Origin of the sequence: Streptomyces sp. NPDC016309 (genome assembly GCF_043077235.1) — a bacterium.
In the GTDB taxonomy this organism is placed as follows: domain Bacteria; phylum Actinomycetota; class Actinomycetes; order Streptomycetales; family Streptomycetaceae; genus Streptomyces.
Genome location: NZ_JBIBSG010000016.1, coordinates 55990 through 111702 on the forward strand (window position 1 = coordinate 55990; position 55713 = coordinate 111702).

The following is a 55713-nucleotide window of genomic DNA, read 5'->3' on the forward strand; positions in this document are numbered from 1 at the left end:
GGACGAGGGAACCGGCGAGGAGGAGGGTGCGGCCGAGGACCAGGGCGGGGCGGCCGCCGATCTGGCCGGCCTGTCCGTCCGCAAGGACCCCAAGCTCGGTGAGATCGTGGTGGACAAGAACGGCATGACGGTCTACCGGTTCGAGAAGGACTCGGCGTGGCCGATGAAGACCGCCTGCACCGGCGACTGCCTGAAGAAGTGGCCGGTCGTCGCCCCGGTCGACAAGAACGACACCGAGGGCATCAGCACCAAGGGGTACGTCACCTTCAACCGCCCCGACGGCCTCAAGCAGCAGACCATCGACTGCTGGCCGCTCTACACCTTCGCGGGCGACAAGAAGCCCGGTGACACCAACGGTCAGGGCGTCGGCGGCACCTGGTACGCCATCTCGCCCGCCGGGAAGATGGTCGGGGCGTCCAAGTAGAGTCCCCACGCAACGCCCCGACTCCGGGGGTCCGGCCCGGCCGGCCCGGACCTCCCGACGGCCCGCCGCCCCACGCGCCCCGCGTGGGCGGCGGGCCGCTCGCACGTGCCCCGGGGAGCCGTGGGCGACGCCGTCCGGAGCCCGCGACGTGTGACCAAGAACGGATCGATTATTTCCGTTTCCCCTCGCCCTCCCGGCGGGCGATCAGTAGCCTCGGCTCGAACACCGGCCATGAACATGGCCGCTTACCGTGGCGACTTGTTGGAGACATCGATGGAGCGTCCCGCCTGGGCCCCGCCGGGCATCGACATTTCGGTGCCGAGCGTGTCCCGCATCTACGACTACTACCTGGGCGGCTCGCACAACTTCGAAGTGGACCGGGAGGCGGCCCGCAAGGCGATGGAGTTCGTGCCCGGCCTGCCCAAGGTCATGCAGGCCAACCGCGCCTTCATGCGGCGCGCGGTGCGGTACGCGGTCGGTGAGGGCGTCGACCAGTTCCTCGACATAGGCTCGGGCATCCCCACCTTCGGCAACGTGCACGAAGTGGCGCAGGGGGCCGACCCGGACGCGCGTGTCCTGTACGTCGACCACGACCCCGTCGCCGTCGCCCACAGCCAGGCCGTGCTGGAGGGCAACGAGAACGCCGGGGTGACCGCCGCCGACCTGCGCAAGCCGCACGACGTCCTGGCCGCCCCCGAGGCCGCCCGCCTGCTGGACCTCGACCGGCCGGTGGCCCTGCTGCTGGTCTCCGTCCTGCACTTCGTCGAGGACACGGACGAGCCGCACCGCGCCGTCGCCGAGCTGCGCGACGCCCTGCCGTCCGGCAGCCTGCTGATCATCAGCCACGCCGCGTACGAGTGCATGCCGCTGCCGCAGGAACGGGTGGGCGGCGCCGTGGGCGTCTACCGCGACATCCGCAACCCGCTGGTGATGCGGACGCGCGCGGAGATCGCGCGCTTCTTCGACGGGTTCGACATGGTGGAACCGGGGCTCGTCAAGATGCCGGAGTGGCGGCCGGAGAACCCGGTCGACCAGGAGGATCCATATGCCTTCTCGGGCTTCGCAGGGGTGGGGCGCAAGGCGTGAGCATGCCGGCGCAGGCCCCCGGTTCCGCCGCGGAACCGGACGGTCTGGAGGACAGACTCCAGCGGTTCGCGACCATCTGGAGCCGGGCCGTCTTCCCCGTCACGGCCACCTCGCTGACCCGTTCCGAGATAGAGCGGCACCTGCTGCCGCTGGCGCGTGACCTGAGCGACGCCCTGCACGCGCGGCCCTTCGACCCGGCGCCCGCGCACCGCGTGGGCGCCGCTCTGGTGGCCGCCCACTGCACCGACCCGGACGCCCTCGGCCGCACCCTCGGCGTGGTCGACTCCTACCTGGTGCTGTACTGCGGGGGCGCCGGGCAGAGCGCCGCCGCCGAGGAGCTGCGGGCCCGCTGCGCCCGGCTCCAGCACGCCCTGGCGACCGGTTTCGCCCAGGCGCTGCGCGAACGGACCCTCACCGAGCAGGAGGCCATCGCCCGCTCGGCGCTGAACGCCCGTACGTACGCCGAACAGGCCCTGCACGCCACCGAGGCCCGCTTCCGCGCCGTCTTCGAGGACGCCGCCATCGGCATCGGCATCGCCGACCTCGACGGCAACGTCCTGGAGGTCAACGACGCCCTCACCCGCATGTTCGGCGGTCTGGAGCACCATGTGCGCGGCCGCAGGGTCAGCGAGTGGGTGCACCCGGAGGACGCGCCGCAGGTCTGGAAGCTGTACGAGGAACTGGTGAGCGGCGAGCGCGACCACTTCCAGGTGGAGAAGCCCTTCTACCGGGGTGACGGCACCGTGCTGTGGACCAACCTGACGGTCTCCCTGCTGCGGGACGCCGAGGGCAACCCGCAGTACCAGCTGGCGCTGATGGAGGACACCACCGAGCGCCGGCTGCTCAACCTGCGGCTGCGGTACGAGGCGACGCACGACGCGCTGACCGGTCTGCCCAACCGGACCCTGTTCTTCGAACGGCTCGACAAGGTGCTGTCCTCGCCCGACGGCACCCGGTTCGGGCTGTGCTACCTGGACCTGGACGGCTTCAAGGCCATCAACGACAGCCTCGGCCACGCGGCCGGCGACCGGCTGCTCGTCGAGGTCGCCGACCGGCTCCAGAGCGTCGCCACCCGGCCGGGCGAGATGGTGGCCCGGCTCGGCGGCGACGAGTTCGTGGCGCTCACCACCGGCACGGACACCGAGCAACAGGCCGACGAGCTCGCCCACCGCATCCTGGCCGCCCTGGCCACCCCCGTCCGGCTGGACGGCCGCGAGCTGACCGTGCGCGGCAGCGTCGGCATCGTCGAGGGGCCGGCCGGCGAGCGCGGGCCGGCGGAGGTGCTGCGCAGCGCCGACATCACCATGTACCGGGCCAAAGCGGCGGGCGGCAACCGCTTCGAGCGGGCGGACCCCGAGGCCGACGCCCGGGCCATCACCCGCCACGGCCTGACGACCGCGCTCCCCGCCGCCCTGGACCGGGGCGAGTTCTTCATCGAGTACCAGCCGCTGGTGCACCTCGGCGACGGCAGCGTGCACGGCGCGGAGGCGCTGGTGCGCTGGTGCCATCCGCAGCACGGCGTCCTCGGCCCCGACCGGTTCATCCCGCTCGCCGAGCACACCGGGCTGATCGTGCCGCTCGGCCGCTGGGTGCTCCAGGAGGCGGTGCGCCAGGCCCGGTTCTGGAACCGGAGCCACGCGGACGGCGGCCCCCTGCGCATCAACGTCAACCTGTCGCCGACGCAACTGCACCACCCCAACCTGGTCGCCGACACCGTCGACGTCCTGGAGCGCTCCGGTCTCGACCCGGGCGCGCTGTGCCTGGAGGTGACCGAGTCCGCGCTGATCGGCGCCGACGAGGACCTGCTCAAGCCGCTGCGGCAGCTTGCCGAGATGGGCGTGGACATAGCCCTGGACGACTTCGGCACCGGCTACTCCAACCTGGCCAACCTGCGGCGGCTCCCGGTCAGCGTGCTGAAGCTGGACCGCTCCTTCACGCAGAGCATGCAGCGGCACCCGATCGACCCGGTCGACCTGAAGATCGTCGAAGGCATCGTGTCGCTCGCCCACAGCCTGGAGCTCGCGGTGACGGTGGAGGGCGTGGAGACGGGCGCGCAGGCGGAACAGCTTCGTGAGCTGGGCTGCGACACGGCCCAGGGCTGGTACTACGCCCGGCCCGGCGCCCCGGACCGGATCCACTCCCTGGTGCTGGCCGACGCGGTGTGACGGGCGGCCCGGTCAGGACCACGGGGGAGGGGCCCGGGGGGAGAAGCCCGGGGGGGAGAAGCCACGGGGGGAGAGAAGCCACGGGGGAGGGGCCCCGGCTCAGGGCCGCCCCCGGTGGGCCAGCAGGAGCCGCTGGAGCTCCCGGGCCGCCCGGGGCGGCGCCACGTCGCTGCGGTGGGCCAGCGCGATCGTCCGGCGCAGTCCCGGCCGGGCCAGGGCCGTGACCCGCACGTCGCGGCCCGCCCGCGCGGCGACCATCGCGGGCACCACCGCCAGGCCCAGCCCCGCCCGGACGAACCCGAGCACCGCGTCCATCTCGCCGCCCTCCACCGTGAACGACGGCTCGAAGCCCTCCGCCCGGCACGCGGCCACCGTCAGCTCCCGCAGGTCGTAGCCGTGCCGGAACATCACCAGCGGCTGCCCCTCCAGGTCCGCGATCCGCACCGGCCGGCGCGGGGCGGGGGACGCCGCCGAGGAGACCACCACGAGGTCCTCCTGGAGCAGTTCGACGGTGGTGAGCGCCGGTGACGGGGCCGGCAGCGGCAGCACCACCAGGGCCAGGTCGAGCGCCCCGCGGGCCAGCTCGCGCACGAGGTCGTGGGAGCCGCTCTCCTCGATCAGCAGCCGGATTCCCGGGTGCAGGTCGTGGAAGGTGCGCAGCACGTCGGGCAGCAGCCCGGTGCACAGGCTCGGGGTCGCCCCCAGCCGCACCCGCCCGCGCCGCAGCTGGGCCAGCTCCTGGACCTCGTGCCGCGCGGTGTCGGTGTCCGCCAGGATGCGGCGGGCCAGCGGCAGCAGTGCCTCCCCCGCGTCCGTCAGCGCGATGTTCCCGCGCGCCCGGCTGAAGAGCTCGGCGCCCAGCTCCTTCTCCAGCGCCCTGATCTGCTGCGACAGCGAGGGCTGGGAGACGTGCACGCGCTCGGCGGCCCGGGTGAAGTGACGGGTCTCGGCCACCGCCACGAAGTACTGGAGCTGCTGGAACTGCATGGCACCAGCCTAGCCCCGGCCATAGGCGCTGCCTATGGATATCAGCCGTACCATGTCTTGGACCTCTGGGCCGGCCCCCGCCTACCGTCGATCCCATGGCTCTGGCAACGCGGACGGATCGCAAGCCGTCCCTCCCGCGCACGTTCTGGCGGTCGACCGTCGGCAAGAAGACGGTCATGGCCGTCAGCGGCCTGATCATGATCGGCTACCTCGTCGCCCATGTGATGGGCAACCTGAAGGTCTTCTTCGGCCCCGGCGAGTTCAACGCGTACGGTCACTGGCTGCGCACCATGGGCGAGCCGGTCCTGCACCACGAGTGGGGCCTGTGGATCGCCCGGGTGCTGCTGCTCACGGCCGTGATCGCGCACGGCGTCTCCGCGTACCAGCTCAGCCGGCGCGACCTCGCGGCCCGCCCCACCGCGTACGTGCACAAGCGCCGCCGCGCGAGCTACGCGACCCGCACCATGCGCTGGGGCGGGGTGATCGTCGCGCTGTTCATCGTCTGGCACCTCCTGGACCTGACGACCCTGACCGTGAACCCCCACGCCCAGCCGGGCCACCCCTACGAGAACGTCGTCGCCACCTTCTCCACCTGGTACGGCAACGTCGTCTACATCGTCGCCATGCTCGCCGTCGGGCTGCACGTGCGCCACGGCTTCTGGTCCGCCGCCCAGACCCTCGGCGTGGGCAACGCGCGGCGCGACCGCGCGCTCAAGGCCCTCGCGAACGTCCTCGCGCTCGCCCTGACCGCGGGCTTCGTCTCCGTACCCGTCGCCGTCATGACCGGAGTGGTGAGCTGACATGAGCTACCTGGATTACGAGACCGGCGCCCCGCTCGCCGACGACAAGGCCCCCGGGGGCCCGATCGCCGAGCGCTGGGACAAGCGCCGCTTCGAGGCGAAGCTGGTCAACCCGGCCAACCGCCGCAAGCACACGGTCATCGTGGTCGGCACCGGCCTTGCGGGCGGGTCCGCCGGCGCGACCCTCGCGGAGCAGGGCTACCACGTCGTCCAGTTCTGCTACCAGGACTCGCCGCGCCGCGCCCACTCCATCGCCGCGCAGGGCGGCATCAACGCCGCGAAGAACTACCGCAACGACGGCGACTCCGTCCACCGGCTCTTCTACGACACCGTCAAGGGCGGCGACTTCCGGGCCCGCGAGTCCAACGTCCACCGGCTCGCGCAGATCTCCGTCGAGATCATCGACCAGTGCGTGGCGCAGGGCGTGCCCTTCGCCCGCGAGTACGGCGGTCTGCTCGACACCCGCTCCTTCGGCGGCGTCCAGGTGTCCCGCACCTTCTACGCCCGCGGCCAGACGGGCCAGCAACTGCTGCTCGGCGCCTACCAGGCGCTGTCCCGGCAGATCGCGGCGGGCAACGTGGAGATGCACCCGCGCACCGAGATGCTCGACCTGGTCGTGATCGACGGACGGGCGCGCGGCATCGTCGCCCGCGACCTGATCACCGGGAAGGTCTCCACCCACGTCGCGGACGCGGTGGTCCTGGCGACCGGCGGCTACGGCAACGTCTTCTACCTCTCGACGAACGCCATGAACTCCAACGCCACCGCGGTGTGGCGGGCGCACCGGCGCGGCGCGTACTTCGCCAACCCCTGCTTCACCCAGATCCACCCCACGTGCATCCCGCGCACCGGCGACCACCAGTCCAAGCTGACCCTGATGAGCGAGTCGCTGCGCAACGACGGCCGCATCTGGGTGCCCAAGGCGCGCGGCGACCGGCGCCCGCCGCACGAGATCCCCGAGGACGAGCGCGACTACTACCTGGAGCGGATCTACCCCTCCTTCGGCAACCTCGTCCCGCGCGACATCGCCTCCCGCGCCGCCAAGAACGTCTGCGACGAGGGCCGCGGGGTCGGCCCCGGCGGCCAGGGCGTCTACCTGGACTTCGCCGACGCCATCCGGCGCATGGGCAGGGACCGGGTCGAGGAGAAGTACGGCAACCTCTTCGACATGTACGAGCGGATCACCGCGGAGAACCCGTACGAGGTGCCGATGCGGATCTACCCCGCCGTGCACTACACGATGGGCGGGCTGTGGGTGGACTACGACCTCCAGACCACGGTGCCGGGCCTGTTCGCCATCGGCGAGGCCAACTTCTCCGACCACGGCGCCAACCGGCTGGGCGCCTCCGCGCTGATGCAGGGCCTGGCCGACGGCTACTTCGTGCTGCCGTCCACCATCAACGACTACCTCGCCCGCGCCCCGCGCACGGAGCCCGTCACGGACGCGCATCCGGCGGTACGGGAGGCGGTCGCCGAGACCGAGGACCGGCTCGCCCGGCTTCTGGCGGTCGACGGGGACCGCACGCCCGACTCCTTCCACCGCGAGGTGGGTGAGCTGATGTGGGAGTTCTGCGGCATGGCCCGCACCGCGGAGGGGTTGCGCAAGGCCCTCGACCGGATCCCGCGGATCCGCGAGGAGTTCTGGCGCCGGATCAAGGTGCCGGGCACGGGGGAGGAGTTCAACCAGTCGCTGGAGAAGGCCAACCGCGTCGTCGACTATCTGGAGCTGGCCGAGCTGATGTGCCTCGACGCCCTGCACCGCTCCGAGTCGTGCGGCGGCCACTTCCGCGAGGAGTCCCAGACCCCGGACGGCGAGGCGGCCCGGCGGGACGAGGAGTTCTCGTACGCGGCCGCCTGGGAGTTCACCGGTCAGGCGCCCGTCCTGCACAAGGAAGACCTCGTCTTCGAGTACGTCCACCCCACCCAGCGGAGCTACGCATGAGGCTCACCCTGCGCGTCTGGCGCCAGAAGAACGCCGACGCCCCCGGCGCCATGGCCACCTACGAGGTGGACGGCATATCCCGGGACATGTCCTTCCTCGAGATGCTCGACACCCTCAACGAGGAGCTCATCCTCCGGGGCGAGGACCCGGTCGCCTTCGACCACGACTGCCGTGAGGGCATCTGCGGCGCCTGCTCGCTCGTCATCAACGGCGACGCCCACGGCCCGGAGCGCACCACGAGCTGCCAACTGCACATGCGGGCGTTCGAGGACGGCGACACCATCGACATCGAGCCCTGGCGCGCGGCCGCCTTCCCGGTGGTCAAGGACCTGGTCGTGGACCGGTCGGCGTTCGACCGGATCATCCAGGCCGGCGGCTACGTCAGCGTCCCCACCGGCTCCGCGCCGGAGGCGCACGCCACGCCCGTACCGAAGGCAGACGCCGAATTCGCCTTCGAGCACGCCGAGTGCATCGGCTGCGGCGCGTGCGTGGCGGCCTGCCCGAACGGTTCGGCGATGCTGTTCACCTCGGCGAAGGTCAACCACCTCAACGTCCTTCCGCAGGGCGCGCCGGAACGCGAGACGCGGGTCCTGGACATGGTCCGGGCGATGGACGAGGAGGGCTTCGGCGGCTGCACGCTGACCGGTGAGTGCGCCACCGCCTGCCCCAAGGGGATCCCGCTGCCGTCGATCGCGGCCATGAACAAGGAATGGCTGCGGGCCCAGCGCAAGGCGCCGCGCCGCGGCTGATTCCGGCCAGTCTCCGTGCGTGAGCCCCACCACTCCCCGGGCCCCGGAACGAAAGAATGTTCATGAGATTGTCATCATCTCCGCAATTCTTTCGGTCCGGGGCTGTCCGGTGTCCACGGACAGCAAGATCAACTTGGTTAAATTCTGCACTATAGGTGGTGAGTTGTCCGTATCGCGGCCAACCGACCCCCGCGGAATTCCGCAGTCCGAAAACCCCCGATAGGCATGGACGTTGCCGGGGGCACATGACCACACCCCCGGCGGTACCGACCACCGCACCACACCAGGGGGTAACCCATGTCCACCATCACGCGCCGCCGCGCCCTCGGCGTCGCGGCTTCGGCCGCCACCGGCCTCGTCGCCGCCCGCGCCCTCACCACACCCGCCCAGGCGGCCCCCGCCCGCCGGGCCTCCGGACCGGAGACGTTCGACGAGATCTACCAGGGCCGGCGCATACAGGGAGGGCCCACCGGTGGTGGCCACCACGGCGGCGGCCACCACGGGGGACACGGCGACGGCTACGCCGTACACATCGACGGCCAGGAGCTGCACGTCATGCGGAACGCCGACGGCACCTGGATCAGCGTGATCAACCACTACGAGCCGCTCGCCACGCCCCGCGCCGTGGCCCGCGCCGCCGTCCGGGAACTCCAGGGCGCCCCGCTCGTCCCGCTCACCCTCGTCTGATCACACTCCGGAGCCGCACCACCATGACCGTTCGCAAGAACCAGGCCCAGCTCACCGCCGCCGAGAAGCGGAGCTTCGTCAACGCCGTGCTGGAGCTCAAGCGCACCGGCCGTTACGACACCTTCGTCACCACGCACAACGCCTTCATCATGAGCGACACCGACAACGGCGACCGCGTCGGCCACCGCTCCCCGTCCTTCCTGCCCTGGCACCGGCGGTTCCTCCTCCAGTTCGAGCAGGCGCTCCAGGCCGTCGACCCGTCCGTCGCCCTGCCCTACTGGGACTGGACCGTGGACCGCACCCCCCGCGCCTCCCTGTGGGCCCCCGACTTCCTCGGCGGCACCGGCCGTGCCCGCGACGGCCAGGTCATGGACGGCCCCTTCGCCCGCTCCACCAACCGCTGGACCGTGTCCGTACGCGTCGACGGCCGTGACTTCCTGCGCCGCGACCTCGGCGCGGGCGGCCGCCAACTGCCCACCCGGGCCGAGGTCGACGCCGTCCTCGCCATGGAGACGTACGACATGCCGCCCTGGAACAGCGCGTCCGACGGCTTCCGCAACCACCTCGAGGGCTGGCGCGGCGTCAACCTCCACAATCGCGTCCACGTGTGGGTCGGCGGCCAGATGGGCACCGGTGTGTCCCCCAACGACCCGGTCTTCTGGCTCCACCACGCCTTCATCGACAAGCTCTGGGCCGACTGGCAGGCCCGCCACCCGGGCTCCACCTACCTCCCGGCCGCCGGCACCCCCAACGTGGTCGACCTCAACGACACCATGCGCCCGTGGAACGACGTCACCCCGGCCGACATGCTCGACCACACCCGCCACTACACCTTCGACACGGCCGCCTAGCGGCACCGCCCCACCGGACGGGACGCGGCACCGGACCGGACGCCCCACCGGACCGGGCCGCCGATGTCCGGCGGCCCGGCCCCGGTCCGGTGGGGCACCGGCGCCTACCCCCGCCCCCGCAGGGCCGCCGCGAGGTACGGGGCGGTACGGCCGGCCGACGAGGCGGCCACCTCGGCGGGCGTACCGGCGGCGACGATCCGGCCGCCCTCGTCCCCGCCGCCCGGGCCGAGGTCGACCACCCAGTCCGCGCCCGCCACCACGTCCATGTCGTGCTCGACCACCACGACCGAGTGGCCGGCCTCCACCAGGCCGTGCAACTGCCGCATCAACACCTCCACATCCGCCGGGTGCAGACCGGTCGTCGGCTCGTCCAGCACGTAGAGGGTGTGCCCCCGGCGCGGCCTCTGGAGCTCGGCGGCCAGCTTGACGCGCTGCGCCTCACCGCCCGACAGCTCCGTGGCGGGCTGCCCCAGCCGCAGGTACCCCAGCCCCACGTCCAGCAGGGCGCCCAGGCTGCGCACGGCGGCGGGGACGTCCGCGAGGAACTCCGCGGCCGCCTCCACCGTCAGGTCCAGCACCTCGGCGACGTTCCGGCCCCGGTACCGCACCTCCAGCGTCTCCGGCTCGTACCGGGCGCCACCGCAGTCCGGGCACGGGGTGTACGTGCTGGGCAGGAACAGCAGCTCCACCGAGACGAAGCCCTCGCCCTGGCACGTCCCGCACCGGCCGCCCGCCACGTTGAACGAGAACCGCCCCGCCCGGTAGCCCCGCGCCCGCGCCTCCTCCGTCCCGGCGAACAGCTTGCGGACCACGTCGAACAGACCCGTGTACGTCGCCAGGTTGGAACGTGGGGTACGACCGATCGGCCGCTGGTCCACCGTCACCAGCCGCCGCACCCCCGGCATGTCCGCCGACAGCTCGCCCACCAGCGTCGACTTGCCCGAACCGGACACCCCCGTCACCGCCGTGAGGGCGCCCAGCGGCAGCTCCGCCTCCAGCGCCCGCAGGTTGTGCCGGGTGACCGGACCGACCCGCAGCCACCCCGACGGCTCCCGCACCGCCCTCGCCGGCGGCGCGCCCCGGTCGAACAGGAACCGCCGCGTCGCCGACCCGGCGACCTCGCGCAGCCCCTCGGGCGGGCCGCTGTGCAGCACCCTGCCGCCGTGCACACCCGCGTGCGGCCCCACGTCCACCAGCCAGTCGGCGTGCCGCACCACATCCAGGTGGTGCTCCACCACGAACACCGAGTTGCCGGCCGCCTTCAGCCGGTCCAGCACCACCAGCAGCGCCTCCGTGTCGGCCGGGTGCAGCCCCGCGGACGGCTCGTCCAGCACGTACACGACCCCGAACAGCCCGGCACGCAACTGCGTCGCCAGCCGCAGCCGTTGCAGCTCGCCGCCGGACAGCGTCGGGGTGGCACGGTCCAGGCTCAGATAGCCCAGACCCAGCTCCGTCACGGTCGCGATCCGCTCCCGCAGACCGGCGGTGAGCACCCGCGCGGTCTCCCCGCCCGCGGCCCCGTCCCCGCCCGCCTCCCGGGCCAGGACCCCGGCCAGCTCGGTCAGCGGCAGCGCCGCCAGCTCCGCGATGGTCCGCCCCGCGAACGTCACCGCCAGCGCCTCCGGCCGCAGCCGGCCCCCGCCGCACACCCGGCAGGGCGCGCTCGTCAGGAAACGTTCCGCCTTCGCCCGCAGCGCCGGGCTCTTCGAGTCCGCGAAGGTGTGCAGCACGTACCGCCGCGCACTCATGTACGTGCCCTGGTACGGGCGCTGGATACGGTCCGCCTCCCGCACCGGGTGCACCGTGACCACCGGCTGCTCGTCGGTGAACAGGATCCACTCCCGGTCCGCCGGCGCCAGCTCCCGCCACGGCCGGTCGACGTCGTACCCCAGGGCGTCCAGGATGTCCCGCAGGTTCTTGCCCTGCCACGCCCCCGGCCAGGCCGCGATCGCCCCCTCGCGGACGGACAGGCCCGGATCGGGGACCAGCAGCTCCTCGCTGGTGTCGTGCACCCTCCCCATGCCCTGGCAGCCCGGGCACGCCCCGGCTGCCGTGTTCGGCGAGAAGGCGTCCGAGTCCAGCCGCTCCGCCCCCGGCGGGTAGACGCCCGCCCGCGAGAACAGCATCCGCAGCGAGTTCGACAGCGTCGTCACCGTACCGACGGAGGACCGCGACCCGGGCGAGGACCGGCGCTGCTCCAGCGACACCGCGGGCGGCAGACCGGTGATCTCGCCCACCCGGGGCGCACCCACCTGGTGGATCAGCCGGCGCGCGTACGGCGCCACCGACTCGAAGTACCGCCGCTGCGCCTCCGCGTAGACCGTCCCGAACGCCAGCGACGACTTGCCCGAACCGGAGACGCCGGTGAACACGACGAGCGCGTCCCTGGGGAGGTCCACGTCCACGGAACGCAGGTTGTGCTCCCGGGCGCCTCGGACACGGATGTACGGATCGTGCTGCGCAGGGCCTGACATGACCGCCAGTCTAGGTGTTTACGCTGGTCAGGCCCGCGAGACGGGCGAGCCTCCGATACGAGTCCAGCAGCGCCGCCCGGTCGTGCGTACTGGTCGTGACCAGGATCTCGTCGGCCGCCGTCTCCTTCAGCACCCTCTCCAGCGCGTCTCCCACCTGCTCCTCCGTGCCGTACACGTGGCCGCGCAGGCCGGACTCGTAGAACTCCCGCTGCCGGGCCGTCATGGGCAGGCCCTCCACCCGCTCCGGCGGCACCAGCGGCGGGAACACGCCCTCGGTGCGCGAGTACGCCAGCGCCCAGGCCTCCGGCACCAGCAGCCGGGCCGCCTCCTCCTCCGTCCCCGCGACCACCACGGTGCCGGCCACGACGACGTACGGTTCCTCCGACCACTCCGAGGGGCGGAAGTCCGCGCGATAGCGCTCGATCGCCGCCACCACCTTCGCCCGGCCCTTCAGGTCGCCGATCACCAGTGGCAGCCCCGCCGCGGCGGCGATCGCCGCGCCCCCTCCGGTGGCCAGCAGGTACGGGGGCACCCGCAGCCCCTCGGCGGGGTACGCGCGCACCCCGGGGTGCGCGGACCGGACACCGGTGAACCAGCCCAGCAGCTCGTCGAGCCGCCCGGCGAAGTCGTCGGCGTCCTTCTTGTCACGGCCCAGCGCCCGCCGGACCCCGTCGGTGAAGCCCACCGAGCGGCCGAGACCCATGTCGATCCGCCCCGGGAACAGGGACTCCAGCACCCCGAACTGCTCGGCCACCACCAGCGGCTGGTGGTTCGGCAGCATCACCCCGCCCGTGCCCACCCGGATGGTGCGCGTCGCGGCGGCGACGGCGGCCGCCAGGACGGTCGGCGCGGAACCGGCGACGCCCGGCACGCCGTGATGCTCCGAGACCCAGAAGCGGTGGTAACCCAGCCGCTCCACCTCCGCGGCGAGGGCCACGGTGCCCATGAGGGCCTCCCGGGCGTCCTCCCCCTCACGGGTGCGGGACCGGTCCAGTACCGACAGACGCGTCGCGGCGATCGAAGAACTCACGCCCTGCTACAACGCCCCTGCCCGGCGGAGATTCCCCGACGGAGGGCGTACGCCTCCCGTACGCGTCGCGTACGCGTTCCCCACGCGCTTGCGTACGCGTTCCCGCGCGACGTGTACGCGTTCCCTACGCTGGGGGCCGTGACACGGAACCGCAGGCCACTGGCCGTCTTCGACCTGGACAACACCCTCTCCGACACCGCCCACCGGCAGCGTTTCCTGGAGCGCAAGCCGCGCGACTGGGACGCCTTCTTCGCGGCCGCCCCCCAGGACCCGCCGCTCGCCGAGGGCGTGCGGCTGTGCCGGGAGGCGGCCGGGGACTGCGACGTGGTGTACCTCACCGGGCGTCCCGAACGCTGCCGCGAGGACACCCGCGCCTGGCTGGCGGCACACGGCCTGCCCGAGGGCCCGGTCCACATGCGCCGCGACCATGACCGCCGCCCGGCGCGGGTCACGAAGCTGGAGGTCCTCCGCCGGCTCTCCGCCGCGCGCGAGGTCCGCATGCTCGTCGACGACGACGAACTCGTCTGCGACGCCGCCGAACGGGCCGGCTACCGGGTCCTACGCGCCCGCTGGGCGACGGACTCCACCGCGCTGGAGGAGGCCCAGGAGAAGGAGGGCCGCACCTGAGCGGGCCCGCCCGCCGGGCGGACCGTACGGAGGGGGTGCCGCCCGCGGCGGAAGGGCGGGGGAGGACGTGCGAGGGGGCGTCAGCCCGCGGTCTCGCCGTCCTCCAGCCGGAAGCCGACCTTGAGCCCGACCTGGTAGTGGGCGATGCGCCCGTCCTCGATGTGACCCCTGACCTGCGTCACCTCGAACCAGTCCAGGTTCCGCAGCGTCTCGGAGGCGCGCGCGATGCCGTTGCGCATCGCGTCGTCCACGCCCTCGTGCGAGGTGCCGACGATCTCGGTGACGCGGTAGGTGTGGTGCGACATGGAGGTCTCCTCGTTCGCCCGGTCGTCATGGTCCGGTTCCGGGGGGTCGTCGTCCGGCGGTCGTCGTCCGGCGCGTCCTTCCACGGTGCACCACCGCGCCCGGCTCCGCGCGGCGATGACCGGCCGGCGGGTGGCGGAGCGGTCGCCCGGCCCCCCTTGACCCACCACTTGGTCCATACCAAAATCCAGCCATCCGCCCGTGGCGAACCCGCTTCGTCTCCCCCCACGTCGGGTCCTCCGTTCCGCACACGCAAAAGGTGACCTACGTGAAGAAGCGCTTCCTGGCCCGCGCCTGCGCGCTCGTGTCCGCGGCCCTGCCCGTCCTGACCGGGTGCGGTGTCCTGCCCGGCGACGACGGGGCGGCCGGCTCCCGCACGGTGACGGTCTGGCTGATGAAGGGCAGCGTGTCCGACGACTTCCTGGAGCGGTTCACCACCGCGTACGAGAACGACCACCCCGGCATCGAGCTGGAGGTCACCTTCCAGGAGTGGACCGGCATAGGCCCCAAGGTCACCGCCGCGCTGGAGGGCGAGGACGCCCCCGACGTCATCGAGGTCGGCAACACCCAGGTCGCCCAGTACGCCGAGACCGAGCTGCTGCACGACCTGACCCTCGAATCGGTGCGGGACCTCGGCTACGAGGACTGGCTCCCCGGCCTCGCCGAACCCGGCAAGGTCCACGGCGCCCAGTACGGCATCCCGTGGTACGCCGCCAACCGGGTCGTCATCTACAACAAGGACCTGTTCGAACGGGCAGGGATCACGGCACCACCCAGGACCCGCGAGGAGTGGCTGGAGGACACCGAGAAGCTCGACGCCGGCCCGGGCGGCACCCAGGGCATCTACCTGGCCGGGCAGGACTGGTACACCCTGGCCGGGTTCGTGTGGGACGAGGGCGGCGAGCTGGCGGTGGAGAGGAACGGCAAGTGGGCCGGCGCCCTGGACAGCCCCGCCGCCCTGCGCGGCATGGAGGTCTACAAGGAGCTCCAGGAGCTGGGCGACGGGCCCAAGGACGCCGACGAGGAGACCCCGCCCCAGGCGCAGGTCTTCGCCGGGGGCGACGTCGCCCAGATCATCGCGCCGCCGAGCGTCGCGGCCGCCATCGAGGAACGGAACCCCGCGCTCAGCGGCAAGCTCGGCTTCTTCCCGATCCCCGGGAAGACGGCGGGGAAGCCGTGCGCCGTCTTCACCGGCGGCTCCGACCTGATCATCCCGCTGCACTCGCGCGACCGTGGCGCGGCCATGGACGTCGTCGCCGCGCTGGCCGGCGAGAAGTGGCAGACCGACCTGGCCCGCACCATGAACTACGTCCCCAACAAGTCGTCCCTCGCCTCCGCCGTCGACGGCCAGGAAGCCACCGCGGCGATGGCCGTCGGCGCCACGCGCGGCCGGGCGACCCCCAACTCGCCCGAATGGGCGGCCGTCGAGGCGGCGAACCCGATCAAGCCCTACATGACGGCGGTTCTTCAGGGCGCCGCCCCCGAGCGCGCCGCCAGGACCGCCTCCGCCAGGATCACCGCCCTGCTCACCACCGACCGCTGACGTCCCCGGACGTCCCGGACGTCCGGGACGCGGCCCGGGCCCGGGGCGGGCTGCCCGGGCGGGGGCGGGCGCGCTGGGTCCCGCCCCTGGGGTGGCCGTCGGGTGCCCGGGGGCGTACCGGGCATTCAGCCGTCGCACATCCGGGCTCCGCCGGGCGGTCACGCCGAATCCAGCCGGCCACGGGAGAAGTAGGGGGCCGGGCCGCCGCGGCCCGCCGTCCGGGTCCTCACCTCCGGCACAGGAGACCACCATGCCCGCACCCGTCCTGCCCCACACCGAGCTCGCCGCCCCGCACCCGCACCCCGCCCCGCACCCCCGGCCGGCCGCGCCGCAGCCGCGCTACACCGTCTCGCTCGCCCGGGAACAGCATGAGGTCCGGGCCGCCCAGCGGCTGCGCCACCAGGTGTTCGCCGGGGAGCTCGGCGCGCGCCTCGACGGCCCCGAACCCGGCCTGGACAGCGACGAGTTCGACGCCTACTGCGACCACCTCCTGGTACGGGAGGAGACCACCGGCGACATCGTCGGTACGTACCGGCTGCTGCCCCCCGACCGGGCCCGGATCGCCGGCCGCCTCTACTCCGAGGGCGAGTTCGACCTCACCCGGCTCGCCCCGATCCGCGACGACCTGGTCGAGGTGGGCCGTTCCTGCGTCCACCCCGCGCACCGCAGCGGCGCCGTCATCTCCCTCATCTGGGCCGGCATCGCCCACTACATGACCCGCACCGGTCACACCTGGCTCGCCGGCTGCTGCTCCGTCCCGCTCGCCGACGGCGGTGCCCTCGCCGCCGCCACCTGGGACACGGTCCGGGCCAAGCACCTGGCGCCCGAGGAGCACTGGGTCACCCCGCGCAGGCTGTGGTCCGCCGACGGCGTCGCCCGGCCCGGCGACCGCCGCGACCGCCCCGCGCTGCCGCCGCTGCTGCGCGGCTACCTGCGCCTGGGCGCCCGGGTCTGCGGGGCGCCCGCGCACGACACCGACTTCGGCGTCGCCGACCTGTTCGTCCTGCTGTCGCTGCGCCGCACCGACCCCCGCTACCTGCGGCACTTCCTGTCCCTCGCCCCGATCCGGTGAGCGCCTGGCTGCCCACCTCCCCCTGCACGCCCCGCCACTGCGCCCGTACGCCGGGACCGGCCGCCCCCCGCCTCCGGGGCGCGGCGCGGCTGGCGGCCGGTGTCCTGGCCGTGCTCGCCGGCGTGCTTTTGGCGCCCCTCACCGCGCCCCTGGGCCGCGCCGCCCGCGAACGGGCCACCAGGCTCTGGTGCCGGGCGGTGCTCCGCGCCTTCGGGGTACGCGTGCGCATCACCGGCCGCCCGGACGACGCCGGGCCGGTGCTCGTCGTCGCCAACCACGTCTCCTGGCTCGACGTACCGCTCGTCGCCGCCGTCCTGCCCGGCCGGATGCTCGCCAAAAGCGAGGTGCGGACCTGGCCGGTGCTCGGCCCGCTCGCCGCCCGGGGCGGCACGCTCTTCCTGGCACGCGACCGGCTGCGTGCCCTGCCGGGCACGGTCCGGGACATCACCGGGGCGCTCCGGAGCGGCTCCCGCGTCGTCGTCTTCCCCGAGGGCTCCACGTGGTGCGGCCGGTCCGGGGGAAGGTTCCGGTCCGCCGCCTTCCAGGCCGCGCTGGACGCGGGCGTCCCCGTACAGCCCGTACGCATCGCCTACCACCCGGCCGGCCCGGCGGCCTTCGTCGGGGACGACCCGCTCACCACCTCGCTGTGGCGGGTCGCGACGGCCCGCGCGCTGACCGCCGAGATCCGGATCCCGCCCCCGATCCCCGCCGGCCGCCACGCGGACCGCCGCGCCCTGGCACGAGCGGCTCAGACCGCCGTCGCCAGCGACAGCGCGAACCGTCCCTCCTCGTCCGTCCACCAGTGCGCCAGCTCCAGTCCGGCGGCCGCCAGCTCGCCGCGCACGCCCTCCTGACGGAACTTCGCCGACACCTCCGTACGCATCTCCTCCCCGGCCTCGAAGGTGACCGCCAGGTCCAGCTCGGGAATCTTCACGGTCAGCGCCTCCCGTGCCCGCAGCCGCATCTCGATCCACTCCTTCTCGCGGTCCCACACCGCGACGTGGTCGAAGTCGGCCGGATCGGCGTCCGCGCCCAGCTCGCGCGCCAGCACCGACAGCACGTTCTTGTTGAACGCTGCCGTCACGCCCGCCGCGTCGTCGTACGCGGCGACCAGCGTCTCCTCGTCCTTCACCAGATCGGTGCCCATCAGCAGCGCGTCCCCGGGCGCCAGCAGCGAACGCACCGACCGCAGGAACACCTTCCGCTCCTCGGGGAGCAGATTGCCGATCGTGCCGCCCAGGAAGGCGACCAGCCGCGGCCCCGGCGTGCCGGGCAGGGCCAGGCCACGGGTGAAGTCGGCGATCAGCGCGTGCACCTGGAGCCCGGGGTGCTCGGCGGTCAGCGACTCGGCCGCGCCGCGCAGCGCGCTCTCGCTGACGTCCACGGGCACGTAGCTCTCCAGCTCCGGCAGCAGCGCCCCGATCAGGTGCCGGGTCTTCTCCGAGGAGCCCGAACCGAGCTCCACCAGGGTGCGGGCCCCGGTGGCCGCGGCGATCTCCGCCGCCCGGGCGACCAGGATCTCCCGCTCCGCCCGCGTCGGGTAGTACTCGGGCAGCCGGGTGATCTCCTCGAACAGTTCACTGCCCCGCGCGTCGTAGAACCACTTGGGCGGCAGTTCCTTCGGCGTACGGGTCAGGCCGTGCAGGACGTCGGCGCGCAGGTCGGCGCCCGTGGCGTCCTCGGGCAGGGTGCGGGTCAGCAGGAACGGGCTCACGCGGACGGCTCCTTGAGCGGGGTGAGAAGGACATCGGTGGGGGTCGCGGCGAGCACGGTGCGGTCGGGGACCTCGCGCCAGCCCGGATCGTCGTCGTACGGCTCCGAGGCGACGACCGTGCGGGGACGGCCGGGCTCGGCCAGGTACCACAGGGTGTCGCCCCAGGCGGTGGCGCAGATCGTCTCGCCATCGGTGAGCAGCAGGTTCAGCCGCGAACCGGGGGCCGCGGCGGCGACCTCCAGCACGGTGTCGGCCAGCGCCCGGCCGGGCTCGTCGCCGTCCCGCAGCCGGTGCAGGACCAGCGCCCACACCAGGGCGGAGTCGTTGCGGGCCTCCAGGGACAGCAGCTCGTCGGCCGGCAGCCGCGCGGCGAGCGGCGCGAGGGAGCCGGGCCAGCCCTTGACCGCCCCGTTGTGGCTGAACAGCCACGGCCCGGCGGCGTACGGGGCGGCGGCGGCCTCCGCGTCGGCCCCGGACAGCGTGGCGTCCCGGACGGCGGCCAGCAGGCCCCCGGTGCGCACCACCCGGGCGAGGTCGGCGAAGGACAGGTCGGCCCAGATCGGCCCGGCGCGCCGGTAGCGGGCCGGGACGGGGTCGCCGTCCGCGTACCAGCCGACGCCGAACCCGTCCGCGTTCACCGTCCCGTACCGCTGCCTGCGGGGCTCCCAGGACTGCCGGTACAGGGCGTGCGCCGGCTCCACCAGCACCTCGCCGAGCGGCACCGGCGTTCCGAGACAGGCGATATGACGGCACATCAGCCGGCCTCCGCGTCCCGTGCGGTGCGGAACCCGGAGAAGATCTGGCGCCGCACCGGCAGGTCCCAGTTGCGGAACGTGCCCCGGCAGGCCACCGCGTCCACGGCGAACGAGCCGCCGCGCAGCACCTTGTGGCCCGGACCGAAGAAGACCTCGGAGTACTCCCGGTACGGGAAGGCGACGAAGCCCGGGTACGGCAGGAAGTCGCTGGACGTCCACTCCCACACGTCGCCGATCAGCTGCCGTACCCCGAGCGGCGACCGCCCGGCCGGATAGCTCCCCACGGGCGCGGGCCGCAGGTGGCGCTGGCCCAGGTTGGCGTGCCCGGGCGTGGGGTCGTCGTCGCCCCACGGGTAGCGCAGTGAGCGCCCCGACACCGGGTCGTGGCGGGCGGCCTTCTCCCACTCCTCCTCGGTCGGCAGCCGGCGGCCCGCCCAGCGGGCGTAGGCGTCGGCCTCGTACCAGCTCACGTGCAGCACCGGCTCCTCCTCGGGGACCGGTTCGACGACACCGAACCGGCGGCGCAGCCACTGTCCGCCGTCACGGCGCCAGAACAGCGGCGCGCCGATGCCGTGCTGCCGGATCTGCGCCCAGCCCTCCGGCGCCCACCAGCGCTCGTCCCGGTAGCCGCCGTCCTCGATGAACGCCAGGTACGCGCCGTTGCTCACGGGCACCGTGTCGATGAAGAACTCCGGTACCACGCGCGCGTGCGCCGGTCGTTCGTTGTCCAGCGCCCACGGCTCGGCCGAGGTGCCCATGGTGAACGGCCCGCCCGGCACCCGCACTTCGGTGGGCAGCCCGTCGCCGGAGCCGTCCCGGGGCGGTTCGGGGGCGTGCAGCGCAGCCGGGCCCCGTCGGAGCTGATGGGTAATCAGCATGGTCTCGTCGTGCTGCTGTTCGTGCTGGGCCACCATCCCGAACGCGAACGCCGCGTCGACCAGCGGCGGGCCGCCCTCCAGCGGGGTGCGTTCCAGGACGTCGAGGACCCGGCCGCGTACGTCCGAGGCGTACGCGCGGGCCTCGGCGGGCGCCAGCAGCGGCAGTGCGGGCCGGGTGGCCCGGGGATGCTCGAAGGCGTCGTAGAGGGAGTCGATCTCCGGGCGCAGCGCCTCCCGCCCCGCCACGGCCCGCCACAGCCACTGCTCCTCCTGGTTGGAGATGTGCGCGAGGTCCCACACCAGGGGCGACATCAGCGGTGAGTGCTGGGCGGTGAGGTCACCGTCTTCGACGCAGTCCGTGAGCAGGGCGGTGCGGGCCCGGGCGGTGGTCAGCGCCTCCAGCGCCCGCCGCCTGAGCTGCTCGGGGTCGGTCATGTGCGGACGTCCTTCCGGGGTGCCCGGGCCGTGGTCACGGGGGTCAACTGGTCGTCGGCGGGACATCGGCCCCGTAGGACATGGCGCTCGTGGAACGCGGCGACGGCGTCCAGGACGGCGGGGGAGGCGCCCCTCCGGGGCAGGGCCTCCAGCGCGAGCGCGAACAGGGCCACGGCGGCCCCGTGCAGCGCGGGCGCCGCCAGGCCGTCCCGCGCGGCACCGCGCCACAGCGGGTCACGCGGCGGCGGGGAACCGGCCGGCGCCGGTCCCGCGAGGGGCTCGACCACGCGGTACGCGGCCTCGGCCGCCTCCGGGTCGTCGAACAGGGCGGCCGTCACGGCGAGGGGCACGATCCAGCCGTCCTCGCCGGGCTGCGCGTCGATCATGCGCAGTTCCAGATGCCCGCGCGGCCGGACGGGCGGGAACAGGGTGGTGACGTGGTAGTCGAGGTCCGCGCGGGTGGCCGGTCTCGGCTCCCCGGAGCGCAGCCACTCCCGTAACGTCAGCGCCTCGGGCACCTCCCAGGGCCCCGCCCCGCCTCCGTCCCCGTCCTTGTCCCGGACGCACATCACGGGCGCGTCCAGTACGTGCGCCGCCCACGCGTCGCGCGGGTTCCGCCAGGTGTCGGGGGCCGTGCCCCGCACCGGGTCGAGATCGGCCCACAGGCCCTGCCGGGCGGACCGCGCACCGGCCGGCCTGCCGTGCAGGACGGGGGAGTTGGCGAACGCGGCCACCAGGACCGGGCCCAGCAGGTGGGCCAGCCGCCAGCGCCGCTCGAAGCCCAGCGGCCCGGGCTCCTCGTGACCGGCGTCGAGGCAGACCTGCACGGAGGCGGAGTCACGCATCATGGCGCGGCCGGCCGGACCCGTACGGTCCAGGTAGCTCTCCATGGCGTCGTAGCGCGGCGCGCGCAGCAGCCGCTCCCGGGGCGGGCACCAGGGATCGGTGCCGGAGCCCGTGAGGACGAGGCCGAAGGCGTCCAGGGCGGTCCGCACGGCCGCCAGATCGGCCGAAACGGTGGTGACGCACTCCATCAGGGACGCGGCGGGCGGCGAGCTGAGCTCAAGCTGCCCGCCGGGTTCGAAGGTCAGGGCCGATTCCAGCGGCAGGGTCCGCAGGGCCTCGAAGGCGGTACCGAGCCGGCCGGCGGCGACGGGGAGCCACGGGGTGTGCCGGTCGTGGACGAACCACTCCAGCTCCACCCCGACCGCGCGGGGCGGCCCGGTCTTGAAACAGATGCAGCGCAGCAGGTCCTCGGCCTCGTCCTCGGCGAGCGGACCGCCGCTGTCCGGCACGTCGCTCAGTGGCATGGGTTCCTCCTGGAGAAGGGGTTCCGTCCCACCTAAGCCACCGGCCGGTGATCGCACAAGAGTGCCCTCGGGGGCGGAAAACCAGTTGCCTGAAGCTTGATTGATTATCGAGCATGCCGGGTATGAGTGCACGTCTGCGAGAGATCGCCAAGCGGACCGAGGAGATTGTCGCGGAGGGCCGTTACCGGGCCCCCGACGGCCGGCCGGTCACCATCGGCCCCCAGGTCACCGCCGCCCTCGCCGGCACCGCGATGTACGGCCCCGACCCGGTCCCGGTGACCCCCGACACCGGCCGCGACACCCGCGTCGAGGTCACCGGGGAGTCCAGCCTGGAGGCGGCGCGGCGGCTGACCGGCACGGCACCCGGACCCGTCGCCGTCCTCAACTTCGCCTCCGCCCGCAACCCCGGCGGCGGCTACCTCAACGGGGCCCAGGCGCAGGAGGAGGCCCTGTGCCGCTCCTCCGCCCTGTACGCGACCCTGCTGCGGGTCCCGGAGTTCTACGACCACCACCGCGCCGACCGCAGCCCCTTCTACACCGACCGGGTCATCCACTCGCCGGGCGTGCCGGTGTTCCGCGACGACCGGGGCGGACTCCTCAACTCCCCTTTCAGCGTGGGATTTCTCACGTCGCCCGCGCCCAACGCCGGTGTGATCAGCAGCCGTTCGCCCCGCGAGGCCGGACGCATCCCGGCGGCGCTGGCGTCGCGGGCGGAGCGGGTGCTGGAGACGGCGGCGGAGTGCGGTTACCGGCGGCTCGTGCTGGGCGCCTGGGGGTGCGGTGTGTTCCGCAACGACCCGGTGCGGGTGGCGACCGCCTTCCGGACGCCGCTGACCGGGGAGGGCCGGTTCGCCGGCCACTTCGACGAGGTCGTCTTCGCCGTGCTGGACCGTACGCGCGGGGCCACCACCCTGGGCGCGTTCCGCGACGTGTTCGCGGCCGTCGCGCGGGGGTGACGACGCGAGCCGGTCCGCCCCGGGGCACCACCCCGGGCCCACCGTGCACGGCGCCGGCGCTCGCGAGCGGTCCGGGCGGCCCACCGCGCCTCCACCTGACGTGCGCGGCGGGCGGAACGTCTCTAGCGTCGCCTGCATGGACACACATCCGGAGCGCTTCGAGATCCTGCTGGTGCCCGAGCACGTGGAGGGGCGCGACGCGTCGGACCTCGCGGGCGACGCGGTCCGCTCGGCCGTCGTCGAGGCCACCGGCGAGACCGGTGCGTCCGGCTTCCCCCGGTACGCGGGCGACGGCGTCGAGGCCGACATCGACCCGGAGACCCGGGCCGTGGAGGCCCTCCTGGTGGACGGCGCGGAACTGGCCTACGGGCTCACGGCACGGGTGCGCTGAGCCCCCCGCCCGCGCGGCCCGAGGGGGCCGTTGACAGGCGGCGGACACGGACGGAGACTCGGGCGCGAGGCCGGGGACGAAGATTGCTTCGCCCGCCGAACGGACGAGGTCACCTGGGAGCACGCCCGATGAGCATCCGCGACGTCTACATCGTCGACGCCGTACGCACACCGATCGGCAAGTTCGGGGGAGCCCTCTCCGCCGTACGCCCCGACGACCTGGCCGCACACGTCGTCAAGGCGCTCCTGGACCGCACGCCCGCCCTCGACCCCGCCCGCCTCGACGACGTCTACTTCGGCGACGCCAACGGGGCCGGCGAGGACAACCGCGACGTGGCCCGCATGGCCGTGCTGCTCGCCGGGCTCCCCGTCTCCGTACCGGGCGTCACGGTGAACCGGCTGTGCGGTTCGGGCCTGGAGGCCGTCATCCAGGCCGCCCGCGCCATCGCGGTGGGGGACGCCTCGGTGGTCCTGGCGGGCGGCGTCGAGTCGATGTCCCGGGCGCCCTGGGTGCTCCAGAAGCCCGAACGGGCCTTCCCCGCCGGCCACCAGCAGCTCCACTCGACGACGCTCGGCTGGCGCATGACCAACCCGAGGATGCCCGCCGAGTGGACCGTCCCGCTCGGCGAGGGCGCCGAACTGGTCGCCGACAAGCACGCCATCACCCGTGAGCAGCAGGACGCCTTCGCCCTGGCGAGCCACCGCAAGGCCGCGGCCGCGTGGGCCGCGGGACTGTACGACGGCGAGGTCGTGCCGTACGGCGACACCGGCCTCACCCGCGACGAGTGCGTCCGGGACAACACGTCCATGGAGGCGCTGGCCAAGCTGAAGCCGTCCTTCCGTACCGATGGCACGGGGACCGTGACGGCCGGCAACGCCTCGCCCCTCAACGACGGTGCCGCCGCGCTGCTGCTGGTCGACGAGGAGGGCCTGAAGGCCTGCGGACGCGAGCCGCTCGCCCGGATCCGCGCGTCGGCCGTCACCGGCATCGAGCCGCAGCTGTTCGGCCTCGGACCGGTGGAAGCCGTCCAGCGCGCCCTCGCCAGGGCGGGCCGTACCTTCGCGGACCTCACCGCCTTCGAGCTCAACGAGGCCTTCGCCGCCCAGTCGCTGGGCTGCCTCGCCGAGTGGCCCGAGCTGGACCCGGCCGTGGTCAACCCGCGGGGCGGCGCCATCGCCATCGGCCACCCGCTGGGCGCCTCGGGGGCCCGCCTCGCCGGCTCCGTGGCCCACCAGCTCGCGGCCGCGGGCTCGGGCACGGGCCTCGCGGCCCTGTGCATCGGCGTCGGGCAGGGGCTGGCGCTCGTCCTGGAACGCTGAGCGACCGGCCGGCCGGGCGGGGTTCCCGGGCCCGCCCGGCGGACTCGTCAGGCCTCGGTCCCGCCCTGCTCGATGGCCTCGTCAGGCTTGTGTCCCGCCTGCTCGATGGACTTGCGCACCTCGTCCATGTCGAGCTTGCGGGCCTGTCCGATCAGGTCCTCCAGAGCCGCCTCGGGCAGGGCCCCGGGCTGGGCGAACACGGCGACGTTGTCCCGGACGATCATCAGCGTGGGGATCGACCGGATCTCGAAGGCCGCGGCCAGCTCCTGCTGCGCCTCCGTGTCCACCTTGGCGAACACCAGGTCCGGGTGGCGCTCGGACGCACTCTCGAACACCGGGGCGAACTGGCGGCACGGCCCGCACCAGGCAGCCCAGAAGTCGATCAGGATGAAGTCGTTCTCCGTGACCACCTGATCGAAGTTGTCCTTGGTGAGCTCTAGCGTGCTCATGCTGCCTACCTCTTCCCGGTATGTGGGGGACCGCCCCGGACAACGGTGCCCGGCACCGCGCTATTCCGGCTGCCCCTGTGGCCAGGGTGCACACGTACCACCAGACTGACCCCATGAGCGAAACGGTGGAGTACGACGTCGTCGTGGTGGGTGCCGGGCCCGTCGGCGAGAACGTGGCGGACCGGGCGGCCGCGGCCGGGCTGAGTGTCGCGGTGGTGGAGAGCGAACTGGTGGGCGGCGAGTGCTCCTACTGGGCCTGCATGCCCAGCAAGGCACTGCTGCGGCCGGCGATCGCCCGCGCCGACGCCCGCAAGGTCCCCGGGCTGCGCCGGGCCGTGCAGGGCCCCCTGGAGGCCTCGGAGGTGCTCGCCCACCGGGACGCCACGGTCGCGCACTGGAAGGACGACGGGCAGGCCGGCTGGCTGGACTCGATCGGAGCCGTGCTCCACCGCGGCAGGGGCCGGGTCGACGGCACCCGGCGGGTCACCGTCGAGGGCCCCGGCGGGGAACGGCAGGTCCTGACCGCCCGGCACGCCGTCGCCCTCTGCACCGGGAGCCGCGCCGTCCTGCCCGACCTGCCGGGCCTCGCCGGCGCCCGCCCCTGGACCAGCCGCGAGGCGACCGGCTCCCCGCGCGTGCCGGACCGGCTCGTCGTGGTCGGCGGGGGAGTGGTCGGCACCGAGATGGCCACCGCCTGGCAGGCGCTCGGCTCCCGCGTCACGGTGCTGGTACGGGGCGACGGCCTGCTCCCGCGCATGGAGCCGTTCGTCGGCGAGCACGTGGCGGACGCGCTCACCGGGGCCGGTGCGGACATCCGTACCGGAGTGTCCGTCACCGCCGTCGAACGCCCGGACCCCACCGGGCCGGTCACGGTGGTCCTGGACGACGGCGGGCGGATCGAGGCGGACGAGGTCCTCTTCGCCACCGGCCGCGCCCCGCGCACGGACGACCTCGGCCTGGAGACGGTCGGGCTGGAGCCCGGATCCTGGCTGTCCGTCGACGACACCTGCCTCGTCGAGGGCACCGACTGGCTGTACGCGGTCGGCGACGTCAACCACCGGGCCCTCCTCACCCACCAGGGCAAGTACCAGGCCCGGATCGCCGGGGCCGCCATCGGTGTCCGCGCCGACGGCGGGTCCCCGCTGGACACCGGCGCCTGGGGCGCGCACGCCGCCACCGCCGACCACGCGGCCGTGCCCCAGGTCGTCTTCTGCGACCCGGAAGCCGCCTCGGTCGGCCTCACCCTGGCCGAGGCCGAGGCGGCGGGCCACCGGGTACGCGCGGTCGACCAGGACCTGGCCGGGGTGGCCGGCTCGGGCCTGTACGCGGACGGCTACCGGGGCCGCGCCCGGATGGTGGTCGACCTCGAACGCGAGATCCTCCTCGGGGTGACCTTCGTGGGCCCCGGGGTGGGCGAACTGCTCCACTCGGCCACCATCGCCGTCACCGCCGAGGTCCCCGTCGCCCGCCTGTGGCACGCGGTCCCCGCGTACCCCACCATCAGCGAGGTCTGGCTCCGGCTGCTGGAGGGCTACCGCGGCTGACCCCCCGTCACCCCGCCGTCCCCGGCCCCCGCCGGCCCGGATCACGCACGGACCGGGCCGGCGGGGCCGCCACCGCCCGTGCCGTCCCGGTCCGCCGGCCGCCCGCCCGCGCCGTCCGCGTCCCCCAGCTGCCCGCCCGCGTCGTCGTCGCGGTGCTCCACCAGCCGCGCCGTGAGATAGCCGATCACCGCGCAGACCACGATGAGCGGCGTCTGGTCGCTGCCGTCCCGTCCGAGCAGCAGGACCGCCAGGACGGCACTCGCCAGCGGCAGCCGTGTCACCACCGCCGTGGCCGTCGCCACCCCGGCCGCCAGCGCCGGAGCCGTACCGAGCCCCGGCAGCCCGGCGCACGCCAGCCCGCCCGCCGCGCCGATGAGCACGGCGGGGAAGATGGGCCCGCCCCGCATGCTGCCCAGACACACGCTCCAGGCCAGGGTCTTGCAGAGCACGAGCACCAGGAGGGCGCCGACGGACCAGGCGTGCGGGTCCGCCGCCAGGGTGCCGAGCGTCGCCTGGCCCGACAGCGCCGCCTCCTCCGGCGAGCGCCCGGTGAGCAGCGCGTACGCCGTGAGGCAGCCGCCCACCGCCACGGCACACGCCACCGTCCGCACCGCGGTGTGCCGGGCGGTCCAGTCCGCGGTGCGGCGCCCGAGCCGATGTCCCGCCGAGAGGACCACGGTGATCACCAGCGCCAGGGGAACGCCCCACAGGAAGTCGCCCGCGTCCGGGTTCGCGGCCGGCGGCACTTCCGGCAGCGACAGGCCCCCGGTGCCGAGCCCCGTCCATCGGCCGAAACCGGTGAAGACCAGGGCCCCGGCGGCACTGGCCAGCAGGCACGGCAGCAGCAGGGCGACGAGCCGCGGCCCGGCGAGGGCCGCGGCTTCGACGACGAGGACGGCCGCCACCAGCGGGCCGCCCAGGATCGTGGAGATCGCGGCGGTCGAGCCGGCCGTGCCCAGCACCATCGCGGTCCTCGGGTCCGCCTTCCGCCGCGCGGGCCGCAGTGCCAGCAGCGCGAGCCCGCTGCCGAGCGCCATCAACGGGGCCTCCGGACCCAGGACCACCCCGAGGGGCAGTGTCGCCAGGGTCGCGAACACCACCCCCGGCACCGCAGCCGGTCCGCTGGGGCTCCTGGCCAGGCCCCGGACCGCCAGGTGCCCACCGCGCCCCGGGACGCGGGTGACGACCGGGACCAGCAGCAGCCCGGCCAGCAGCAGCGCCGGCAGCGGCCACCACCAGGGCGGCTCGGCGAACCCGGCCGCCCGGGGCAGGTCCTGCCACACGGCCTGCTGGAGCCGGTGCTGGAGGGCCGTGAAGAAGAAACAGGCCAGCGCGACCGGCACGCCCATGAGGACCGAGAGCAGCAGCAGCCGGGCGTAGGCCCGGCCGGCCGGTGCCTCCTCGGCCGGCCCGGGCACCCCCGGTGCCGTACCGGGCCGGTCCGCGCTCGACGGGCTCACAGCCCTTCCCCCACGGCCGGCACCGTGGGCCGCACCACGGCCGGTGGCGCGGCCGCCGCCGCGAGGGGCACCACGGCCGCCTCCGCGGTCAGCACTTCACGGACGCCTGCGAGGCGGCGACGGCCCGGTCCAGCGCCTCCAGGTGCGGCCGGATCCGCGCGGCGGCCTGGGCGCCCGTGGCCCCGCCGGGCACGTCGTCGACGGCCCGGCTGACCCGGTCGTACGCGGCCGAGACCGGCCCCGCCCGCGCCCTGCGCACGTTCCGCGCGCTCTGCGCCACCAGGTCCAGGTCGTGGGCCACGTCCTCCCGGAGGTCGCGCAACTCGTCGCGGCCCCGCGACCTGGCGCCGAGCCCGGCCATCTTCCCCGCGTCCATCCGCAACGCCCCCAGGTCCTCGCAGAACGTGTCGATCGCGGCCCTCGTCCTCTCCCTCGGCGACGGGGCTCCGGCGGAGCACCCGGCCAGGCAGAGCGGAGCCACCACCAGGACAACGGCCATCCGGCAGGTGAGGTCTCCCATGGCCCCATGCAATGCCGGGCGCGGCCGGTGTGCCCGTGGGTGGCGCCGAACGGGTGAACCGCACCTCGCCACCCGCCTCAGGCGCTGTGCAGACCGGGCGCGCCGGTACCGGTGGTGAAGGACGCGGCCGTACTGAGCGTCCCGCCCGTCCGCGAGATGGTGGAGACCGTCCTGAAGGCGATGTCGGCGGCCGTCTGGCCGAGCTTGACGACGGTGTAGCCCCGGCGCCCGTCGTAGAACTTCATGTGCGGGTTGGCCTGGGTGAGGCTGAGCCAGTTGCCGGGCTTGGCCGCGCCGTCCCGGCCGCTGGTGACGGAGGTCGTGGCGATCTCGGTGCCGACCACGCGGGACGCCGGGTTGTCGAAGTCCGCCTTGAGGTCGAACCCGTAGGCGACGTGCGCGTCGCCGGACAGGACCATCAGGTTGTCCAGCCCGGCGGCGGTCGCACCGTCCAGGAGGCGCTTGCGGGAGGCCGGGTAGCCGTCCCAGGCGTCCATGGACACCTTGTAGTCCGCCGTGTTCGTGCTGCGCCGCCGGGCGAACGTGACCTGCTGGGGGACGACGTTCCACACCACGTCGGACGCCTTCCACCCGTCCAGCAGCCAGCGCTCCTGCTCCGCGCCGGTCATGGTGCGCGCGGGATCCTGCGATTCGGGCCCCGGGGCCTGCCAGCCGTCGCCCTGGGCCTGGTTGGAGCGGTACTGGCGGGTGTCGAGGATGTCGAACTGCGCCAGGCGCCCGAACGACAGCCGCCGGTACAGCTTCATGTCGGGGCCGCTCGGCTGCTGCGGGGTGCGCAGCGGCTGGTTCTCCCAGTAGGCGCGGTACGCGGCGGCCCGGCGCAGCAGGAACTCCTCGGGGGGCACGCCGTTCTCGGGGGTCGCCCCGGCGTAGTTGTTCTCCGTCTCGTGGTCGTCCCAGGTGACGACGAACGGGTGGGCGGCGTGCGCGGCCTGGAGGTCGGCGTCGCTCTTGTAGAGGGCGTAGCGCAGCCGGTAGTCCTGGAGGGTGACGGTCTCCTGGTTGAAGTGGGCCGGGAGCTTCCGGTCGGTGTAGCCGCGGTGGCCGCCCGCCTGGTCGACCCCGTACTCGTAGATGTAGTCGCCCAGGTGCACCACCATGTCCACGTCCTCGCGGGCCACATGGCGGTACGCCGTGTAGTAGCCGTCGAAGTAGGCGGCGCACGCGACCGCGGCGAAGGTCAGGGAGGACACCCAGAAGGCGGTCGGCGACGGGGCGGTACGGGCCCGGCCCACCGGGCTGATCCAGGTGCCCGCCCGGAAGCGGTAGTAGTAGGGACGGTCCGCGTCGAGCCCCGGCACCTCGACGTGGACGCTGTGGGCGTACTCCGGGTGGGCCGTGGCGGTCCCCCGCTTGATGACGGCGTAGAACTGCTCGTCGTACGCGATCTCCCACTGCACCTCCACCCGCTGCGCCGGCAGACCGCCGTCGGCCTCGAAGGGGCTCGGCGCCAGCCGTGTCCACAGCGTGACCGAGTCCGGCAGCGGGTCGCCGGAGGCCACCCCCAGGGTGAACGGGTACGTGCTGATCTTCCGGGCGTCCAGCGCGGCCGGGGCCGCCGCACCGGCGGTGGGGAGGTGCGTGGTGAACGCCAGGGCGGCCGCGGCACCGGCCACGGTGAGGAAGCGACGGCGCCCCAGGCGCCGGGCGGCGGCGCGGAGCTCGGGCATGTGAGTGTCCATATGGCACGTCATATGCCCGCTTTATGTCGCTTGTTGCCCCGGCATACGGGTGGTGTGCCGCACCAGGGACCGGGTCTGACGAACCCTCACGCCGCTCGCCCGGTCACCGCTAAGTTGTGCGGTATGAGCAACCTTGATCGTCAGGCCGTGCCCTCCGTGTGCGGCGGCCGGGGGTTCGTCGTCGCGGAGCCGGTGCGCGAGCTCCTCGCCCCCCGGCGCGTACAGCTCGGTGAATCCACCGAGGTGCGCCGCCTGCTGCCCAACCTGGGCCGCCGCATGATCGGCGCCTGGGCCTTCGTCGACCACTACGGGCCCGACGACATCGCGGACGAGCCCGGCATGCAGGTGCCGCCCCACCCGCACATGGGCCTCCAGACCGTGAGCTGGCTCCACCAGGGCGAGGTCCTGCACCGGGACAGCACCGGAAGCCTCCAGACGGTACGCCCGCGCGAGCTGGGCCTGATGACCTCCGGCCGGGCCATCTCCCACTCCGAGGAGAGCCCCCGCCCGCACTCCCGCCACCTCCACGGCGCCCAGCTCTGGGTGGCCCTGCCCGACGCCCACCGCCACGTGGAGCCCCACTTCCAGCACCACGCCGACCTCCCGCGGGTCACCGCCCCGGGCCTGACGGCCACCGTCATCCTCGGCGAACTCGACGGCGCGCTCTCCCCGGGCACCACCTACACCCCCCTGATCGGTGCCGACCTCGCCCTGACCGGCGGCACGGAAACGAGCCTGCCGCTCGACCCGGACTTCGAGTACGCGGTCCTGTCCATGTCCGGCGAGGCCCACGTCGACGGCGTCCCGGTCCTCCCCGGCTCCATGCTCTACCTCGGCTGCGGCCGCACCTCCCTCCCCCTCCGCGCCGTGTCGGACGCGGGCCTGATGCTCCTGGGCGGCGAGCCGTTCGAAGAGGAGATCGTCATGTGGTGGAACTTCGTGGGCCGCTCCCACGAGGAGATCGAACAAGCCCGCGAGGACTGGATGACCACCACCCGCTTCGGCGAGGTCCACGGCTACGCGGGCGGCCGCCTGCCCGCCCCCGAACTTCCGCCGGTGGCGTTGAAGCCTCGGGGAAGGGTGCGCTGACCTGGGGTGATGCGTTACAGCTGGACCCGGTGCCGACTTCGCTGATGGGTCGTCAGGGCGGTGAGCGGCATGGTCTCGCTGTTCCCGGCGGAGTCGCGGCCGTAGTCGGTGAGGCGTCAGTTCGCGAGCCGTACGTTCCAGCGCCCGCCGTGGGCGGTGAGCGAGACCATCACGTGATCGTGCGGACCTTGCTGGTGCGTGGAGTGATCGCCGGCGTACTGGCCGGACGGCTCGCGTTCGGCCTCGCCTCCGTCATCGGTGAACCGCCGGTGGATGCCGCCATCGCCGTGGGGCAACTGGAACGCCGCGGTGGCGGCGAGTGCCGCCTTCGCAGCGGTCGTCGGGCTCGCCCTGGCACTGCTGCCCGCCCCGGGTGCCAAGGCAAGGGCGGTGCCGTGTCCGAAGCGGCGGCGGCGGTCCACTGATCCGGTTCCGGTCCGTCGGGGGCGCGCCCGACGGACCGGAAGCCACTGCCCGGGGGTGGCGGCGCGGGCGGCGCGGTCAATGTGCGGGAGCGTGGAGGGGGTCGGCGACGAGGTCGTGGCTGTGCCTCCAGCCGCCCGGTACGGGCACCGCATCCGTCACATGGGGATGGCCGGCATCCAGCCCGGTGTGCACATGGACGGCCCGCTCCATGTCGTGTGCGGGCCACACGCGCATCGCCACCGCCCCGGCCGCACCCGCGGTCACTCCCAGTGCGATGACGGCCGACTGGAGCCCGGCCGTCGCGCCGAGCCAGCCCGCGAGCGGATACGCCAGCAGCCAGCAGGCGTGCGACAGGGAGAACTGCGCGGCGAACAGCTCGGTGCGGTCGGCGGGCCGGGACGAGCGGCGGAGCAGCCGGCCGGCCGGGGTGAGCACCATCGAGGACGCCGCACCGAACGACGCCCAGGCCACCAGCAGTGCGGGCCAGCGCCAGTCACCTGTCCTCGCGGCGGTGAGCGCGGCGAGACCGGCGAAGACCAGAGCGATCAGCAGTGCGCCGCGCAGCATGACGGCACGGTCGGAGACCCGGTCGAGCACCCGTGGCAACACCAGGGCGACGGCCATGGAACCGGCGCCGTAAGCGCCGAGCGCCAGGGCGACGTCTCCGGCGGAGCGGCCCAGGTGATCGCGTACGTACACGACAGTGTTGACGAGGACGACCGCGCCGGCCGCCGCCACCGCCAAGTCCAGCGCCAGCAGGGCGCGCAGTCGCCGGACGGCGAAGAACAGCCGGGCGCCGGCGGTCGCCCTCGTACAGAGCCCGCCCTCACGCGGCGATACGGCGGCCTGCGGCAGCACGGCGGAGACCACCAGCGCGGCGGAACCAAGGAAACCGATCACGGTGCCGGTGAACAGCCAGTTGTACGTCATCACCGACAGCAGAGCGGCGGCGAGAGCGGGGCTGGCCAGGCTCTCCAGGTCGTAGGCGAGCCGGGACAGGGACAACGCCCGGGTGTAGTCGCGCTCATCGGGCAGCACGTCGGGGATGGCCGCCTGGAAGACGGGCATGAAGGCGGCGGATGCGGCCTGGAGGACGAGGATGAGGACGTATACCTGCCACACCTGATCGATGAACGGCAGCATGAGAGCGGCACCGGCTCTGATCAGGTCGGCGCCCACCAGCAAGGCGCGTCGGGGGAGCCGGCCGGCCACCGCGCCGACGGCCGGGGCGATCAGGACGTACGCCACCATCTTGATCGCGAGGGCGGTGCCCAGCACCGAGCCGGCGTCCGCGCCCGCGATGTCGTACGCGAGCAGCCCCAGGGCGACGGTGGTCAGCCCCGTGCCCACGAGGGCGATGGCCTGTGCCGCGAAGAGGCGGCGGTATGTGCGGTGGCGCAGTACCAGAAGCATGCGGCGGTCCCCCTTGCCACGACGGCTCGGCCGACGACCTCGATTGTAGGTTCATGTGCGCATCTGCGCACATGACGATTCGGCCACGCCCGTAGCGGCGGAAAACCGGCGATCGGGCTCTACGCTGTGTGCATGGCCGTCCGCGAATCCCTCCCAACTGCGCCCGGTGCGCATCTGCGCGCGCCGGACGGCGCCCGTCTCGCCGAGGCGACCGAGGTGTTCGCCATGCTGGCCGATCCGACGCGGCTGCATCTGCTGTGGCTCCTCGCGCAGGAGGAGGAGTCGGATGTCACCTCGCTCGCCGAGCGCTGCGCGGCATCGCGAACGGCGGTGAGCCAGCACCTGGCCAAGCTTCGCCTTGCGGGGCTCGTCGAGACGCGCCGGGAAGGGCGGCACGTGTTCTACAGCCTGCGTGACGGACATCTGCGCCGTCTCGTCCTGGAGGCCCTCAGCCACGCCGACCACCGCGTCAGCGGCGCGGCGCCGCACGACTGAGTACGCGCTGAGACCGCATCACGGCGCCGGACCATGGTGCGGCCGCGGTGCGCCGGTTGCACGGGTCGGGCCGACTGTGCTCCGGCCGCGGACACCTGGGTCACCGTGACAGGTGTATGGCGCCCGATGGGCCCTCCGGGATCGGAGGAGGCCAGGCCGGCCCTCGACGCGACGGCCCTCACCGAGATCCCGCCGCCGACCGATCCCTACGACGACACGCCCCCTGCCGCCGCTGACGGGCCACTCGCCTCCGCCCCCGGAAACTGACGCTGCTGGGACATGCCGTACCGCTGCCGGGCCCGTCTGCCGGCGGTCCATGATGGCCCGCTCCGACTGGATGACCACCACCCGATTCGGCGAGGTCCACGGCTACGCGGGCGGCCGTCCGCCCGCCCCCGGACTCGCGCCGGTGGCGCTGAAGCCTCGGGGGCGGGTGCGCCGAGCCTGGGTCAGGCGCTGCCGTGGACCTCCAGGGCGGCCCGGACGGCCGACTCCAGCGCCCCCTCGATCCAGGCGGGCTTGAGGGAGGTGTGGCAGCCGGCGAAGTGCAACGGGCCCTCGGGCGTGCCCATGTGGGGGAAGAGCTCGGTGTGCTGACCGGGCAGGAGGACGGACGCCTCTCCGTACGCGTACGGGTCGCGCTGCCAGCTCTGGGTGCGGCCCACTCCGGTGAAGAACACCTCGAGCCGCTGCCCGTACACCTCCTGCATGCCGCGCAGGGCGAGCGCGTACCGGGCCTCGTCGTCGAAGGCGTCCCAGCGCCGGGCGTCGTCCGCCCAGCTGTACGAGGCGAGGACGACGCCCCCCTCGCAGCCCGGCACGGGGTGGGAGGGGTTGAACATGAAGCGGTTCGGGTTGTCGGTCACGCACCCGCCGCCCGTGACCCGCGCCGCCTCGGGCTGATCGCGGGAGGACCACACGTGCGCCGCGTAGGTGGCGCGCTGGTTCTCGGACAGGTGACCGCGCGGCACCGAGGGGTGGGCGCCGAGCAGCCGGCCGTCCGCCGGGACGCGGCCCCGGCGGTAGGCGTCGTACAGGCCCGGTTCGACGGCGTCCAGTTCGCGCCGCCAGTCGTCCTCGCCGTACTCCCACCAGCGGCGGCTGAATTCGAGCAGCACCTTGGTGGCGCTGTCGTAGTGGGTCTCGGTGATCGCCCTGCGCTTCTCGTACGAGAGGGAGGGCGTGAACCGTACGTGCCGCAGACCGGAGAACGGGATGGTGACGACGGCCGTGTCGCCCGTGAAGCGCTCGTTGACGACCTTGCCGTCGCGGCCCTCGGAGACGGTGTCGACGCTGACGCCCGAGCGCCGGCCGCCGGTCTCGACGCGGGTCACGCGCCGGTCGAAGCGGACCTCGTCCCGCACCTGCTCCAGCAGTGCGTCCGCGAGTACGGCGGTGCCTCCGGCGAGCTCGTAGAAGGCGGTGCCGGGGCTGATGAGGGACGCGCCCATGAAACTGTGCATGAACGACAGCGGCAGCCGGGACGTCATGTTCTCCAGCGTGCCGATCAGGTCGATGGTGCGCGTGTCCAGCCGGGCGTGCTCCGTCAGGAAGCGGTACATCGACCAGTCGCCGAAGCGCCGCACCACGCGGGCCCAGCCCTCGAGGCGCTCCGGCAGCGGCTTGTCGGCCCGGGTCCCGTCGGGGCGGCGCACGCTGAACTCGTCGCGGACGGGGTCCAGGGCCCGCCGGACGATCTCCGCCGCGGGAACGTTCTCGTACGCCGCCGGAACACCGAAGGAGCGGTTGACCGCCCGGGGGTCCCTGGCGTAGTCGGCGCGACGGACGCTGATGCCGTTGACCCGGATCCAGGTGCGGTACGCGGGCTTGCCGTCCGCGCCGACGTCGACGTAGTGGAAGGGCCGCCGTTCGATCCCCAGCCGGTCGATCAGCCCGATGACCAGGGGGTGGCTGCCCGGAATGCGCATGGCACCCGCCTCGGCGTACTGCTGGGGGTCGGCGAACGCCTGGCGCGCCTTCTCGTGGCCGCCGGTGCGGAAGGTCTTGATGCGGCCACCCGCCCGGTTGCCGTTGGCCTCGATCACGGTGACGCGGTGGCCGGCCCGCTTGAGCAGGGCGGCGGCGACCATCCCGGCCGGTCCGGCACCGAGGACCAGAACGTCCTTGGCGGCCCCGCGGCCCCTGGGCAGTCCGCCGCCGAGGAGGATCCGCTCGTAGCGCGGGACCAGGGGCCGGCCCTTGTCGTCGAGGACGAGCAGCGCCCGGGCGACGGCGAGGCAGGTGTCCCGGTCCGCCGTGGAGTAGGGCGCGGCGGGGAGCGGCGCGGCAGTGGCCGGTCGCGAGGCCGCGTACGACACGGGCACGGCGGCGGCGACAGCGGCGGAGCCCGAGAGCGAAGCCATCTGACGTCTGGTCAGTCCTGAGTTGTCCATGATCGCAAGAACGGGCCCGCCGTCCTTCCGGACACCGCCCCGTTCCTCCCATCATCCGAAGGTGTGCTCCGGACCGCCGCGCCGTGTCCCGGCGGCCCCGGGTGGAGGGCGCCGGGTTCAGCCTTCCGCCACCACGATCACGCGGTCCCCGGCCGTGAACCGCACCGAATCGCGTTTGTCGGGGTTGATCCGCACGCCGTGGCGGGGGGACGTCGCGGCCTCGGCGTGCAGGCGGTAGCCGATGGCGCATTCATGACGGCGGCGGGCGGATTCGACGACGGTGGCGAAGCTGACCTCGCGGTCGGCCAGGACGTAGTCCGTGGCGGGCTTGAGGTGGATCTCACTGCCGTCGGCGGTGAACAGCTCGTCGAAGAGGGCGGCCAGGTGCCGGTTCTCCGAGATCTGCGCCATCAGCAGGCTGATCAGGCGGCCGCTGACGATGAAGTCGGCGCCCCGCCGCACGGGGGCCAGCAGCCGGTTGCGGTCGTCGGTCAGCTCGGTGATGACGGACAGTTCCCTCCCGGCGGACTCCTCGACGGCCCGCAGGTGGAGCAGGGTGACCAGCGTCCGGTCGTCCGGCTCCGTGTCCCCGTCCGAAGGGTGGCTCTCGTCCCCGATGACCATCACGCTGTCGTACACGGGCAGGTCCAGCTTGGCCAGGGTCCGCCGCTCGGTGGTGTCGCCGCCGTGGAACCCCACCACCAGACGGCGGGGCCCCTCGCCGGGGATGCCCGTCGCGCGCAGCTCCTCGGTGTCGCCCTGGGCCACGACGTCGAGGGTGGAGTCCGGCCCGGCGTACTGGTCGAGTTGCTCGATGATCAGAGGGGCGCGCCGGTTCCAGCCGAGGAGCAGCAGGCGCTCGGCAGCCGGCACGGAGGGCCGTGCGGTGACGATCGCCTCCTCGTCGACCGGTACCGGGGCGTCGACCGGTACGGCGGTGTCGTCGTCCTCGGTGATGACGACGAGCCGGTCGCCCTCGCCGATCCGGGTGCCGGGGTGCGGGTTGACGGCCATGGCGCCGTCGGCACGGACGACGCCCACCACGGAGGAGGTGGCGAAGGCGCCCACTGCCTCGCCGAACGTGCGGCCGGCCGGCGGGGGCGCCGGCACGACGTAGAACTCGTCTCCCGCGAAGTCCAGCAGTTCCTCGTAGACCAGGGACAGGCCCGGCTGGCGCGAGGTCTGCACCAGCAGCCGGGCGACGATGTCGTCGATGCTGAGGACGTGTCCGCTCGGGCCCGCCGCCAGCACGGCCGCCGGATGGTGCCGGCGGTCCCGTACGGCCGCGACCACGACGCGGTCGCCCGTGGGGGCGCCGGCGGCGTCGAGGGCGAGGAGCGTCTTCACGACGCGGGAGTCGCCGTGCCGCCCCTCCGGCGGCAGCACCAGCACGGCCTTCGCCGTTCCGGGGCTCACCCGCGCCAGGGCCGTCGGATCGGTGGGGGAACCGCTGCGGCAGACGACCCGGGTGGTCCGGGTGTCGCCGACCCGGCCGGCGATCTCGGCGTCCATGCCGACCTTGTCCTCCTCGGCCAGGACGGCGACGGCCGCCCGGCGCCGGTTGGCGTTGGCCGCCACCAGCTCGCCGACGACCGGGAAGACCTGGTCCGACCAGCCGAGCAGCACGGTGTGCCGCTCCTCCACGACGACCGACCGTCCCAGGCGTAAGGCCAGAAGGCGCTCGCCGAGGCCCGTGGTGATCAGGCTGACCAGCGCGGAGACGAACAGCAGGGCCACCAGCGCCAGGAGGACGGACATCAGCACGTACAGCGGCGGCCCGACCTCACCGCCCACCTTCAGCGTGCGGCCCACGCTCGACCACACCGCCGCCACGCGCCCGGACGCGGTCGTCGGTGCGTGGCCGTCCGCCCAGACGAGCACCACGCTCGCCGGGACGACGACCGCGAGGCACACCAGCGTGAGCCAGCCGATGAGCACCGGGGTGCCCCGGGCCATGAGGTTGTCGAACCCGTACCGGAGCCGGGACCGGGAACCGAACCAGGAACCGAACGACCGCCGTGCCATACGAGACCCCCATCAGCTTGCCGGCACAGCAGTGTGGCGGCAGGCGCGTCCGGGGCGCCGGGCGTTCGCCACGCCCTTCACCCGTAGGTGGCAGCGTGGGCCCCGTCGCGGTGAGGCGGTGAGGCGGTGCGCGGGCGCGGTGCCGCCCGGCAGTGCCCGGCCGTTATGCCCGGGCGCCGTGCCCGGCCACCATGCCCGGGCCCGGGCGCGCGGGTGCCACGACGCACCGGGGACGGCCCGTCAGCCGTTCCCGCCCTTCCCGACCTCCCGGACCTTCCGGAGCGACGCGCGCATGATGTCGGTCGCGCGGGTGAGCCAGTCGGACAGCACCGCGATCTCCTCGGGGGAGTAGTCGGCGAACAGCTCGGCGATCCGGCGGTGGTTGCCCTCGTAGACCTCGTACACCCGCGCCGCCGCGGACACGTCGGCGACGACCCGCACCCGCCGGCGGTCGCCGGGGTCGTGCCGGCGATGGGCGTAGCCGGCGCGTTCCAGCCGGTTGATGACGCCGGTGATCGCCCCGGTCGTCAGGTTGGCCCGCTGGGCCAGGTCACCGGCGCTGATCGGTTCCCCCGCACCCTCCGCCTCTAGCACGAACCCCAGGCAGGTGAGGTCGGTGACGTTCAGCCCGAGCCGCTGCGCGACGTCGTGCTGGGCGACGATGCCCAGCGCGACGAGGTGATCCATCTGGGCGTGCGCCTGCTGCGCCGTGGCAGGGGGACGTCGCTTGCCATCCACCGGAAATTTCCCTTAGTCTCTAAGTAACTTAGCTCGCGAGATAAATATCTCTCGTGGAGAGCGTATCGCCGGGGATCGGTCCGGCCGTCGGGAAGGCAAGGTCATGAGCGCACACGGAGACGTCGATCTCGGTCACACCCTGGCCGGCTGGACCGGCACCCTGATCGGCCTCGCCGGTCTCTGCGTGACGGGGTCGGCCGTCGTCGCCGTGTCGCTCCCGCTCGCCCTGACGGGCCTCGGCGTCCTCGGCGCCGCCGCCGTGGTGACCTGGGTGCTGCACCTCGCCGGGTGGGGCAAGCCGAGCGGGCCGCGCCCCGAGGGCGAGTGGCCTTGGCGGGTGCGGGACGCCGCCGCACGGCACGGCCACGCCGACTGCCTCGGGTGCCGCATGGCGGGCCGGCGCCCCGAGCGCGCCGGCATCCGCGTCCGGACGGACGGCCCGGAGCCCGCGACGACCCCGGCTCCCCAGGGCCCGGTGACCCCGGCTCCCCGGACTCCGGTGAGCCCGGCGGCCCCCATCCCGGCGTCCGCGCCCCCGGCCCCGGCTGCCGCCTCCCGCTGACGGGCGGGGGGCGTCCGGTCAGAGGGGGACGACCGTCACCTCGGTGGCCTTGACGCTGGTCCACACGGACGCCCCCTCGGCGAGGCCGAGTTCGGCGGCCGCCCGGGGGGTGATCTCGGCGACGAGGTCGGGCGCCGTCGCGGAGGTGATCAGCATCCGCAGCCGGCTGCCGCTGCCGGTGATCTCGCGTACGGTGCCGGGCCAGACGTTACGCGGGCTGCCGGCGGGCTTGTCGCGGTGGACGGCCACCGCCTCCGGCGCGACGATCGCGAGCGCCGGGGTGCCGGCGGGCGGCGGTTCGGCCGCGATCAGGGTGCCGCCGCCGGCGAGCGCGAGGCCGTCCGGGGTGGCGGTGCCGGGCCAGGCGTTGCGGCCGAGCATCCGGGCCACCCAGGGGGACCGGGGGTGGCGGGTGACCTCGGCGGGCGCGGCGTCCTGGACGGCGCGCCCTTCGTCCAGCACGAGCACGCGGTCGGCGAGGGAGACGGCCTCGACCGGGTCATGGGTGACGATGAGGCACACGCCGCCGAAACCGGAGAGGTGGGTGCGCAGGGTGTGCCGGACGTGGGCGCGAGTGGTCTGGTCGAGCGCGGCGAGCGGTTCGTCGAGGACGAGGAGCCGGGGCCGGGCGGCCAGGGCACGGGCCAGGGCGACCCGGCCGGCCTGCCCGCCGGACAACTGGCCGGGCCTGCGGTGTGCGAGGTGGCCGACCCCCAGGCGGTCGAGCCAGCCCTGGGCCTCGCGCCGGGCCTCGGCCCGCGGCACGCCCTGGGCCCGCAGCCCGTACGCGGTGTTGGCGAGTGCGCTCATGTGCGGGAAGAGCGCGCCGTCCTGGGGTACCCAGGAGACCCGCCTCCGGTGCGGGGGCAGCGCGGTGACGTCGGTGTCCCCGAGGGTGAGGTCGGCGTGGGCCCGTTGGGTGAGCCCGAGGAGGGCGCGGAGCAGGGTGGTCTTGCCGGCGCCGTTGGGTCCGACGACGGCGATCGTGGTGCCGGGGCCGGCGTCGAGGGTGAGCCGGGTGAAGCCGGTGACCCGGGCGCGCATCGACCAGCGCCCGCCGGGCGCGGCCGGCGGCGAGGCGGCGTCGGGTGCCGGCTCGGGTGCCACGGGTTCCGCGCCGGACGCCGGCGCGGCGCGGCGCACCCGGTCGGCGGGGGCGCCCGACCACCGGCCGCGCAGGGCGACCAGTACGGCCAGCGCGACGGCCACCAGCAGGAGCGAGACCGAGGTGGCGGCCTCCGGCGCGTCCTGGAGCAGCAGGTACACCTGGAGCGGCAGGGTCTGGGTGGCGCCCGGCAGGTTGCCCGCGAAGGTGATGGTGGCGCCGAACTCGCCGAGCGCGCGCGCCCACGTGAGGGCCGCCCCGGCGACGACCCCGGGAGCCACCATGGGCAGCGTGACGGTGCGGAACACCCGTACCGGTGAGGCGCCGAGGGAGGCCGCCGTCTCCTCGTAGCGGGGGCGCAGGCCGCCGAGCGCGCCCTCCAGGCTGATGACGAGGAACGGCATGGCGACGAAGGTCGCGGCGAGGACGGCGCCGGAGGTGTGGAAGGGCAGCGTGATCCCGAAGGTGCCCTCCAGCCAGGGCCCGAGCAGTCCGCGCCGGCCGAAGGCGAGGAGCAGGGCGACCCCGCCCACCGTCGGCGGCAGCACCATGGGCAGCAGCACCAGCGAGCGGACGAACGCCTTGCCGGGGAACTCCACCCGGGCGAGCAGCCAGGCCAGCGGGACCCCGAGCAGCAGCGACAGCCCGAGCGCCCAGAAGGAGACCACGAGCGACAGCTTCAGCGCCTCGACGGTGCCGGGCGAGCCGAGGTGGCCGGCGAGCCCGCCCCACCGGGTGCGGGCAAGGATGCCCACCAGAGGGAGGGCCAGGAACGCCACGGCCAGCAGCGCGGGCAGCGCCAGCGCGAGGGGTGGACGGGGGCCGGGCGTGCGTACGCCTGCTCGTTTCATGAGGGTTCCCGCATACGTGAGGCGTGAGGGGGGGAGCGTGAGGGGTGGAGCGCGTGGGGGTGGGGTGCGTGAGGGGTCGGGCGCGTGGGGGTGGGGCTGTCCGTTCCCCCCTCGGTACGGACAGCCCCCCGGCGGTCCGGCGATCCGCAGCCGTTACGGCTTCTGGAAGCCGGCGTCCTGGAGGATCTTCCGGCCTTCCGGCGAGGACAGCCAGGTCACGAACGCCGCGGCCGCCCCGGCGTTCCTGGAGCCCTTCAGGGTGGCGGCCGGGTACCGGGCCACCGCGTTCTGAGCGTCGGGGATCTCGACGGCGTCGACCTTGTCCGCGGCGCTCGCCGCGTCGGTCCGGTAGACCAGGCCCGCGTCGGCCTCGCCGAGTTCGACCTTGCTCAGTACGGCGCGCACGCTGGGTTCCTGGGAGACCGGCTTCACCGGGATCCCCTGTGCGTCGAGGATCTTCCGGCTGTACTTGCCGGCCGGGACCTCGGGCGCGGCGAGCACCACCTTCAGCCGGGTGCCGGCGAGGTCCTTGAGTTCCTCGATCTTGTGCGGGTTGCCTTCCCCGGTGGCGATGACGAGCCGGTTCGTCGCGATGACCGTCGGGGTGCCGGTGTCGGCCTTCACCTTGTCCATGCTCGTGGTGTCGGCGGTGACCAGGGCGTCGGCGGGGGAGCCCTGGGAGACCTGGGCGACCAGCTCCTGGGAGCCGGCGAACGAGAAGGTGATCTCCGTGCCGGGGTGGGCCTTCTCGTAGACGGCGCCCGCGGTCGTGAACACGTCGGTGAGGGACGCGGCGGCCAGCACGGTGAGGTGCGCCGCGGGGGCGCCGCCCGCGGAGCCGGAGGCCGTCGGCCCACCGGTGTCCTCGGTGCCGTCGGCGCCGCAGGCGGTCAGCGGGACGAGGAGGGCCGCGGCGAGGGCGGCAGCGGCGGTACGACGCCCGGTGAACGCGGGGGACATGGGGTTTGTGCTCCTTGGGACGAACGGAAGGTGCGGAGGAGCGGCCGGTCGCGCCGACGGCCGAGGTGATTCCCGGTACCGCTGAGGCTCAGGTGCGGTCGATGTGCACGCTGGTCGACTTCACGCGGGCGGTGGCCCGCATGCCGACTTCCAGTCCCAGTTCCTCCACGGCCTCGCGGGTGAGGAGGGACACCAGCCGGTGCGGTCCGGCCTGGATGGTGACCTGGGCCGCGACGTCGCCGAGCTTGATGGCCGTGACGATCCCCGGGAACGAGTTGCGCGCCGAGGTGTACGACACGTCCTCGTCGTCGCCCTGCGCGATCTCCACGGAGAACTCGGCCAGCGACTTCCCGTCGATGACCCGCCGACCGCTCTCGTCGCGGTGGGTCGCCATCCGGCCGGCGTCGGCCCAGCGCCGCGCGGTGTCGGGGCTGACGCCCAGCAGACGCGCGGCCTGTCCGATGGTGTAGGACTGCATGTGCGACACCGTAGGGCGGATCGGCTCTCATCTGCAAGAAAATCGTGGGACCCTCCATCGCGGATGAGGGGTGCTGATAGGAACGGACGACGGCGGCCCTCGCGCTCTCCTCGCCCGGTGCGGCTCTCCCGGAGGGACGACGCGGGCCCATGTCCGCGACAATGGAGACAGAGGGCCCGAGCCGCGTGCGCGGTATGCCGCCAGCGCGGGTCGGACCGCCGTGCCGGGTGCGGAAGGGGCCGGTGGTGGCGTCGGATGGGTCGGGGCATGAGCAGGCTCCCGGTTCGCTCTGGTCCGAGCCCGGGACGCTGCTGGAACACGTACGGGTGGCCGTCTTCGGCATCGACGAGGACGACCGGATCTGTTTCTGGGGACCCGGCGCGCGGGACCTCTTCGGCCACGATCCGCAAGGGGCGCTGACCCGGCCGGCCGGCATCCTCCTCGCCGAGCCGGGCCCTGCCACGACCGGCCCCGCCGCGACCGGTCCCGCCGCCGGCGCCCCGGTGTCGCTGGCGGATCGGGGCCGTGCGCACGGGTACTGGCGCGGGCGGCTGCGGGCCCGCCACCGGGACGGCACGCACTTCGACTGCGGGTTCCGGGTCTTTCCCGTGACCGGCACCGGAGGGTCGACCGTCGTCATGGCGCTCGCCAGCCGCAGCGACCAGCTCGACCGGGTGAAGACCAACCTGGCCTTCCTGGACTCCCTGTTCGAGACCTGCCCCATCGGCCTGGTCATGCTCGACGAGGACCTGCGCTACGTCCACCTCAACCAGGCGCTGGCCGACATGGACGCGATGCCCATCGAGGAGCACCTGGGCCGGCGGATCGGCGACATCATGATCACGTCCGACGACGGCGCCTACCTGCGGATGCTGCGGGAGGTCGAGCGGGAGGGCCGCCCGGTCGTCGGGGCACTGGTGGGGGTGCGCACACCGGGCCGTCCGGACCGAGACCAGGTCCGTTCGGTGAGCTTCTTCCCGCTGAGCGGGACCGCGGGCAGCCGCACCGGCCTGGGCGGGCTGCTGGTCGACGTGACCGACCGGGAGCGGGCGATCGGGGAGGCCGCCGCCGGCCGGCAGCGGCTGGCCCTGCTGAACCGCGCCGCCGCCACCATCGGCACCACCCTCGACGTGCACGTCACCGCCGGGGAGCTCGTCCGGGCCGCGGTACCCGGCTTCGCCGACGCCTCCGTCGTGGAGATCGTGGAGTGGAGGGACGAGCAGGAGGTGTTCGACCCGCGCCGCCCGCTGCGCACCCGCCGCATCGCCTCCGGAACGAGCCTCCCCCCGCCCGCCACCGAACTCGTGGGCGGACTGGAGCACGTGACCTACCCGCCAGGTTCCTCGGTCCACCACATGCTGGAGACGGGCGGCGTCGTCTCCGTACCGGTGAACGACGACTTCGTCACCCGGACCGTCATCCACCAGGACCGGGCCCGGTTGCTGCGGGACAGCGGGCTCACCTGCCTCCTCATCGCCCCGCTCGTCGCCCGGGACACGGTCCAGGGCCTCGCCATGTTCGGCCGATCGGCGGCCCGCCCCGCCTTCACCGACCAGGACCTCGGCCTGGCCGCGGAGCTCGCCTCCCGGGCCGCGCTCTGCCTGGACAACGCCCGCCTCTACAGCCGGGTCCAGCACATCGCACTCACCCTCCAGCGCGCCCTGCTGCCCAGCGCCCTGGCCGTGAACCCCTGCGCGGAGGTCGCCCACCGCTACGTACCCGGCAGCCACCTCACCGAGGTCGGCGGCGACTGGTACGACGTGATCGGCCTGCCCGGCGGCCGGATCGCCCTGGTGGTCGGGGACGTCATGGGACACGGTGTGCCGGCGGCCGCCGCGATGGGCCGACTGCGCATCACGGCCAAGGCGCTCGCCCGGCACAACCAGGAGCCGGGCGAGCTGCTCGCCGAACTGGACGCCTGCGCCCAGGAAGCCGGCATCGAGCTGGCCACCTGCCTCTACCTCCAGTACGACCCCGCCACCGGGCGCGCCCGCATCGCCAGCGCCGGGCACCCCCCGCCCCTGGTGCGCGACCCCCGGGGCACGGTCGAGACCATCGACGACGTTCTGGGTGTCCCGCTCGGGGTGGGCGGCCGGCCCTTCGCGACGACCGAGACCGAACTCCCCGACGGCGCCGTCGTCGCCCTGTACACCGACGGCCTCATCGAGGCCCGGGGCCGGGACATCGACGAGGGGCTGGAGGCGGTGCGCGCCGAACTGCGCGGTGACTGCTCCGACTTGGAGGCGACGGCGGACCGCATGCTCGCCGGGCTGCTGCCCGGCCCGCCCGACGACGACACCGTGCTCGTCCTCGCCCGCGTCCACCGCCGCCACGACACCGCCCGCGAGCCGGGCAGCGGTCGCGGCGCCGTCACCGGCTGCTCGGACCGCGCGGGAGAGGGCCCGCGTTAATTCGCTGGTGTGCCGTCCGGCGGCCCTTGTACGGTGGCGTCGCGACCCCGCGCCTGCCGATGCGCCCGGCCGCGGCTACTTCCTTCCGATGACAAAGTGACGCCGCCGCCTCTTCCGATCTCGGTGGGCGCGGGCGTCCTCGCCCCGTGCGCCGTGGCGCCCGGGGCCGTCCGTTCCTTTGGATCCGGGGGGATTCACTGCCTCGTCACACCCGACGTGTCTCCAAGATGTGGTCCGAGATGCTCGTGGCCCCGCACGTCCTGGCGTCGGCCCGCTCCATGGCCCCGCCACCACTGCCCCACCCTGCTCCCGCGGGCCCTCCCGCGCCCTTCCGCACCCTCGCGGGCGGCCCGGCCTTCGTCCGGGAGCCCCGCGAGGAGCTGTTCCTTCTCGCGGTCGGCAACTTCGTCACCCAGCGGACCTTCTACGAGAGCGGCGAGGAGCGCGACGACCGGTACGCCCGTCTCGTCGGTGACCTCGCCGTCCAGGACCCCGAGTGGACCGCCGGCCTGTTGCGCTGGCTCCGCGGTGAAGGCAACATGCGCACGGCGTCGCTGGTGGGCGCCGCCGCGTACGTGCGGGCCCGGCTCGCCGCCGGGGTGTCCGAGGGCCCGTCCAACCGGTCCGTGATCGACTCGGTGCTCCAGCGCGCCGACGAACCCGGCGAGTTGCTCGCGTACTGGATCACGGCGTACGGGCGCAATGTGCCGCAGCCCGTGAAGCGGGGCATCGCCGACGCCGTGCGCCGGCTGTACACGTCCCGGTCCCTGCTCAAGTACGACACCGCCTCCAAGGCCTTCCGCTTCGGCGACGTCCTCAACCTGGTGCATGCCTCGCCCGACCCCGGCAAGCCCTGGCAGGGCGCGCTCTTCCGGTACGCGCTGGACCGGCGCCATCACCCGGAGCGGGCGCTGCCGCCCGTCTCCGACCACATGCTGACCGCCCACCGGACGCTGATGGAGTCGCCCCCCGGCGAGCGGCGCGCGGTGGTGACCGGTCCGGGTGGTTCCGCGCGGCTCGCCGCGGCCGGCATGACGTGGGAAGCCCTGGCCGGCTGGCTGCACGGCCCGCTGGACGCCGCCGTCTGGGAGGCCGTGATCCCCACGATGGGGCCGATGGCGCTGCTGCGGAACCTGCGGAACTTCGACGAGGCCGGCGTCGCGGACGACGTCGCGGCGCGGGTGGCCGCCCGGCTCGCGGACCCCGCCGAGGTCGCGCGCGCCCGCCAGTTCCCCTTCCGCTACCTGGCGGCCCACCGGCACGCTCCGTCGCCGCGCTGGGCGGCCGCGCTGGAACAAGCCCTGGGCCACTCCCTGGCCAACGTGCCGTCCCTGCCCGGCCGGACCCTGATCCTGGTGGACCGGTCCGACTCCATGTTCTGGGACACCGTGTCGGAACGGTCCACGCTGACCCGGGCGGACGCGGCGGCCGTCTTCGGTACCGCGCTGGCCATGCGGGCCGAGGAGGCGGACCTGGTGGAGTTCGGCTGGCACAGCAAGGTGGTGCGGTTCGAGCCGGGCGAGCCGGTGCTCGGGGTGCTGGAACGGTTCCACGCCCTCGGGGGCACGTACACCGCCAACGCGGTACGGGCCCACTACCGGCGGCACGACCGCGTCCTGATCGTCACCGACGAACAGGCCGCCTCCTACGGCCCCGGGGGGCCGGCCGAATCGGTCCCGGCCACCGTCCCGGTGTACACCTGGAACCTGGCGGGCTACGAGCCCGCGCACGGGCCCCCGGGCCCCCACCGGCACACCTTCGGCGGCCTCACGGACGCCGCGTTCCGGATGGTCGGCCTCATCGAGGCGGGCCGGGAGGCCGCCTGGCCGTGGACCGCCCCCCGCCCGGGGGACTAGGACGGCGCCCGTTACACCGCACGTCAGCCGTACACGACGCGTACCGTCCGGAAACCCAGCGAGCGCAGCAGGCCCTCCAGCATGGAGGTCGTGTTCTTCTCGGCCCGCGCGACCAGTCCGCTGCTCTTGGCCGCCTCCGCGATGCGCTGGGAGGCCAGGCGGTGCACCGCGCGCTCATCGGCCGGGTTGTCGGAGAACAGGTCGCCGAGCCGGTCCAGCAGTCCGCGCTGCTTCGACACCGCGTACGACCGCTCGGGATCCAGAGCGGGCGCGCCGAGCCTGGCGTGCGGGAGGCGCAGCGTGACGGAGGTGCGCTCCTCGTTCACGACGACGCTTCCCGGACCCGTGCGGCCCAGGTCGACGTAGGCGCCCACCGTGCCGGCGCCGACGTAGAGCGTCCGGGTGCCGCGCACGGCGTCCGGGAGGTACTTGGCGTCCTTCTCCAGGTCGACGACGATCTGGAAGTCGCCCATCGCGCCCTCGTAACGGCTCATGTCCTGGATCGACTTCAGCAGCGCGGGGCCCGAGCGGTCCCGCGTCTCCTCGCCGAAGAGGTCGCCGAGACCGGGCACCAGGCTGAGGCGCCCGGCCAGCACCAACAGCGCCACCAGCGGGACCAGGACGACCAGTACCGTCAGCGGCCACCGTGCCCGGCCACGGCGGAGCACCCGCGCGCGGGGGGTCTCGTCGGAAGTCTCCACGAACCCCTGGTGCCCGGGCCCCCCATGAACACTCCCGCCCGGTCCGCCGGAAGGACGGCATCAGCCGGGACCCGGGCGCCGGCCGGGCGGGTGTGCCGGCCGGGAGGACGGGCACATGGACATGGCCATCCGTTCAGAGAGGACGCCCCTGCCATGTCCGATCCGCGTCACCTGAGAGCCGTACTCGCGCGCTTCGCCGATGTGCGGATCACGCTCCTGCGCCACGAGGACCCGGTGCTCCGGCGCGAGCTCGACGAGATCAGCCGGACCCTGTGCGCCCTGACCGGCACCCGGACCGTCGAGGACGCGCTCGCCGCCGCCGACGCCGCGCTCGCCCGGTCGGCGCGGCGGCGGCCGGAGGAGACGGCCGGAGCCCCCGCCGCCGCCTGACGCCCCGGGCCCCGCCCGGTCGCGGGGTTCAGGGCCCGTCGGAGGTGCGGGCGTGGGCGGCCTCGGCGGTCACCGCCCGCTCCACCGGCTCCCGGCCCGCCGGCACGCCGGTGAAGTAGTCGGCGTCCTTCGGCCGGGTGACCGAGGCCCGTGGACGGGGCGCCGGTTCCAGGTGCGGGATGTGCTTCGAGCAGTGGACGTACGCCTCGTCGACGGTCACGTGGACCCACAGCTCCGGCCGGCGCCCCGGCGCGGACTCCCGCGGCAGGTCCGGATGGCGCCGCCGCTGCTCCACGTCGCTGTACAGCCGGGCCGTCCCGTTGACGTGCAGTCCGATGTGGTGGTGGGTGAAGTCCATGAACAGCATCCCGAGACGGGGGTTCTCCAGGATGTTCCCGGCGCTGGCCAGGACGCCGTTGCCACGGTACTCGGGATAGGTGAGCGTGCGGTGGTCCAGGTCGACGACGAACCCCGGCGGCCCCGCGCGGAAGCTCGCGTCACAGGCGCCGTCGGCACCCGAGGTCGACAGGAAGAGCATGGACTGGCGGCGTATGAACTCCCGCATCATGGCTGTGAGGTGCGGGGTGACCTGCCGGTCGTAGAAGTCCGAGGCCCGCTCGGCGGTGCCGAGCTGCTGCTGGAGCAGGTGTTCGCCCGGCGTTCCGGAGGGGTGGTGCGTCGTCACGTGGGATCGGTTCTTCCTGTTCGGGCATGGGGGATCCACAGGGCACTGGACGGGAACGGCCGTCTGTCCCAGGGACCGTACTGTGCGACGACCCCCCTGAGCGACCTCTTCGCGCGATCGGTCCATGACAGGTGTGAGCATGCTGTGGTCCACGTGAATGTTCGAGGCGTAACGCCGGATCTTCAGGGCAACCGGGAGGTCAGAGATGCGGTGACACCGCACAATGACCCTTCGGAGGAGTCCCCGTGACGGTTCGTATCGGGGTGGAAGAGGAATTCCACGTACTCGATGTGGAGACCGGAGAGCTCGTCCCGCGTGCGGGTACGGTCCTCCACGACCTGCCGGAAAAGCGCTTCACCACGGAACTCCTCCAGTCCGCCGTGGAGACCAACAGCGACGTCCACACCACGCTCGACGGCCTGCTGGCCGACCTGAGCCGCTCGCGGAGCGACCTGCGGGACGCCGCGAGCCGGCACGGCCTGGCGGTCGCGGCCGCCGGCACGGTGCCGTTCCTCCCCGGAGGCGCGCCGCGGGTGACCGCGGACGCCCGCTACCTCCGCATGGTCGGGGAGTACGGCCGTCTGGCGCAGGAGCAGCTCATCTGCGGTCTCCACGTGCACGCCGAGGTACCGGACCGCGACACGGCCGTCCGCATGATGTGCCTCATCGCCCCCTGGATACCGGCCCTGCTGGCCCTCTCGGCGAGTTCCCCGTTCTGGGACGGCGCGGACACCGGGTACGCCAGCTGGCGCACCATGGTGTGGCAGCGCTGGCCCACCGCCGGCCCCATCGGCTGCTACCCGGACGCCGCGGCCTACGACGCGGCGGTGACGGAGCTGATCGACTCCGGCGTGGTCGGCGACCCCGGGATGATCTACTACGACCTGCGGCCCTCGGACCACCACCCCACGCTGGAACTGCGGGTCTGCGACGCCTCGCCGAGGGTCGAGACGTCCGTCCTGATCGCCGCGCTCTTCCGGGCCCTCGTCATGCGCGCGGGCACGCGACTGGCCGACGGCCCCGTGCCCCGCTGCCGCGGGCGGCACGAGTGGCTGCGCGCCGCCACCTGGCGGGCCGCGCGGTCCGGCCTGGAGGGCGATCTGATCGACCCGGTCTCCCGCCGGCCGGCCCCCGCGGCACGCGTGATCCGGACGATGCTGACGCGTCTGCGCGCCGAACTGGAGGCGTGCGGCGACTGGGAAACGGTACGGGAGCTCGCGGACAAGGCGCTCGCCGACGGAAGCGCCGCCCACCGCATCCGGCAGGTCACCGCCCGGGAGGACCTCCTGGCGGGTGTCGACGAGCTCGTCGCGCTGACCGCCGGCACCCAGCGCCACCGACGGCGCCCGCCCGCCCGCGTACTGTCCATGGTGCCGGGCGGACTGCACCGCGGACACGTGGAAGCCGTCGGCGGCTGACCGGCACCCGAAGGACCGGTATGGAGGCCGGCGCCCTGGGTACTCACCCGCCAGGCGGGCCGGCCGGCCCCCCCGGGGCCACCGACCCACCCCGTACGGCGCGCCCGGACACCGTCGAGACACGGGAGTGAGCCTCATGACCGACCGAACGCACACCGGTCCGGCGCCGTCCGGTCCGCAGGCCCGGGGCGACCTGGGCAGACGGGTCGCGGCCCGCCGCGAGGCGCTCGGCCTGTCCCCCGCGGACCTCGCCGTGCGCACCGGAGCGGCGCCCGAGTACATCCACTACCTGGAGACGCACCCCGCCACGCTCGGCACCGGCTTCCTGCTCCGCCTGGCGGACGCCCTGGAGACCAGCGCCGAGGACCTCACCGGCGGCAACACCGACATCCCGCCCGGCACCGGCCTGGCCGCCCGCCACCCCGAACTGGTGGACCTCGCCCCGCCGGAGTGCTGGGAACTGCTCGGCGGCAACGGCGTGGGACGCGTCGCCGTGACCACCGAGGACGGGCCGGCCGTCCTCCCGGTCAACTACCTGGCCCTGGACGGCCGGATCGCCTACCGCACGGCACCGGACGCCGCACCCGCGAAGGCCGCCGGACACGAGGCCGCCTTCGAGGTGGACCGCATCGACGACGCGTTCAGCCGCGGATGGAGCGTCCTGCTCGTCGGCCCGGCGCGCACGGTCACCGAACCCGCGGCCGTACGGCGGCTGGAGAGGTACAGCCGCACCACCCCGTGGGCGGGTGGTGAGCGGGACCTGTGGATCACGGTGACGCCCGGCCGGGTGACCGGGCGCCGCATCGTGGTACCGGACCGGTGACCCGCCCCCGGCCCCCCCGGCCGGGCATGACCCGCGCGGGTCCCGACCCCCCGCCCGGGGGTGCGAACCGTCAGGCGGCGACGAACACGCAGAACGGATGACCGCTGGGGTCGGCGAGCACGAACAGCGGTTCCTCGGGGTCGTCGTGGCGGTCCAGGAGGAGCGACGCCCCCAGCGCCTCCGCCCGCTCGCGGTGCCGGTGCAGGCCCGGCAGATCGGGGACGGTGAGGTCCAGGTGGAGTTGCATCGGTACGTCGTGCCGGGGCCAGGTGGTACGCGGCAGGTGCTCGACCCGCTGGAAGGCGAGCCTGTTCGCGCCCGCGCCGTCGCGGAGGACGAGCCAGTCGGGGTCGTCGGCGGATCCGTCCGCCGGGGGCTCGTCACCGGGCCGGTACACCAGCCCCAGCAACGCCCGGTAGAACTCGGCGAGTTCCCGGGGCCGGGGGGTGTCGAGCACGGTCTGCAACAGGTGCGGGTGGTCCGTCATGGGCCCTTCCTCCGGTGGGACGCGGGGCGCGGGAGTCGCGCCGCCATGCTGCTTCCCGGCCGGCCCGCCGACGAACCCGCCCCGCCCCGGTCCGCGCCGGAATGAGTACGCGCGCTGAGTACGCCGACCGATGCCGCCCCGCGAGCGCGCTGCTGGAATGACTCCCATGATCCCTGAGGCACCCCGTCGCGCGAGGCTGCGCCACGTCACCAGCACCGGAACGGCCGTCGCCGCAGCCCTGCTGCCGCTCGCGGTCGGCGTGCTGCTGGCCAGGACGACGGCGGGCGACCCGCTGGCCCCGGTGAACGCGCTGATCACCACCGGCGGCCGGCGCGCGGGCGTCTCGCCGGCGGTGTGGAAGAGGTGCGGCAGGGCCGCGCTGTCCGACGCCGGTACGCGCATCAACGGTGCCGCGCTGCGCCTCAGGGCCGGGCGGAGCCCGTCCCTCCGGCCCGGCGCCCGGCGACGGCGCGGTACGGCGCGGCGGCCCGTCCGGCCGGCAGGCCCGGAACGGTGACGGCGTCGCCGGTCTCCTCCGACGGTCAGTCCGGCGCGCCCCAGGCCGTGGTGAGCCCGTCCAGCCACGCCGGCGGCAGCTCGGCCGCGTCCCACTCCTCCCGCAGCGCCGACGGCGTCACGCTCAGGCGCTCCAGTACGGCGACACTGGTGGGGGAGTGGACGAGCGAGTAGCGGCCGTGCACGGCGATGGTGCTCCCGGGGCCGTACTCCCCGTACAGCCGCTCCAGGCGGGCCCGGTTCGCCGAGGCGAACTGCGCCAGCCGGCCCGCGTACCCGGCCCGCTGCCGGGAGTTCATCGTGCCGAGCACGGCGGTCAGCACCTGCTCGGTGACCTCGGGGTCGAGGTCGGACTCGGTGGTGAAGGACAGGTACAGCGGCGTGATCGCCACCTTCGCCCGCTCCACCTGGGTCTTCCGGACGGGAGAACGGATGCCCAGGTCCCGGTCGGCCGGGTCGGAGGCGACGGCGTGCCGCAGGACCCGCTCGGCGAGCCCGGCGAGTTCCTCGGTGAGCGCCCGCGTGCCGTCGAGCCACCCGGACTCGTAGAGCTCGCCCTTCCCGCCCGGCGCGTTCTCCGCCAGGGCACCGATCTCCTCGTGGGCGAGGGCCAGGGCGCCGGCCTCGACGAGCCCGATCAGCTCCTCGGCGTCACCGGAGTAGACCCCCGCCCTGGCGAGGAGCTGGACGAGCGTCCTCTTCGCGTTGCCGACGCTGACCGTGTCCAACTGCTGCCGTCCCTCTTCGGCGGCGTTCATGGGATCCCTCCTCAGGGCATGGGCCGTGCGGTGCGCGTACGCGGGGCGCCGTCCGAGCGGTCCCCGCTCGACGGGCGTGCTGACATCCTGTGCGGGTATGGCGTGCGTACGTCCCCACTCCTCCGGTCGGCCGGACCACCAGGTTACGTGGCCGCGATCTTCGCGGGGGTACGGTCCGCCCCGGTGGCGCGCGCGGTACCGCCCCCGGTGAACCGCCACGGTACGGAACGTACGCCACCGGGTCGTCACCGCGGCGGCGCGGCGGCCTCCGGCGCGGCGGCCTCCCGTCTCGTACCGTGGAGGGGACACCACAGACACCGGAGCAGGCATGCCCACCCCCCGGCCGTTCGGCCCCGCGGACGATGACCCCGACGCACTGTTCGGCCTCGACGAGGTGCTGCCCGGGCCGCCCGGCGGGATCCCGGCCGGCGGACAGGCCTTCCGGGACTCGCCGGAGGGGCGCCGCATGCTGGCGGTCCGGGAGATCCACGCCGAACCGGGAGCGGCGGCGTCCCCCCGCGGCAGGCAGATCATCGCCGCCTTCCCCGACGCCGAGGTCGTCCCCGTGGACTCCCACTGGCGCATCCCCGAGCTGCACGGCAACAGGGGCAACGCGGAGCGCTGGGTCAGGATCAAGCGCACCGTACTGGTCCTGGGCGAGAAGAAGACCCTCACCGTACGGCCCAACGGACGGTCCGCCGACTGGATCGCCCCCGGGGCCGCCAACGGCTGCGCCATGGCGTGCGCGTACTGCTACGTGCCCCGGCGCAAGGGGTACGCCAACCCCATCACCGTCTTCACCAACATCGACCGCATCATCGCGCGGCTGCGGCGCCACATCACCGGGCAGGGCCCCAAGACGGAACCGAACCAGTGCGACCCGGCCGCCTGGGTCTACGACATCGGTGAGAACAACGACTGCTCGGTCGACGCCCTGATCAGCGACAACACCGCCGACCTGGTGCACGCCTTCACCCGCTGGCCCACCGCCAAGGCCTCCTTCGCCACCAAGTTCGTCAACCCCGACCTGCTGCGGCTGGACCCCCGGGGCAGGACGCGGATCCGGTTCTCCGTCATGCCCCCCGAGGACTCCGGACTGCTGGACATCCGCACCAGCCCCGTCGAGCGGCGGATCGCCGCGGCCGGGGACTTCCTGGAGGCGGGCTACGAGGTGCACTTCAACCTGTCCCCCGTCGTCATCCGGCCCGGCTGGGAAGGGGCCTGGGCGGCACTGCTCCGGCACATGGACGACGTGCTGCCCCGCGCGGTGAAGGATCAGGCGGCCGCCGAGGTCATCATGCTGACGCACAACCGGGACCTCCACGACGTCAACATGGAGTGGCACCCGCGGGCCGAGGACGCCATCTGGCGCCCCGACATCCAGCAGGCCAAACGCTCCGAGAACGGCAGCGTGAACGTGCGCTACCGCAACGCCCCCAAGGCGGCGGCGGTGGAGACCGTACGCCGGCTGGTCGCGGACCACGCCCCGTGGCTGACGGTCCGCTACGCCTTCTGACCGCCCAGGGACGCCCCGCCACCGGTCCGGTACCGCTCAGGATGCCGGCGCCGCCCCCGTGACGGTGACGACGTCCCCCGGGTCGAGGTTCCCGTACAGCCATGCCGCGTCCGCCGGCCGCAGACCGATCCAGCCGGGGGTGACGTCCAGGGTGCCGGGCGCCTGCTCATGGTGCGGGATGGCGGCGATCCGGGTCACCGCACCCCCGGCCGACCGCAGCTCGATCACGTACGGCAGCACCGTCGTGTACGCGCCGGACATGCCGACCTCGGTACCGGACACGCGCTTCGAGGCGTGCTTGGCCGAGACGGTGAAGGACCCCACCGGAGTGCGGTGACCCGCCTTGCCGGAGGTCACCGGAAGGTCCCGCCCCGCCGCGCTCAGCACCCGCCGGGACAGATCGACCCTGGCCACCTCCGGGGGCGTGGGCGCGGCGGTGGCCGGCCGCTCGGGCCGCCCGCCCGTCTCCGGTGCCGGATCGCCCCCGAGCGTCAGGGGCACCACGACCGCCACGACCGCCGCGACCAGACCGGACGTGACGGCGGCGTGCCTGCGGCGCCGCCGCCGGACGGCGAGCCGGCGGATCGCGGCGCCCGGTACGGGCGGGGCCGGCCGGCGCCCCTCGGACAGCGCGCGCAGCGCGTCACCGAGTTCATCGGACATGACTGTCCTCCCTCGTTCCCGGGTCCTCCAGGACCGCCGTGCCGGCCAGCCGCCGGGCCAGCGCGGCCCGGCCCCGCGACAGGCGGGCCTTCACCGTCCCCTGCGGGGAGCCGGTCTCCTTGGCGATCTCCTCCACGGACAGGTCGCACAGATGGTGCAGGACGACGGCGGTCCGCTGGGCCTCCGGGAGCCCGCGCAGCGCCTCGACCAGCGCGGTGTGGTCCGGCGACGGACCGGGCACCGGCTCGGGCGGCGGGCTGTGGCGCATCAGTTCCAGCCAGCGGCGGGCCCGCCGCCACCGGCTCACCGCCAGCCGCATGGCCACCGTACGGACCCACGCCTCGGGGGCCCCGTCCGCCATCAGGGCCCGCCGCTTGTCCCAGGCCCGTACGAAGGCTTCCTGGACGACGTCCTGGGCCTCCGCCAGGTCCCCGGTCACGGCGTACAACTGGCCGACGAGCCGGGGGAAGGCGCCGGCGTAGAAGGCGTCGAACTCGTCCTCCGTCATGGTGCTCCGCGCGGTCCGTGTGGTCGTACGGCGCCGGTGGCGGAACGCCGCGAAAGATTGTTCGGTACGCGTGCAACCCGGCTGCCCCGGCGTGCGTACAAGTGGCGTACATGGAAGCACAGCGAAAGGGATGACATGACCACGGGGGGCAGGAACGGCCTGGTACGGCGCGCATGGGCCGTCTGGGCATCGGGGGCGCTGTGCGTCCTGGCGTCGGCGGGCTGTTCACAGCCGGGGACCGGCGCCGACGCGGGGGGTGACAACGCGCCGGG

Annotated in this window: 53 protein-coding genes and 1 pseudogene (2 of these 54 cut by a window edge); 29 read left to right on the forward strand and 25 right to left on the reverse strand. The window is 74.0% G+C overall.

Annotated features, from left to right (window positions below):
• From ACF068_RS29575 to ACF068_RS29585, 3 genes are all read left to right on the forward strand, one after another.
• Nucleotides 1-424, forward strand: partial view of an SCO0930 family lipoprotein gene (locus ACF068_RS29575; RefSeq protein ID WP_392277368.1) — the final stretch only. Its footprint begins 605 nt before the window's first position; the window shows 424 of its 1029 coding nt (coding positions 606-1029); the start codon falls outside the window, past its left edge; the stop codon is at nt 422-424.
• A gap of 273 nt (nt 425-697) precedes the next feature.
• A complete protein-coding gene (locus tag ACF068_RS29580) occupies nt 698-1510 on the forward strand; it encodes an SAM-dependent methyltransferase (protein ID WP_392277426.1) in 813 nt (270 codons plus the stop codon).
• On the forward strand, nt 1507-3675 hold the full coding sequence (locus ACF068_RS29585; protein WP_392277369.1) for a putative bifunctional diguanylate cyclase/phosphodiesterase: 2169 nt from the start codon (nt 1507-1509) through the stop codon (nt 3673-3675). Before ACF068_RS29580 ends, ACF068_RS29585 begins: the two co-directional genes overlap by 4 nt.
• A 99-nt stretch (nt 3676-3774) precedes the next feature.
• On the opposite strand, the gene ACF068_RS29590 is transcribed toward ACF068_RS29585, so the two are convergent.
• Entirely contained in the window at nt 3775-4662 is an 888-nt protein-coding gene (locus ACF068_RS29590; protein WP_392277370.1) for a LysR family transcriptional regulator, read from the reverse strand.
• A 95-nt stretch (nt 4663-4757) separates the two neighbouring features.
• On the opposite strand from ACF068_RS29590, the gene ACF068_RS29595 reads away from it, so the two are divergent.
• From ACF068_RS29595 to ACF068_RS29615, 5 genes are all read left to right on the forward strand, one after another.
• Nucleotides 4758-5462, forward strand: a complete 705-nt coding sequence (locus ACF068_RS29595; protein ID WP_392277371.1) for a succinate dehydrogenase cytochrome b subunit — start codon at nt 4758-4760, stop codon at nt 5460-5462.
• Nucleotide 5463: 1 nt separating this feature from the next.
• The gene (locus tag ACF068_RS29600; RefSeq protein WP_392277372.1) at nt 5464-7404 is read left to right on the forward strand and encodes a fumarate reductase/succinate dehydrogenase flavoprotein subunit; all 1941 of its coding nucleotides are present in this window, start codon (nt 5464-5466) and stop codon (nt 7402-7404) included.
• Nucleotides 7401-8153 carry a succinate dehydrogenase/fumarate reductase iron-sulfur subunit gene (locus ACF068_RS29605; RefSeq protein ID WP_392277373.1) on the forward strand — a complete coding sequence of 251 codons (753 nt, stop codon included), beginning with the start codon at nt 7401-7403 and terminating at the stop codon, nt 8151-8153. The genes ACF068_RS29600 and ACF068_RS29605 overlap by 4 nt, the downstream gene beginning before the upstream one ends.
• A gap of 297 nt (nt 8154-8450) precedes the next feature.
• Nucleotides 8451-8840, forward strand: a complete 390-nt coding sequence (locus ACF068_RS29610) for a tyrosinase cofactor (RefSeq protein WP_392277374.1) — start codon at nt 8451-8453, stop codon at nt 8838-8840.
• Between the two features lie 23 nt (nt 8841-8863).
• The gene (locus ACF068_RS29615) at nt 8864-9691 is read left to right on the forward strand and encodes a tyrosinase family protein (RefSeq protein WP_392277375.1); all 828 of its coding nucleotides are present in this window, start codon (nt 8864-8866) and stop codon (nt 9689-9691) included.
• A 104-nt stretch (nt 9692-9795) separates the two neighbouring features.
• Here the strand turns inward: ACF068_RS29615 and ACF068_RS29620 are convergent, their stop codons facing one another.
• Both ACF068_RS29620 and ACF068_RS29625 read right to left on the reverse strand, forming a co-directional pair.
• Nucleotides 9796-12165: an ATP-binding cassette domain-containing protein gene (locus tag ACF068_RS29620; RefSeq protein WP_392277376.1), complete on the reverse strand. Its 2370-nt coding sequence runs from the start codon at nt 12163-12165 to the stop codon at nt 9796-9798.
• Between the two features lie 10 nt (nt 12166-12175).
• Nucleotides 12176-13195, reverse strand: coding sequence for an MsnO8 family LLM class oxidoreductase (locus tag ACF068_RS29625; RefSeq protein WP_392277377.1), 1020 nt, complete (start codon nt 13193-13195; stop codon nt 12176-12178).
• A gap of 138 nt (nt 13196-13333) precedes the next feature.
• Here ACF068_RS29625 and ACF068_RS29630 point away from each other — a divergent pair, with 138 nt between their 5' ends.
• The gene (locus ACF068_RS29630; protein WP_392277378.1) at nt 13334-13822 is read left to right on the forward strand and encodes a hypothetical protein; all 489 of its coding nucleotides are present in this window, start codon (nt 13334-13336) and stop codon (nt 13820-13822) included.
• 80 nt (nt 13823-13902) lie between these two features.
• On the opposite strand, the gene ACF068_RS29635 is transcribed toward ACF068_RS29630, so the two are convergent.
• The gene (locus ACF068_RS29635; RefSeq protein WP_392277379.1) at nt 13903-14127 is read right to left on the reverse strand and encodes a dodecin; all 225 of its coding nucleotides are present in this window, start codon (nt 14125-14127) and stop codon (nt 13903-13905) included.
• 266 nt (nt 14128-14393) lie between these two features.
• Between ACF068_RS29635 and ACF068_RS29640 the strand changes: the two genes are divergently transcribed.
• The 3 genes from ACF068_RS29640 (at nt 14394) to ACF068_RS29650 (ending at nt 17594) form a co-directional block, all read left to right on the forward strand.
• Entirely contained in the window at nt 14394-15668 is a 1275-nt protein-coding gene (locus ACF068_RS29640) for an extracellular solute-binding protein (RefSeq protein ID WP_392277380.1), read from the forward strand.
• A 250-nt stretch (nt 15669-15918) separates the two neighbouring features.
• Nucleotides 15919-16740 carry a GNAT family N-acetyltransferase gene (locus ACF068_RS29645; protein WP_392277381.1) on the forward strand — a complete coding sequence of 274 codons (822 nt, stop codon included), beginning with the start codon at nt 15919-15921 and terminating at the stop codon, nt 16738-16740.
• On the forward strand, nt 16737-17594 hold the full coding sequence (locus ACF068_RS29650; RefSeq protein ID WP_392277382.1) for a lysophospholipid acyltransferase family protein: 858 nt from the start codon (nt 16737-16739) through the stop codon (nt 17592-17594). Before ACF068_RS29645 ends, ACF068_RS29650 begins: the two co-directional genes overlap by 4 nt.
• Here the strand turns inward: ACF068_RS29650 and egtD are convergent.
• Genes egtD through egtA form a run of 4 tightly spaced genes read right to left on the reverse strand, consistent with a single transcriptional unit; the run spans nt 17489 to nt 21832 of the window.
• Nucleotides 17489-18454 (reverse strand): L-histidine N(alpha)-methyltransferase, encoded by a 966-nt coding sequence (gene egtD, locus ACF068_RS29655; RefSeq protein WP_392277383.1) that lies wholly within the window; start codon nt 18452-18454, stop codon nt 17489-17491. The two genes, ACF068_RS29650 and egtD, sit on opposite strands and share 106 nt — an antisense overlap.
• On the reverse strand, nt 18451-19209 hold the full coding sequence (gene egtC, locus ACF068_RS29660; protein WP_392277384.1) for an ergothioneine biosynthesis protein EgtC: 759 nt from the start codon (nt 19207-19209) through the stop codon (nt 18451-18453). Before egtC ends, egtD begins: the two co-directional genes overlap by 4 nt.
• Nucleotides 19209-20522, reverse strand: a complete 1314-nt coding sequence (egtB, locus tag ACF068_RS29665; protein ID WP_392277385.1) for an ergothioneine biosynthesis protein EgtB — start codon at nt 20520-20522, stop codon at nt 19209-19211. The genes egtC and egtB overlap by 1 nt, the downstream gene beginning before the upstream one ends.
• A complete protein-coding gene (gene egtA, locus ACF068_RS29670) occupies nt 20519-21832 on the reverse strand; it encodes an ergothioneine biosynthesis glutamate--cysteine ligase EgtA (protein ID WP_392277386.1) in 1314 nt (437 codons plus the stop codon). Before egtA ends, egtB begins: the two co-directional genes overlap by 4 nt.
• 122 nt (nt 21833-21954) lie before the next feature.
• Here egtA and ACF068_RS29675 point away from each other — a divergent pair, with 122 nt between their 5' ends.
• From ACF068_RS29675 to ACF068_RS29685, 3 genes are all read left to right on the forward strand, one after another.
• Nucleotides 21955-22788, forward strand: coding sequence for a TIGR02452 family protein (locus tag ACF068_RS29675; protein WP_392277387.1), 834 nt, complete (start codon nt 21955-21957; stop codon nt 22786-22788).
• 136 nt (nt 22789-22924) lie between these two features.
• On the forward strand, nt 22925-23179 hold the full coding sequence (locus ACF068_RS29680; protein WP_392277388.1) for a hypothetical protein: 255 nt from the start codon (nt 22925-22927) through the stop codon (nt 23177-23179).
• Between the two features lie 128 nt (nt 23180-23307).
• On the forward strand, nt 23308-24498 hold the full coding sequence (locus ACF068_RS29685) for a thiolase family protein (RefSeq protein WP_392277389.1): 1191 nt from the start codon (nt 23308-23310) through the stop codon (nt 24496-24498).
• A gap of 47 nt (nt 24499-24545) precedes the next feature.
• On the opposite strand, the gene trxA is transcribed toward ACF068_RS29685, so the two are convergent.
• Entirely contained in the window at nt 24546-24947 is a 402-nt protein-coding gene (gene trxA / locus ACF068_RS29690) for a thioredoxin (RefSeq protein ID WP_392277390.1), read from the reverse strand.
• A gap of 113 nt (nt 24948-25060) precedes the next feature.
• Here trxA and ACF068_RS29695 point away from each other — a divergent pair, with 113 nt between their 5' ends.
• Nucleotides 25061-26491, forward strand: coding sequence for a dihydrolipoyl dehydrogenase family protein (locus ACF068_RS29695; protein ID WP_392277391.1), 1431 nt, complete (start codon nt 25061-25063; stop codon nt 26489-26491).
• A 41-nt stretch (nt 26492-26532) separates the two neighbouring features.
• On the opposite strand, the gene ACF068_RS29700 is transcribed toward ACF068_RS29695, so the two are convergent.
• From ACF068_RS29700 to ACF068_RS29710, 3 genes are all read right to left on the reverse strand, one after another.
• Nucleotides 26533-27951 carry a chloride channel protein gene (locus tag ACF068_RS29700; RefSeq protein ID WP_392277392.1) on the reverse strand — a complete coding sequence of 473 codons (1419 nt, stop codon included), beginning with the start codon at nt 27949-27951 and terminating at the stop codon, nt 26533-26535.
• 88 nt (nt 27952-28039) lie between these two features.
• On the reverse strand, nt 28040-28471 hold the full coding sequence (locus tag ACF068_RS29705; protein ID WP_392277393.1) for a hypothetical protein: 432 nt from the start codon (nt 28469-28471) through the stop codon (nt 28040-28042).
• Between the two features lie 77 nt (nt 28472-28548).
• On the reverse strand, nt 28549-30162 hold the full coding sequence (locus tag ACF068_RS29710) for an alkaline phosphatase D family protein (protein ID WP_392277394.1): 1614 nt from the start codon (nt 30160-30162) through the stop codon (nt 28549-28551).
• Nucleotides 30163-30297: 135 nt separating this feature from the next.
• Here ACF068_RS29710 and ACF068_RS29715 point away from each other — a divergent pair, with 135 nt between their 5' ends.
• Together ACF068_RS29715 and ACF068_RS29720 are read left to right on the forward strand one after the other, a co-directional pair.
• Complete coding sequence (locus tag ACF068_RS29715; protein ID WP_392277395.1) at nt 30298-31263, forward strand: pirin family protein; 966 nt, start codon at nt 30298-30300, stop codon at nt 31261-31263.
• A 44-nt stretch (nt 31264-31307) separates the two neighbouring features.
• Nucleotides 31308-31688, forward strand: a complete 381-nt coding sequence (locus ACF068_RS29720) for a CbtA family protein (protein WP_392277427.1) — start codon at nt 31308-31310, stop codon at nt 31686-31688.
• 76 nt (nt 31689-31764) lie between these two features.
• On the opposite strand, the gene ACF068_RS29725 is transcribed toward ACF068_RS29720, so the two are convergent.
• Entirely contained in the window at nt 31765-33102 is a 1338-nt protein-coding gene (locus ACF068_RS29725; RefSeq protein ID WP_392277396.1) for an MFS transporter, read from the reverse strand.
• A 132-nt stretch (nt 33103-33234) separates the two neighbouring features.
• On the opposite strand from ACF068_RS29725, the gene ACF068_RS29730 reads away from it, so the two are divergent.
• Nucleotides 33235-33597, forward strand: coding sequence for an ArsR/SmtB family transcription factor (locus ACF068_RS29730; protein ID WP_392277397.1), 363 nt, complete (start codon nt 33235-33237; stop codon nt 33595-33597).
• A gap of 322 nt (nt 33598-33919) precedes the next feature.
• Nucleotides 33920-34036: pseudogene (locus ACF068_RS29735) on the forward strand (pirin family protein); the annotation flags it as partial.
• A gap of 10 nt (nt 34037-34046) precedes the next feature.
• Here ACF068_RS29735 and ACF068_RS29740 read toward each other — a convergent pair.
• From ACF068_RS29740 to ACF068_RS29750, 3 genes are all read right to left on the reverse strand, one after another.
• Nucleotides 34047-35960, reverse strand: coding sequence for an FAD-dependent oxidoreductase (locus ACF068_RS29740; RefSeq protein WP_392277398.1), 1914 nt, complete (start codon nt 35958-35960; stop codon nt 34047-34049).
• Between the two features lie 147 nt (nt 35961-36107).
• Complete coding sequence (locus ACF068_RS29745; protein ID WP_392277399.1) at nt 36108-38015, reverse strand: NAD-binding lipoprotein; 1908 nt, start codon at nt 38013-38015, stop codon at nt 36108-36110.
• A 240-nt stretch (nt 38016-38255) separates the two neighbouring features.
• Nucleotides 38256-38753 carry a MarR family transcriptional regulator gene (locus ACF068_RS29750; protein ID WP_392277400.1) on the reverse strand — a complete coding sequence of 166 codons (498 nt, stop codon included), beginning with the start codon at nt 38751-38753 and terminating at the stop codon, nt 38256-38258.
• Nucleotides 38754-38856: 103 nt separating this feature from the next.
• Here ACF068_RS29750 and ACF068_RS29755 point away from each other — a divergent pair, with 103 nt between their 5' ends.
• A complete protein-coding gene (locus ACF068_RS29755; RefSeq protein ID WP_392277401.1) occupies nt 38857-39315 on the forward strand; it encodes an HGxxPAAW family protein in 459 nt (152 codons plus the stop codon).
• An 18-nt stretch (nt 39316-39333) separates the two neighbouring features.
• On the opposite strand, the gene ACF068_RS29760 is transcribed toward ACF068_RS29755, so the two are convergent.
• The 3 genes from ACF068_RS29760 to ACF068_RS29770 all read right to left on the reverse strand — a co-directional run bounded on the left by ACF068_RS29760 (nt 39334) and on the right by ACF068_RS29770 (nt 42709).
• Nucleotides 39334-41271 (reverse strand): ABC transporter permease, encoded by a 1938-nt coding sequence (locus tag ACF068_RS29760; protein ID WP_392277402.1) that lies wholly within the window; start codon nt 41269-41271, stop codon nt 39334-39336.
• A 153-nt stretch (nt 41272-41424) separates the two neighbouring features.
• A complete protein-coding gene (gene modA / locus ACF068_RS29765; RefSeq protein WP_392277403.1) occupies nt 41425-42231 on the reverse strand; it encodes a molybdate ABC transporter substrate-binding protein in 807 nt (268 codons plus the stop codon).
• An 88-nt stretch (nt 42232-42319) separates the two neighbouring features.
• Nucleotides 42320-42709 carry a molybdopterin-binding protein gene (locus tag ACF068_RS29770; RefSeq protein WP_392277404.1) on the reverse strand — a complete coding sequence of 130 codons (390 nt, stop codon included), beginning with the start codon at nt 42707-42709 and terminating at the stop codon, nt 42320-42322.
• A 245-nt stretch (nt 42710-42954) separates the two neighbouring features.
• On the opposite strand from ACF068_RS29770, the gene ACF068_RS29775 reads away from it, so the two are divergent.
• Both ACF068_RS29775 and ACF068_RS29780 read left to right on the forward strand, forming a co-directional pair.
• Nucleotides 42955-45120, forward strand: coding sequence for a SpoIIE family protein phosphatase (locus ACF068_RS29775; protein WP_392277405.1), 2166 nt, complete (start codon nt 42955-42957; stop codon nt 45118-45120).
• Between the two features lie 278 nt (nt 45121-45398).
• Nucleotides 45399-46976, forward strand: a complete 1578-nt coding sequence (locus ACF068_RS29780; RefSeq protein ID WP_392277428.1) for a TROVE domain-containing protein — start codon at nt 45399-45401, stop codon at nt 46974-46976.
• Between the two features lie 23 nt (nt 46977-46999).
• On the opposite strand, the gene ACF068_RS29785 is transcribed toward ACF068_RS29780, so the two are convergent.
• Nucleotides 47000-47677, reverse strand: a complete 678-nt coding sequence (locus ACF068_RS29785; protein ID WP_392277406.1) for a DUF4230 domain-containing protein — start codon at nt 47675-47677, stop codon at nt 47000-47002.
• A 153-nt stretch (nt 47678-47830) separates the two neighbouring features.
• On the opposite strand from ACF068_RS29785, the gene ACF068_RS29790 reads away from it, so the two are divergent.
• On the forward strand, nt 47831-48067 hold the full coding sequence (locus tag ACF068_RS29790) for a DUF5133 domain-containing protein (protein ID WP_392277407.1): 237 nt from the start codon (nt 47831-47833) through the stop codon (nt 48065-48067).
• Between the two features lie 28 nt (nt 48068-48095).
• On the opposite strand, the gene ACF068_RS29795 is transcribed toward ACF068_RS29790, so the two are convergent.
• On the reverse strand, nt 48096-48752 hold the full coding sequence (locus ACF068_RS29795; protein WP_392277408.1) for a pyridoxamine 5'-phosphate oxidase family protein: 657 nt from the start codon (nt 48750-48752) through the stop codon (nt 48096-48098).
• 245 nt (nt 48753-48997) lie between these two features.
• Between ACF068_RS29795 and ACF068_RS29800 the strand changes: the two genes are divergently transcribed.
• On the forward strand, nt 48998-50170 hold the full coding sequence (locus ACF068_RS29800; protein WP_392277409.1) for a glutamate--cysteine ligase: 1173 nt from the start codon (nt 48998-49000) through the stop codon (nt 50168-50170).
• Between the two features lie 136 nt (nt 50171-50306).
• The gene (locus tag ACF068_RS29805) at nt 50307-50993 is read left to right on the forward strand and encodes a helix-turn-helix domain-containing protein (protein ID WP_392277410.1); all 687 of its coding nucleotides are present in this window, start codon (nt 50307-50309) and stop codon (nt 50991-50993) included.
• A gap of 70 nt (nt 50994-51063) precedes the next feature.
• On the opposite strand, the gene ACF068_RS29810 is transcribed toward ACF068_RS29805, so the two are convergent.
• Nucleotides 51064-51480, reverse strand: coding sequence for a VOC family protein (locus ACF068_RS29810; RefSeq protein ID WP_392277411.1), 417 nt, complete (start codon nt 51478-51480; stop codon nt 51064-51066).
• Between the two features lie 166 nt (nt 51481-51646).
• On the opposite strand from ACF068_RS29810, the gene ACF068_RS29815 reads away from it, so the two are divergent.
• Nucleotides 51647-51997, forward strand: a complete 351-nt coding sequence (locus ACF068_RS29815; protein WP_392277412.1) for a hypothetical protein — start codon at nt 51647-51649, stop codon at nt 51995-51997.
• 25 nt (nt 51998-52022) lie between these two features.
• On the opposite strand, the gene ACF068_RS29820 is transcribed toward ACF068_RS29815, so the two are convergent.
• Complete coding sequence (locus ACF068_RS29820) at nt 52023-52754, reverse strand: hypothetical protein (RefSeq protein WP_392277413.1); 732 nt, start codon at nt 52752-52754, stop codon at nt 52023-52025.
• 328 nt (nt 52755-53082) lie between these two features.
• Here ACF068_RS29820 and ACF068_RS29825 point away from each other — a divergent pair, with 328 nt between their 5' ends.
• The gene (locus ACF068_RS29825) at nt 53083-54270 is read left to right on the forward strand and encodes a spore photoproduct lyase family protein (protein WP_392277414.1); all 1188 of its coding nucleotides are present in this window, start codon (nt 53083-53085) and stop codon (nt 54268-54270) included.
• Between the two features lie 36 nt (nt 54271-54306).
• On the opposite strand, the gene ACF068_RS29830 is transcribed toward ACF068_RS29825, so the two are convergent.
• Together ACF068_RS29830 and ACF068_RS29835 are read right to left on the reverse strand one after the other, a co-directional pair.
• Nucleotides 54307-54933 (reverse strand): L,D-transpeptidase, encoded by a 627-nt coding sequence (locus ACF068_RS29830; RefSeq protein ID WP_392277415.1) that lies wholly within the window; start codon nt 54931-54933, stop codon nt 54307-54309.
• Nucleotides 54923-55441, reverse strand: a complete 519-nt coding sequence (locus tag ACF068_RS29835) for a SigE family RNA polymerase sigma factor (RefSeq protein ID WP_392277416.1) — start codon at nt 55439-55441, stop codon at nt 54923-54925. The genes ACF068_RS29830 and ACF068_RS29835 overlap by 11 nt, the downstream gene beginning before the upstream one ends.
• A 135-nt stretch (nt 55442-55576) precedes the next feature.
• Between ACF068_RS29835 and ACF068_RS29840 the strand changes: the two genes are divergently transcribed.
• Nucleotides 55577-55713: the 5' end (the start) of a L,D-transpeptidase gene (locus ACF068_RS29840; protein WP_392277417.1), read on the forward strand. The gene runs 862 nt beyond the window's last position; the window shows 137 of its 999 coding nt (coding positions 1-137); its start codon is at nt 55577-55579; its stop codon lies beyond the right edge, outside the window.

Coding starts and splice junctions, on each gene's coding strand:
- ACF068_RS29580 (WP_392277426.1), top strand. CDS start 698: ATGGAGCGTCCCGCCTGGGCCCCGCCGGGCATCGACATTTCGGTGCCG.
- ACF068_RS29590 (WP_392277370.1), bottom strand. CDS start 4,662: ATGCAGTTCCAGCAGCTCCAGTACTTCGTGGCGGTGGCCGAGACCCGT.
- ACF068_RS29595 (WP_392277371.1), top strand. CDS start 4,758: ATGGCTCTGGCAACGCGGACGGATCGCAAGCCGTCCCTCCCGCGCACG.
- ACF068_RS29600 (WP_392277372.1), top strand. CDS start 5,464: ATGAGCTACCTGGATTACGAGACCGGCGCCCCGCTCGCCGACGACAAG.
- ACF068_RS29605 (WP_392277373.1), top strand. CDS start 7,401: ATGAGGCTCACCCTGCGCGTCTGGCGCCAGAAGAACGCCGACGCCCCC.
- ACF068_RS29610 (WP_392277374.1), top strand. CDS start 8,451: ATGTCCACCATCACGCGCCGCCGCGCCCTCGGCGTCGCGGCTTCGGCC.
- ACF068_RS29615 (WP_392277375.1), top strand. CDS start 8,864: ATGACCGTTCGCAAGAACCAGGCCCAGCTCACCGCCGCCGAGAAGCGG.
- ACF068_RS29620 (WP_392277376.1), bottom strand. CDS start 12,165: ATGTCAGGCCCTGCGCAGCACGATCCGTACATCCGTGTCCGAGGCGCC.
- ACF068_RS29635 (WP_392277379.1), bottom strand. CDS start 14,127: ATGTCGCACCACACCTACCGCGTCACCGAGATCGTCGGCACCTCGCAC.
- ACF068_RS29645 (WP_392277381.1), top strand. CDS start 15,919: ATGCCCGCACCCGTCCTGCCCCACACCGAGCTCGCCGCCCCGCACCCG.
- egtC (WP_392277384.1), bottom strand. CDS start 19,209: ATGTGCCGTCATATCGCCTGTCTCGGAACGCCGGTGCCGCTCGGCGAG.
- egtB (WP_392277385.1), bottom strand. CDS start 20,522: ATGACCGACCCCGAGCAGCTCAGGCGGCGGGCGCTGGAGGCGCTGACC.
- egtA (WP_392277386.1), bottom strand. CDS start 21,832: ATGCCACTGAGCGACGTGCCGGACAGCGGCGGTCCGCTCGCCGAGGAC.
- ACF068_RS29675 (WP_392277387.1), top strand. CDS start 21,955: ATGAGTGCACGTCTGCGAGAGATCGCCAAGCGGACCGAGGAGATTGTC.
- ACF068_RS29680 (WP_392277388.1), top strand. CDS start 22,925: ATGGACACACATCCGGAGCGCTTCGAGATCCTGCTGGTGCCCGAGCAC.
- ACF068_RS29685 (WP_392277389.1), top strand. CDS start 23,308: ATGAGCATCCGCGACGTCTACATCGTCGACGCCGTACGCACACCGATC.
- trxA (WP_392277390.1), bottom strand. CDS start 24,947: ATGAGCACGCTAGAGCTCACCAAGGACAACTTCGATCAGGTGGTCACG.
- ACF068_RS29695 (WP_392277391.1), top strand. CDS start 25,061: ATGAGCGAAACGGTGGAGTACGACGTCGTCGTGGTGGGTGCCGGGCCC.
- ACF068_RS29705 (WP_392277393.1), bottom strand. CDS start 28,471: ATGGGAGACCTCACCTGCCGGATGGCCGTTGTCCTGGTGGTGGCTCCG.
- ACF068_RS29710 (WP_392277394.1), bottom strand. CDS start 30,162: ATGCCCGAGCTCCGCGCCGCCGCCCGGCGCCTGGGGCGCCGTCGCTTC.
- ACF068_RS29715 (WP_392277395.1), top strand. CDS start 30,298: ATGAGCAACCTTGATCGTCAGGCCGTGCCCTCCGTGTGCGGCGGCCGG.
- ACF068_RS29720 (WP_392277427.1), top strand. CDS start 31,308: ATGGGTCGTCAGGGCGGTGAGCGGCATGGTCTCGCTGTTCCCGGCGGA.
- ACF068_RS29725 (WP_392277396.1), bottom strand. CDS start 33,102: ATGCTTCTGGTACTGCGCCACCGCACATACCGCCGCCTCTTCGCGGCA.
- ACF068_RS29730 (WP_392277397.1), top strand. CDS start 33,235: ATGGCCGTCCGCGAATCCCTCCCAACTGCGCCCGGTGCGCATCTGCGC.
- ACF068_RS29740 (WP_392277398.1), bottom strand. CDS start 35,960: ATGGCTTCGCTCTCGGGCTCCGCCGCTGTCGCCGCCGCCGTGCCCGTG.
- ACF068_RS29745 (WP_392277399.1), bottom strand. CDS start 38,015: ATGGCACGGCGGTCGTTCGGTTCCTGGTTCGGTTCCCGGTCCCGGCTC.
- ACF068_RS29755 (WP_392277401.1), top strand. CDS start 38,857: ATGAGCGCACACGGAGACGTCGATCTCGGTCACACCCTGGCCGGCTGG.
- ACF068_RS29760 (WP_392277402.1), bottom strand. CDS start 41,271: ATGAAACGAGCAGGCGTACGCACGCCCGGCCCCCGTCCACCCCTCGCG.
- modA (WP_392277403.1), bottom strand. CDS start 42,231: ATGTCCCCCGCGTTCACCGGGCGTCGTACCGCCGCTGCCGCCCTCGCC.
- ACF068_RS29770 (WP_392277404.1), bottom strand. CDS start 42,709: ATGCAGTCCTACACCATCGGACAGGCCGCGCGTCTGCTGGGCGTCAGC.
- ACF068_RS29780 (WP_392277428.1), top strand. CDS start 45,399: ATGGCCCCGCCACCACTGCCCCACCCTGCTCCCGCGGGCCCTCCCGCG.
- ACF068_RS29790 (WP_392277407.1), top strand. CDS start 47,831: ATGTCCGATCCGCGTCACCTGAGAGCCGTACTCGCGCGCTTCGCCGAT.
- ACF068_RS29805 (WP_392277410.1), top strand. CDS start 50,307: ATGACCGACCGAACGCACACCGGTCCGGCGCCGTCCGGTCCGCAGGCC.
- ACF068_RS29810 (WP_392277411.1), bottom strand. CDS start 51,480: ATGACGGACCACCCGCACCTGTTGCAGACCGTGCTCGACACCCCCCGG.
- ACF068_RS29815 (WP_392277412.1), top strand. CDS start 51,647: ATGATCCCTGAGGCACCCCGTCGCGCGAGGCTGCGCCACGTCACCAGC.
- ACF068_RS29820 (WP_392277413.1), bottom strand. CDS start 52,754: ATGAACGCCGCCGAAGAGGGACGGCAGCAGTTGGACACGGTCAGCGTC.
- ACF068_RS29825 (WP_392277414.1), top strand. CDS start 53,083: ATGCCCACCCCCCGGCCGTTCGGCCCCGCGGACGATGACCCCGACGCA.
- ACF068_RS29830 (WP_392277415.1), bottom strand. CDS start 54,933: ATGTCCGATGAACTCGGTGACGCGCTGCGCGCGCTGTCCGAGGGGCGC.
- ACF068_RS29835 (WP_392277416.1), bottom strand. CDS start 55,441: ATGACGGAGGACGAGTTCGACGCCTTCTACGCCGGCGCCTTCCCCCGG.